Here is a 57,293-nt window from a genome sequence, read left to right on the forward strand (position 1 = left end):
AGGTCTTCCTGTCAGCCATCGCCCTCGCTGCAATCGTATTGTTCTGGCTATGAAACAAGAACGAGTCCTGACCCTAGCGTTCTTTTGCAAATGCACTTTGCCGAGGCTTGGGGAATGCGGGAATGCTGCGATTGGAACAAGAACGTTTTCGTGACTGAAGATTGGGCTTCTTTGGATTTGGACGCGGGTGCTGAAGAATTCGAAGCGCGGCGTTCGGAACGTCAAGCCCGTCAGGTTAGCAAACGGTGAATCGTCCATGAAACCGCTATTTCCTCCCCTGAGAGATGAGAGCCTTTTGTCTTGGGTCAATCGATTTGCTTTGTTTCACTGTGGGGTTTCCGCAGAAGAGTTTTGCAGGGTGATCGGCTTGCCGCAGCAGGAACTGATTATTGGTCGGCAGCACGCGTTTTCCAAACTTGCTGTAGTTTTTGGTGTTCCTGTGGAACAGCTAAGAGCGCGATCTCATTATCCAGTGTCCAGTCGCGTCTACGGTTATCGCAGCGAGAACTTCTTTCAGGAATTTCTCTTAAGAAACAGGCAAACTTTCTGCCCGGCTTGCTTACTTTCGGACATTGAGACCAACCGAGACGGATTGAGAGTTGGCGCAGCGCGCATCAATTGGACATTTAGCCCGGTTCGAACCTGTCGATATCACAACGTGCCGTTGGTTCGAGCGCGTAAGGTAACAAGCAATGGTTCGAAGATCGACACTTCGTACTTGAAACCTGACATTCCGAAGCTTGAGGACATCCTAGCGCACTCAAAAACTCGAAGACCCTCTGAACTTCAAGGTTATGTGGAGAAACGGTTGGATGGTCATAAGGTATCGAGCTGGATGGATAGCCAGCCGATTGACCTAGCAAGCCGTTCTACCGAGATGCTTGGGGCATGCTTAGAGTTTGGGGCTCATGCCGCGCTTTCGAAGCTAAACGAAGACAATTGGGATCAGGCCGCTAAGGTAGGTTATGAGTTCACATCGAAGGGCGAGGAGGGAATTCGAGAAGCCCTGAGATATCTATTGAGTAACTCGGAAAGAAGCCAATCACAGTCCGGGCCGCAGGGAACATTCGGAGGGCTTTTTCACTGGGCCCAGGCCGACCGTGGTGTAAAACACATCGGACCCTTCAAAGAGGTTTTTCGGGAGTTCATTTTGGACAACGTCCGAGTAGAGCCGGGTACCTTGCTATTTGGCTCAGTGGTAGATCAAGCGAGGGTTCACTCAGTAGCGTCGCTAGCCAGAAAGTATGCTTTGCATCCGAAAACGGTTAGGAGTGCTTTGACAAAATCCGGACTACTTCGCGGCTCAAACGAACACGATTCAATGCGTCAAACCGCTCGCGTCCAGCAATCTGAGAAATTGATCAAAAAATTGGTCCAAGCTGTGCCTGTATCTAAAATTCCAGATTACATCGAGTGCACGAGTGCACGAGGGCGCAGGCGCAGCACCTGTTAAAAGCAGGGATTCTTAAGCCGGTTGTAGATGATGAAAAGAAATTCAGCGGCCGCCACAAAGGTGTGGATTCCGATGATCTCGACCGCCTATTGAAACAGATGCGTCAAAATGGAAAGCCTGTCGTGAATGCTGGTTTGGGAATGGCGAATGTTGGAGACGCCGCCAACGCTCTTCATGTTCCAACAACAGACATCGTCTCGTTGCTTTTGAAGGGTGGGCTCGAAAACGTCGAGCTTCTTCCTGAACTTTTCAAGTTTCGTTCGGTTCTCGTTGACTTGACTGAGGTATCGTTCAAGCTTGGTATGCAAGATGGCAAGACTGGGGTGACGATTTCCGATTCCGCCCGAGAACTTGGCGTTCACTTGGATGTTGTCCGGTTTTTATTGAGCGCCAACGCTGATTCTGGCTGCCGTGCGCTAGAAAGCTGTGGTCGGTACCGTCACATGGGCAAGATGTGCGATCTGGTAGATCCGCGCAGTCTCGACAAATTTAAGAGCCGCTTTCGAAAGCTGTCGCAGATCGAAGGATATTGGGTGAGAGATCCGGAACGACTCAGATCAAAGTTGGCTGAAAGAGGAATCAGACCAGCGTGGGATCCGGCTATCGCTGGCGCAGAGTTTTACCGGGTCTCCGACCTCTAGGTAGAACAAAACTTCAAAAAAAGCCGCTCAAACGAGCGGCTTTTTTTGTGTCTGGCGACTTTTTGCTGGGTGCCAATGACCTTGTTTTTTGGGTAAACATGCCGCCGTTCTTGACGTTGGCTTCAAGATGGGCGTTGAAAACTAGGATGAATTTATTCGACTTTGGGTCTCGATTGCTTGGTGCATCAGCTGTGAAAACCAGCAACAGCCTGCAATTTAACTTGCTAAAACTGCAACTTTGAACACCAGAACTTTGCCATCGCGTTTCGAGGCGCTGGCTTTTCTTGATTTGGATTGTGTAGAGAGAGTTGTCAGCGCTTTAGCACGCTCCCGATAAAGTTGGCGGGTGCCAAACCGCATTGGTCCGCTTGGACCAATCAAAGCTTCGTTAGCCTGATTGTAGTCTTCTGGCCATGCAGTGAAATAAAGCAGGTGCCAAATTGAGAATGCCCACGAAGATTGCAGAGAGTATGTGTTTGCAGGCGATTGATAAGTTTCAGAGATGGGTGGCGCCAGATGAGGCTATCCAGCCGAGAAATGCTTCAACAAGTTGAAGAATGCCAGCCGAGTTGCAACACGCTGCGACGTGCCCGCTGAAAGCTCTTCTGCTTCGTCGATTTCGCATCAACCCGTCTCTGGCTCAGCCATTAGTCAACATGACCTAATTGATGTGAGGGATGGCTAAGGAGTAAACCCTTTCGGCACACCGAATATCGGCGAGTCCACGCTGCGACCTGTCAACGAATTCAGAAAAGCAATCAGGTTTTCTATTTCTAATTCCGTGAGTTGGATCGGATCGATATCAATTTTCTTGCGTTGACGTGCCATTTCATATTGGTCCTGCCAAACTAGGAAATCCGTTTTTTGCAACCATGGCACCTCGGGTAAGGCAGCCATTTGAGGGGTCCATTTGTTCAGGCTGGTCTGCGGATCCAAATGATGGCGAATGACGCTTTCAAGATCAGGGAAGGCGCCATTGTGACCGTACGGTGCGGTCAGGGCAACGTTACGGAGCATCGGGGTGCGGAACCTGTAGGCATCCTCAAGGCGGTCGCTTTCACCCATGCGGCCCACATCCCGGACGAAGGGATCCCACTGCCGGGTGCGACCCGGCCCAAAGGGTGGCAAACCCAATGCATGGAACGTCTGATCTGACATGAGCGGACCGGTGTGGCAGGCGGAGCAGCGAGCTTTGCCGTAGAACAGCCTCATCCCCTCGATTTGCGCCGGTGAAAGGGCATTCATGTCGCCCGCAAGATAGTGGTCAAACGGGCTGTCGGTGCTGCGCCACTCGATCGCCATGAAAGCGGCCAGAGCGTTGGCGACTTGCGTGATCGTGATGTCCTCGGTCGTCTCGACCTCATCAAAGGCGGCGACCATGGCCGGACCATAGCGCAGATCGGTGCGGACGCGTTTCGCCAGAATGGGCCAGCCCTTGTCGATACGATCATGCACCGCGCCTGTGACTTCATTTTCAGCCACATTGCCCGCCATCTCGAATTGTGAGGTCAGGGGGAACAGAGCCTGTGCCGCCAGCAGGGAGTTCAGGCCTTCGGGCAGCCACTCCTGCGCCGGGGAATTGAAGCCGTTGCCGTAGACGTCGGAAATGCTCAGCCTGCCGTCGTGAAAGACGGTGTGTATGTCCTTGGCCCCAAGATTCCACAGGCCCGGAGAGTTGCGAGGGATGCGTTTGCGTATTCTGTCGGCCCCGGTGCCGGGTGTGCGGTCCGGCCCCAACCCCTTCCCCCCTTCTCCTATGCCCAGAGACAACCCGTCCGAAGTGCCGAAATCCGGGTGGTGACAATGGGCGCAGGCGATGTTGCGGTTGCCTGACAGGATCGGGTCGTAAAACAGTTGATGACCGATGGCGGCCTGTTCCATATCAAAGGGGATAAAGTCATCATCGGTTAGCGGGCGCGGCAAATCCTGTGCCACAGCGGCCCCGACCCAGAAGAAGGCAACCATCCCATGCGCCAGCTTGTTCTTGCCCTTTGCGTATTTGCGTCTCCGGCTCTGGCTGAACTGGAACAAGCCCGCGATTTGATGGAAGCCGGTCAGTTTGCTGCCGCGCGCGAGGAACTTCTTCCAGCCGCGCGCTCGGGCAACGCCGAGGCTGAAGAGTTGATCGGCGTGATGTACGGGCTGGGTTTGGGGGTCGAGCAGGATTACGAACGGGCTTTTGAATGGTATCTGCGGGCCTCGATGAAGGCGCATCCGGGGGCGCAGTCGGGCGTTGGCTGGTATTACGAATTGGGTCTGGGCATGCCCGCGCCCGATCTGGTGCGTGCGTATATGTGGTACACTCTCAGCGCCATTGGCGGCGACCCCGACGCGGCGATCAGCCTTGAGGAAGTGGTCAAGAAAATGTCGCCGGAGCAGATCGAAAAGGCGCATGTTCTGGTCAACGACTACAAAGGGTGGATGTACCCGTTTCGGTGAGGGCCAGGCCGCAAAGCCCGGCCCAACCGTTCACTTCAGATCCGCATCGCGAGCGGCGTTGACGTCCGCCTCAGCCGCCGCGACCGCCTCGGTCAGTGCAGCAAAGATCTCGTCGCCTCGCGCAACGTTGGACTGGAACCAATCATAGACTGGCGTTGCGGCCTCTTTGAACGCAGCCTTCTGATCGGGTGTCAGCACATAGAGGTCTCCGCCACCGGCCACGAAATCCTCATAGGCTTGGATCGACTTGCGCTTGGGAGATGCAAAAGTGGCCTGTTGCAGGGCATAGAACCCGTCGACCACGACGCGGCGCAGATCCTCGGGCATCTCCTGGAACTTGGCGTTGTTCATCCACCACAATGCGCCCATATAGGCGTGTCCGTCCAGCGTTACGTATTGCAGGCCCGCATCCGGGAATTTCATGCCCATGATGTCGGTGATGCCGTTCTTGGATCCTTCAACGACACCGGTCTGGAAGCTGGTGAACAGTTCCGGCCACGGGATTGGGGTGGGCGACGCACCCAGCGCCTTGACCAGTTCCTGCGGCAGGTCGGCGACGACGGTGCGGATTTTCAGGCCTTCCATATCCGCGGGCTCGGCAATGCGGCGCTGTGTGTTGGCAAAGTTGCGCCAGCCGCCGGTGTTGCCGATGGTCATCAGACGGATCGCGCCGCCCGAGTCCTCAAGCGCCATGTCGCGCATTGTGCGAGTGAAATCGCCCGACAGGACATGCTCTGCAATGCGGTCATCGGCCATCAGATAAGGCAGGTCCAGAACCTGCACGTAAGGAAAGATGCCTGAGGCACCGCCCGAGGTCGAGATGTAGATGTCGATGGTGCCGTCTGCCACGCCCTGCAAGCATTCGGCCCCGTTCGAGCAAAGCTGTGTGCCGATGAACAGTTCGACCTCGATCGCGCCGTTCGAGGCAGATTCGACATAGTTCTTGAAGACGATCAGCCCGTCATAATCCTCATCGTTTTCGTTCGAATTTGCGGTTGCGCGCAGCGTATAATCGGCGGCTGTCGCGGCCATGGCGGACGCCGCCACCAGCGATGTGGCCACCGCTGCGGTTTTGATGAATTCTCTGAGCATGCGTTTCCTCCCTGTGGAACTCAGTTAGTTGGCAAATCCCGTTATCCTCGGGATCGTCATGGATAGTGCGGGTATGTAGGTGATCAGGAAAATCACGATGATTTCGACCGCCAGGAACGGCAGGATCGCTTTGGCGATGGTTTCAACCCGTTCGCGCGATACGGCGGCGGCCACGAACAGCACCAAACCCATTGGCGGGGTGGCGAGGCCTACTGTCAGGTTGACGCTCATGATGATGGCAAAATGGATCGGGTCGACGCCGAGGCTGGTGAAGATCGGGCCAAGGATTGGTCCAAGGATGATGATCGCGGGGCCTGCGTCCAGGAACATGCCGACGATGAACAGCAGCAGGTTGATCAGGAACAAAAGGATCAGCGGGTTTTCTGACAGGCTGAGGATCAGCGAGGCCAGTTGTTCCGGCGCATGGCTGAGGCTGACGACTGTCTTGAACGCCATCGCAGCACCAACCAGCAGCAGAACAACGGCTGAAGTCATGCCTGCATTGCTGAGCACCTCGGGGACCTCTTTCCATGTCAATGTCCGCAGGATGAAGAACCCGATGATGAAGGCATAGCCCACGGCGACTGCCGCAGCCTCGGTCGGTGTGAAGATACCACCCAGAATACCGCCCAGAATGATGACCGGTGTCATCAATGGGAAAAAGGCCTTCAAACTGGCCTGACGCCGCTCGGGCCATGTGTATCTGCGGCTGGCGACGGGAAAGTCATAGCGGTCGGCCATCAGTTTGATCATCAGCATCAGACCGACACCGACCATCACGCCCGGAACGATCCCCGCCAGAAACAACGCGGCCACGCTTTCGCCCATCACATAGGCATAGATGATCATGATGCCCGAGGGCGGAATGATCGGCCCGATCACCGAACTCGCCGCCGTGATCGCGGCGGCGAATTTACGGGTATAGCCCTGTTTCTCCATCGCCGGGATCAGCATCGACCCTAGCGCCGAGGTGTCCGCCACGGCGGACCCCGAGAGGCCCGCGAACAGGATCGAACTCAGCACGTTCACATGCGCCAGACCACCGCGCAGGTGCCCCATCAGGGCCTGCGAAAACTCGACAAGGCGGATGGTGATGCCGCCTCGGTTCATGAGCTCTCCGGCCAGCATGAAGAAGGGGATCGCCATCAGAGGGAAGCTGTCCATGCCGTTGTAGACATTGCGATACAGCAACGTGATGTCGTTCGTCTGGCCGTTCAGCCACAGCAGGATTCCGGGCGCCGCCAGCAAAGCGAAAAAGACCGGCAGGCCGATCAGCAGGAAAATCAGGAAGGTGGGTAGGAACCAGATCAGCATTTATTCGGCCCCCACTGCCGCATCAGGAATTTCAGGCAACAGGTGGCCGCCGCCCAGCAGAGTGATGAAGGATCGCAGGATCAGCTCGATATTCACCGAGATCAGCAGGATGACTCCCACCAGCAGCGATGCCATCATCCAACTGCGCGGAATGCGATACCATTCGTCGAACCCGAAAGAGGTGGGCAGATACAGCGCGGCAGTGGCGAACTTGCCGCCAAAGCCAGTGACCTCGGACCAGCCGATATTGACCGCGACCAGCAGGACGGCGAGCGCGATCAAAAGCAGGAACAGATTCAGCGTTTGGCCGATGATGCGGGGAAGGAGGCGTTCCAGCATGTCGATGGCCACAAAACCGCCGCGCCGAAAGGCTGTGGGGGCCATCAGACCGGTCATCCACAACATGCAGAACCGCGCGGCCTCGTCCGGCCAGGGCAGCGCATTGCCCAGAACGTATCGGAAGAACACCTGGATCAGGATTGCGATCACCATGAGCGCAATCGCAACAACACCGACCGCACGGCCCAATCGCAGCACGGTTTCGTTCACGAATGCAATCGGTGCAAGCACCGATGCCAGTCCGCCCATGCGGATCCTCCCTTGGTCAGCCGCGGGTGTCCCCCACGGTCATCAAATCGCGCTTAGACTTTCGCGAATTGGCCGAGTTTCCCGGCATAAAAGGTCAGCGCGTCTCCATCCGACATACTGGCCCGTAGAACCTTTCCAACCACAATAACGTGATCGCCTGCATCGTGATAAGCGTGCTGTTCGCATTCGAACCGCGCAAGGCAGTCCGCCAACACCGGCGTCCCATTCTTACAGCGCCCGTGGGTGATGTCCCGCAGTGCAAAGGCGTCTTTCGAGCAGCCGAAACACAGCTCGGCCTGGTTCGAAGACAGCACATGCACGCTGAAATGGCGCGCCTTGTGGAAATAGGGGAAGCGACGCGAGTTTCGGTCTCCGGCCCACATGATCAGCGGTGGGTCAAGCGACAGGGACGAAAAGCTGTTGGCGGTGATGCAGACAGGCCCATCCGCGCTGTCGCAGGTCACGATGGTGACACCAGTTGCAAAGCGGCCGAAGGCGTCGCGCAGGGTACGTGTGTCGTCCTTATGTGGAATAAAGGTGCGGGTCATGTCCTTTGAGATTGCGTTCATCATGGTACCTCGTGCCCCAGCGCCGCCTCGTACAGGCGGAACCAGCTTTCGCGATCCAGTTTGACTTTCAATGCGTCAGAGGCGCGTTTAATCCGGTCCAGATTGTTGGTGCCCAGAACCGGCAGGATGTTGGCCGGGTGGGCCAACAGGAACGCCACTGCGACGGCGGCGCGATCCACGCCAAACCCGGCTGCGATTTCATCGGCGACGACCCCAATCGGCGGGTTTCCGGCCATCAACAGGCCTCCACCCAGCGGCGACCATGCCATCAACGGATGGCCATGCTGTTGGTGAAAGGCCAGATCACCGTTGGTGAAAGGGCTGATCTGACCCAGAGAAATTTCGATCTGGTTGGTGACCAACGGCGTATTCATCGCCGATTGCAGCAACGACCAATCCCACGGGCGGAAGTTGGACACGCCCACCGCGCCGACCTTGCCGCTGGCGACAACCTCATCCAGGGCGGCTCCGGTTTCATGGTGGTCCATCATGGGGTCCGGGCGGTGGATCAACAGCAGATCGAGGTGGTCAATCGCCATTTCCGACAACGACGTCTCGACCGATTTCAGAATGTGGGCGCGCGAGGTGTCGTAGTATTTTACCTTTGCATCCGTGTAACGGCCAACCGGCGCGACGATGTCGCATTTGGTGACGATCTCCATCTTCTGACGCAGGTTTGGATTGGCGCGCAGGGCGGCACCCAGCACGGCCTCGGCCTTGTAGCCGCCATAGATGTCGGCCTGATCGAAGGTGGTGATACCCTGATCCAGACAGGTCTGAATCTTGGCCTCGACATGGCCCGCGGACGTGTCACTGTCATCGCCCAACCGCCACATGCCATAGACAAGGCGGCTCATCTCCAGCGAGTCAGATAGTTTCACACGTTGCATCAGCGGCGTTCTCCGTTGCCCAGCGGTGTGGCCGGGGTCGTTTTGGGAACCCTTCCGTAAGCTTCGGGAAGGGAACAGGTTTTCAAATTCGGCAACACGCGGGCGCCGAAATGGCGGGCTTCGTCCAGATGCGGGTAGCCCGAGAAGATGAAAGCGCGGATGCCCATCTTCTGGTATTCCTCGATCTTCGACATAACCTGATCCGTCGATCCGACCAGAGCGGCACCGCAACCAGACCGTGCCCGGCCAACACCGGTCCAGAGACCGGGTTCGACATAGCCGTATTCATCCGCCAGATCGCGGTTCCTGGCCTGATGCGCCACCCCCAGCGAGGTCGAATCCAGCGCCCGTTCGCGGATGGCGCGACCGTATTCGTCGTCCAGCTTCGAGACGATGTAATCCGCGTATTCCTGTGCCTCAGCCTCGGTATCGCGAACGATCATATGGACACGCAACCCGTAATCCAGCGTGCGGTCGTAGTTTTTAGCGACGGCGTGAACGGCCTTCATCCGTTCGGCCAGTTGATCCTTGGTTTCAGGCCACATCAGGTAGACGTCACAATGCTCGCCGCACAGATCCAAAGCAGAGGGAGAATAGCCGCCGAAATAAAGCAGCGGCCCGCCGGTCTGATATGGCTTGGCCGGGTCGGTGGTCAGGCCCGAGAAGTTATAGACCTCGCCTGCATGATTGATCTCATCCCGCGTCCAGGCCTGTTTCAGAATCTCCACCACTTCGCGCGAGCGCTGATAGCGGAACGCGCTGTCGGCCTTCTCACCGGGAAAGTCGGATGAGATGATGTTGACCGTCAAACGCCCCTTCAGCATGTGGTCCAGCGTTGCGATGGTGCGGGCCAGCATGATCGGTTGCATCTCGCCACAGCGCACGGCGGCCAGCAGGTTGATCCGCTCGGTGATCGGAGCGCAGCCGGCGACAAAGCTCAGCGTGTCTTGACCGACCTGATAGGAGGACGGGCAGAGGATGTTGCGAAAACCCTGCGCTTCGGCCTCTTTCACAATGTTCGAGCAATGCTCCCAACTCGACCGCAGGGCACCGTCGGGAACGCCAAGGAACTGGTAATCATCGGAACACAGCGCAGCGAACCACGAAACTTCGGCCGCATCCAGATCGGGGGATGTGATGGGGACGATGCTCATTTGATTCACGCTCCGTACATCTTTGACTTTCCTCTTGCGTAGCAATCGCTTTGATGTAGATCAATAGTGTATCAATTTTTCCTGCGACCGAGTGAAGCGTCTGCCGTGCCTGCATCCAACCGAAACCCCAATGCCCTGCCGGTATATATTCAGATCGCGGAACTTCTGATCCGTGACATCGCGGCTGGTCGTCTTATTGACGGAGAACGATTGCCGCCCGAGCGCGAGATGGCCGCAGAGCTGAATGTCTCGGTTGGAACGCTGCGAAAATCGCTCTCAGAGCTAGAAAAAAAGGGGATGTTGGAGCGTATCCAGGGCTCGGGCAACTACATACGCGAGACCGGTACGCAAAACAGCGTCTATGCAATGTTCAGGCTGGAACTGCCGAAAGGGGGCGGCCTGCCCCGTGCGGATATCCTGTCGGTTGACCATCTGAAAAAGCCGGTCGATCTGCCGAAATTCGGTGCTTCTGACGCCGGTTCGCGTGTCCGGCGGATGCGCTACCTGAATGATACAATCATCGCTGTCGAAGAAATCTGGCTGGACGAATCAGCGGGCCTAATCGACCAGAGCCTGCTGTCCGACTCGCTCTATCGCTACTATCAGCGCCAGTTGGGCTTTTGGATCGCAAGAGCCGAAGACAGGGTTTCGGTCCGGCCTCTACCGGACTGGACGCCTTCTGACTTCACCAAGCCAGCCGGCCAAGCAGTCGGTTATATCGAGCGGTTCAGCTGGTCGGAAAGCGCCGAACCCGTCGAATTCTCAAAAACTTGGTTCGACCCGGATCGGGCCAACTACGTACAACGTCTGAAGTAAAAGGAATCGCACATGACCCGGACCATCAATTACGGGCTGATTGGATGCGGAATGATGGGGCAAGAGCACCTGCACAATATCGGATTGCTGGAAGGTACCAGTGTGTCTGCGATCTTTGAACCCAATCAGGAGATGGCAAAAGCCGCCAAGGCAATTGCGCCAACTGCAACCATGGTAGGTTCCGTGCAAGAGCTACTGGCGGTAGAGGAACTGGACTGCGTCGTCATTGTCAGCCCGAACCATCTTCATGTGGACCAGATCTGCGAAATCGCTGAGACACGTCCTCTGCCGCTTCTGGTAGAAAAACCATTGTTCACCGACCCGCAAGACGTGCCCCGGCTCGAGCAGTTGCAGCGCGACTACCCCTGCCCGATTTGGGTCGCGATGGAATACCGGTACATGCCCCCTATCGCTGCTTTGATCGGTAAGGCCGAGGCGACAGGTGGGGTGAAAATGCTGTCGATCCGCGAGCATCGTTTTCCCTTCCTCGACAAGGTCGGCCACTGGAACCGGTTCAACCGAAATACTGGCGGTACTTTCGTCGAGAAATGCTGCCACTTCTTCGACCTGATGCGTCTGATATTGCAATCCGATCCGATGCGCATCACGGCAAGCGGCGGGCAGGCGGTGAACCATCTGGACGAAAGTTACGACGGTCAAACCCCGGATATTCTGGATCATGGCTTTGTTCTGGTCGACTTTGCTTCGGGTGCGCGCGCGATGTTGGAACTTTGCATGTTTGCCGAAGGCTCACGCTATCAAGAAGAAATATCGGCCGTCGGACCGGACGCCAAGATCGAGGCGTTTGTTCCTGGACCCGGGCGATTCTGGCCCGATCACTTGGGAACTCCGCCGCTGCCGCAAGTGATCCTGAGCCCGCGCAATCCCAAAGGTCCGGTATCAATGGACGTTCCGGTGGACGCCACCCTTTTGGCGGCTGGGGATCACAATGGGTCGACCTACTATCAGCACAAAGGGTTCCTGTCCGTACTTCGTGGCGAAAAGGCGAAGCCGGATGTGAGTTTGAAGGACGGCCTCTGGGCTGTCAGGATGGGGCAAGCGGCGCAACAGGCAATTGAAACCGGTGAAACGGTTTACTTGGCCGACTGATCGAGGCCGGAGTCCCGGGTGCGTTTTGCGATCGCTAAAAGACCCCTTAGACTGTTGCTGGCAATGTCTTTCATCGTATGACTAGGACCACGATCGCTTGATTGGTTTAAGAGGGTAAAGCTCGCTGAAACTTCAATCTGCAGCGCGCTGTGTTTATGCAGAACGCGGCGGTTCTGGAATGTCTGGTCTTTGCTTTTCTGTCTGGTCAAGCGCGTCACGGGGTTCTGAGCTTAGTCACTGTCGAAGATTCGCATTCTAAACTAAGTTGAGTTACAGATTATTGTGCCAACTCAAGTGCCGACAGGTAAAAAGGAACACATAAACTAAATAACATCAGTATCTTATGCGTTTTCTAATGAAACTTCTCTTACTGCTTTGTATTCTGGCCACCTTTTTGGTGACCTTTAGACCTTTGCAAGCTTGCTCAGTCTGCGTGACTTTGCCTGAGGCTTCGTCGGCTGATCACATTATTTCCGCGGACATTATCGTTCTGGCTGGTCCCACACCGGACAACCCGTTCCGGTTTTCTCCGGTTCACATTCTGAGAGGGACAGAACAGAAAATCTCAACGCTGCCGGAAATACCGTTTCTGATCGACAGCAAGACCCGCGCAGCTTTCCGGTCCAATCCAGAAAAGACGGTTCTCTTCACCTATGGCGCAACCGACAAGGATGGTGCAGGGCGTAGCATTTCACGAAGCTGGAAGCGCCTATTCATGATGACGCCAGACAGATCTCGGTTTGTTGAGGATTTAATAGCTGTTGGAGGATCGTGGGCGTACGGCGACAATGACGGCTCGGAGCGTGTTATGTTCTTTGCGGGCTATCTAAGCCACGAAGATCATGTGCTGAGAAACATCGCTATGGTTGAAATCTACCGTGCCCCATATGAATTTGTTCATCCACTGCGGAACACGGTGCCTACTGAGCAGCTCCTGCAAGAATTTCGTAGTCTGAACAGGATCAGTTACATACCCGTCGCGGTGCGTCTGCTTGGCTTGCAATCTGATGAACAGGCAGCCTCTGTTGTGCGTTCGCGATTTGAACAGGTTTTGAAAAGCAATGGTCAAAACCTTTATGAATGGGCTCTCGCAGGTATCGAAATCGACGGCGCCCTTGCAGTTACTGCGATTGAGCGAGCACTGCAGCGCCCCGGCTGGCAACCGCCCGAAAAGCAATCCCTGATCCGGGCTTTGACCGAAGGCGGCACGGTTTTGCCTGAACTTCGCGCTCAGATTATTGGCATTTTCGCGAGTGAACTCGAAAAGGACCGTAATCTAGCGCCGCGGATCGCAGTTGCCATGCGGAACTGGGGCGAGACCGCCCTGAATCACCAATTTCAAGCGCTTATCGTGAGGGGCGAAATTGATCCCGCGACACAATTTGTTCTCGGAACAATAATCGGCGCGGGGCAGGTCACCGATTGAAAGTGAGCTGTGCGCTGTTCTTTGGCACAAGTAATGCGAAATGGATCTCGATCGCCCGTTTTCAGAGTTTTTTGGCGTTGGTCTCTTTGTAACGCAGGGTCTGGTTCGGTTTACGTTTAAGTAAAAGTGGCAGTGGCTTTGTTCTGAAACCTACGGTTTCTGATTGTTTGCTTCTTGATCTCCACTCTTATGTTCAGGATTTCGGCGCCTCGGCCATGGTAGACGTCGGCGGGCGTCAAGTTGGCCAGGCTCTCGGGGTAACAGTAGTTGTTGTTGTGATCGACAAAGGTGCCGATCTGTCGCTCAAAACCTCCGGGTAGGAAGTAAATTTCCAAGAGAACCCAGTTCTTCTTAGTTTGGTACCAACGCTCGAACTGGAGTGGGGTTTGTGTGTGGTGCGGCGCACCGTGCACGTGATCCGAGACAGTCCACCAGATCACCCGCGGCGTATGTCGAGCCGTTTTCGCTGAGCAGCCTTGGCTCGTGTGCGACCATGACGTGATCTCAGTCCGAGGCCTCAGGGGCAGTCACCTGCCGAGCGGTGTCGCCCGCAAGACGGGCTCTCCCGGCTTCCGGGAACTCCTTCGACCAGAATATAAAAGCTTTCGGTTATGCCCTCGCGGAGACACAGCGCCGCAAGGCTATCCTCAGCGCGCAGACCGGCCGGGACAATACCGACATTCTATTCGGCCCAGTAATGTTTGCGGGTCTTGCGTTTGATGTTCCTGACTAGCTTTTAGTCTGCGTCTTTCTAGGTTCCAGATTTCTTGTTCATCTTGGCTTGCTAATAGGTTCAATGAACTCGAACTCCTCCGTTACACAGATACCCAAATCTACCAGGTGGGTGCTGAAGTCAGACAGCCGAAAATGGAAGATCCTTCGTCGCAGTTCGAGGCGAAAGATAAGCTTGTGTCGCTGCAATGCACGTTGCGCTTCGCGCCTGATTCAGCCTTGAGTTGGTCGTCAATTTTACTTGTCTGGCCGCACTGTCTACCGTTGAGAATGAACAGAAGGGAGTTGGCGACATGGTCGAGGGCGGCGGGCCGGACAGAACAACCGAACTGAGAATCGCTGTAACACCATTTTTCAACCTGGCGGCCACGATGTCATTTATCGATCCCTTTCGTGCCGCCAACTATCTCGAGGGAACAACACTGTTCCGATGGCAACTTGTGTCCGAGGCGGGCGGAATGGTGACGGCCAGCAATGGCGTTGAAGTCAACACTGCCAGGTTCTCGGAGGCGGGAATGAACAAAGCGGACATGCTTTTCGTCTCGTCAAGTTGGGAGCCGGAGCGCCATGTTTCTGCAGCATTGCGCGCGAACCTCAGAAATGCCGCGAAACGTCAGGCAATCTTGGGCGGGCTAGATACAGGTGCCTTTATTCTGGCCCATGCCGGGTTGCTGGAAAACTATACGGCAACAGTCCATTACGAACATATAGATGCGTTTCAAGAATTGTTCCCCAAGACGGGCATCAGTGAAGCGCTTTGGGTTATTGATCGCCGTCGTGTGACTTGCAGTGGGGGTGCGGCTTCGCTCGATCTTGCCCTGCATCTGATCCAGCAGTCTCATGGTAGCGCTCTTGCAAATGCCGCTGCACGCTATGTGTTTGCCCCCCCGATACGCGCCCACGGGGCATTGCAGTACCCCGAGAATACCGAGCCTTTGGGCAACTCCGTTCCAACAAATGTGCGTGCCGCAATTCGTGTCATGGAGGCAAACCTTGAAACGCCACTCTCCATTGCGGATGTTTGCAGGCATGTCGGGTTATCACATAGGCAACTTGATCGGCTCTTTGCGCAATGCGTGCGAAAAACACCAGCACTTTACTATCGCGATATCCGCCTCGACCGGGCCCGCGGCCTTGTGACTCAAACTGACCTGACCATGTCGGAGATTGCCTTTGCGAGCGGATTTTCAAGCCAGGTCCACTTTAGTCGGGCCTACAAGGACCGCTTCGGTCTCCCGCCGAGCAAGGATCGTGTGCAGGGACGCATTCCATTCGAGTTCCGAGCATGGCCAATGCACCGCGCACCAAAGCCTAAGGCGAAAAAAGTTAAGTAGTCGGCGATTCATGGTAAGTCTTGTGGTTTGATCCGCGAAATGCTGGTGCAGTGAGTTCCTGATTCCAGTCGTGAGGACAGCCATGACGCAGTTTCCAGATCAAAACGCGTTCGAAGCAATAAAGTCTGGCTTCGACCCAGATCCAAATCGTGCGCTTTCGTTGCGCAAAGAGGCTTACATTGACGCAAACTGGTTTGAGGTCGACCGTACGGAGATCCTTGCCAAGTCTTGGCAATGGGTTTGTCACGTCGAAAAGCTGCGTACGCCGGGGTCATACGTCGCCACACATATCGCGGGGCACCCAATCGCTGTCGTCAGGGATAGGGAAGGGGTCTTGCGCGCCTTCTACAACGTCTGCAAACACCGCGCCCATGAGCTGTTGAGTGGCGAAGGCGAGACGACCCGTATCATGTGTCCCTACCATGCTTGGGTCTACAAGCTTGACGGTCAACTTGTCCGCGCACCTGAAACAGACCACCTGGAGGCCTTCACGCCACGCGATATCTGCCTGGATGCTGTTCAAGTGGAAGAATTTGCCGGTTTCGTTTTCGTCAACCTCGACACGCAAGCTGCCTCGCTGTCGGATCAATCCGGCAATCTGGAGACCGAAATCCGCCACTGGGCCCCTGATATCGAACAACTTACCTTCGGGAAAAGACTGACATACGATATCAAGTCGAACTGGAAGAATGTCGTCGACAATTTCCTTGAATGCTACCATTGCCCGACCGCCCACAAGGACTTTTGTGATCTTGTGGACATGGACACGTACAAGGTCACGACCTACGGTATTTATTCCAGCCACATGGCAGAGGCGGGGCAGAACGCCAATTCCGCCTACGACGTCTCCAACGCGACTGTAAAGACCCATGCGGTCTGGTGGCTTTGGCCCACAACTTGTCTGATGCGATACCCGGGCCGGTCCAGCATGATCGTGTTAAATGTCATTCCGGTCGGACCAGATCGCACGTTGGAGACCTATGACTTTTTTCTTGAGACGCCCGAGCCTGATCCGATGGAAATCGACGCGATGCGCTATCTGGATGAAGTGCTTCAGGTTGAAGACATCAATCTGGTCGAAAGTGTACAGCGAGGAATGAAAACGCCGGCCTTTACGCAAGGTCGAATCGTGTCGGACCCTTCAGGATCCGGCAAATCCGAACATGCCGTTCATCACTTCCACGGGCTGGTACTTGATGCTTACGCAAAGGCCGCTCCATGACGCAGCCGAATATTGTTGTGGTGATGGCCGATCAGTTGGCACCACATTTCATTGGTGCTTATGGGCACAAGGGCGCCAAAACCCAGCACATGGACAAACTCGCGGCACGCGGGATGCGATTTGACGCCGCTTATTGCAACTCGCCGCTCTGTGCACCGTCGCGATTTGCTTTCATGTCCGGGCAATATGTCAGCCGAATTGCGGCTTATGACAACGCGTCGGAATTCCGTGCCAGCGTGCCTACCTTTGCACACTACCTCAAGGCTCTGGGATATCGCACGTGCCTGTCAGGCAAGATGCACTTCGTCGGACCTGACCAGATGCATGGGTTTCAAGATCGGATTACGACCGATATCTATCCCGCCGATTTCGCTTGGACGCCGGACTGGGAAGCCCATGATGAGCGGATCGACAAGTGGTACCACAACATGCAGACCGTCAAGGAAAGCGGTGTGGCAATCGCGACATTCCAAACGGATTACGATGACGAGGTCGAGTTCGCAGCGCGCCGGTGGCTGATCGAGCGCGGACGGGATCACGCAGCCGGCGACGTCTCTCCGTTCTGCTTGGTGGCGAGTTTCATCCATCCTCACGATCCATATGTGGCGAAGCCAGAATTCTGGGATCTCTACGCCGATTATGAAGTCGACTTGCCGCAAGGCCTCTCTCTGGAAGAGCACGACCCGTTCTCACGCCGTGTGATGGATGGGATCGAAGCCTCCACTGTGCCGCTTTCGGATGAAGAAATCGGCCGCGCACGGCGCGCTTATCTGGCAAATGTGAGCTATTTCGACAGTAAAGTCGGCGCGATCGTCAAGGCGCTGGAAGAAACGGGTCAGATTGACAACACATTGATCATTGTGACCGCGGATCATGGAGACATGCTGGGTGAACGGGGTCTTTGGTACAAGATGACGTTCTTCGAACACTCTGCCCGTGTGCCCTTAATCTTCGCAGGCCCGGATGTGGCCGAAGGCACGGCGCCTCACGCGTGCTCTCTCGTCGACCTGCTTCCGACCTTCCTGGAGGTTGCCGGAGGGACACCCGACATGCTGGGCGAGCCAGTTGACGGGCGGTCCCTGATGCCCTTGGCGCGTGGGGAGGATGCACCAGAGAACATTGCCATCGGTGAATACTGCGCAGAGATGACACCTTGGCCTGTCTTCATGATCCGGCGCGGGACACTGAAATATATTCACTGCGATGTGGATCCACCGCAGCTCTATGACCTGTCTCGGGACCCGGATGAGCGTGTCAACTTGGCGGATGACCCGGCCTACAGTGATGCAGCCGCTGCCTTTGCATGCGAAGTCGCTGAGAGATGGGACAGCGAAAGGCTCCGGGCTGATGTTATGCGCACCCAGAAATCGAGGCGCGCGCTTCATGCCGCGATGGAGGCCGGGGCAAGCGAGCCATGGGATTACAACCCGCCGCGCGACGCCAGTCAGGAATATGTTCGCAATCACATGGATTGGACTGCGGCAGCCGCGCGCTACCGCTTTCCACCGATGGGGGAAACAAACTGATGGATATTCAAGACGGCAAGGTGGCCCTTGTGACGGGCGGACGGGGCGGCATCGGCCGTGCGATTGTGGATCGGCTGACCCGAGAAGGGGCCGTTGTCTACGCAGCCGATCTCAGTGAAAGCGGATCCGTGTCCAACCCAGCAGGGGCCGATAGCCGTTTTCTCCGACTTGATGTCACCTCAGAACCCGAGGCCATTGCAGCTATGGAGAGGATAAAGACTGAGCACGGCAAACTCGATATTCTCGTGAACGCTGCGGGCATCGAGATCGAAAAAACAATTGAGGATACAAGCCTTGAAGAATGGAACCGCTCGTTTGCGGTGAACGTGACAGGCACATTCCTGACGTCCAAATATGCGCTACCTTTGATGCGCAAGGCGGCAAAGAGCGGCAGTTCTGCCTCTGTCATTAACTTCGGATCATATGACGGTTTCATCGCAGATCCGGGACTGGCGGCATATTGTGCAACGAAAGGTGCGGTTCATGCCCTGACCCGCGCGATGGCCTGCGATCACGGGCCCGAAGGCATCCGGGTCAACGCGATTTGCCCTGGCTACATCGACACACCAATGCTTCAAAGCTTTTTCACCGGCGACGGCTCGGGTGGCGGCGGCAAGACGATTGACCAGCTTCAGCAAGCTGTGCGCGATGTGCACCCGATGCGCACTTATGGAACGCCAGACGATATCGCAAACCTTGTGAACTGGCTCGCCAGCGATGAGGCCCGATATGCAAGCGGACAGCTTTGGGTGCTGGATGGAGGCCTTAGCGCTCAAGTCCAGCAGATGCGGCTATGAAATGCGCCGTCAACCCCAGGAAGGTCGCCGACGAGGGTGCTTTACGGCCACGCTATGCGCTTGGTGAAACCCCCGAGGTTCACCTGATCTACCGACCCAAAGAGGTGCGTTACCATTTGCGCCGTGTTGTTTCGCAGGAGGCCCCGGAATGCCAAAATCCGTAATCATCACATGCGCACCGACCGGGGGCATCCACACCCCGACAATGAGCCCTCATCTGCCCATTACGCCAACCGAAATCGCAACGGCCAGTATAGAAGCCGCCGAGGCCGGTGCCTCCATTATCCATTTGCATGCCCGCCATCCCGAGACCGGCAAACCCGATCCCAGGCCAGAATTGTTCCAGCAATTTATGCCTGTCATCAAACAATCCACAGATGCCGTGATCAACGTTTCAACCGGCGGTGGTCTTGGCATGTCCATGGACGAACGCATGTTGGCGGCCACGACAACAAGCCCCGAAATGGCATCCCTCAATGTGGGGTCCCTGAACTTCGGAATCTTCCCGATGCTTCAGAAATACACCGAGTTTCAGCATGATTGGGAACGCCCTTTCCTCGAAATGACCGAGGATTTCATCTTTCCCAACACGTTCGGGACAATTCGCTACGCCATCGAAAAGCTTGGGGGTGAACATGGCACACGGTTCGAATTCGAGTGCTACGATCTTGGTCATCTCTACAATGTAAAATGGTTCGTTGATCAGGGTCTGATCAAGCCACCGTTTTTTATTCAGATGGTGTTCGGAATCCTCGGCGGTGTGGGCGCTGATCTCGACAACCTGATGCATATGCACACCATAGCCGACCGGCTGTTCGGGCCGGAGAATTACGAATGGTCGGTGCTGGCTGCGGGGCGCCATCAGATGCCATTTGCGACTCAGGCGGCCCTGTTGGGGGGCAACCTTCGTGTGGGGCTCGAAGACAGCCTGTTCATCGGCAAGGGCGAACTGGCGACATCCAATGCCCAGCAGGTCCGGAAAATTCGAGACATCGTGGAAAACCTCGGGCTTGAGGTTGCAACACCTGCCGAAGCCAGAGAGCGGCTCGCGCTCAAGGGCGCGGACCGGGTGAATTTCTGATAGAAGGGAACAGGCATGCAAGGCAAATTGCTTATCAATGGGGAGATGGTGGAAGGGGAGGGTGAGGCCCTGGCCATTTTGAATCCCGCGACTGGAGAGAAGATTGGTCAGGTCGCAGAGGCCAGTTCGGACCAGGTAGAGGCCGCAGTAAGGTCATCTGAAGAGGCGTTCGAAACCTTCCGACATGTCCCGCCGGCCGAACGGGCCGTGCTGCTGATGCAAATCGCCGATATTATCGAAGCCAATCAGGATGAGTTGGCGGAGCTTGAAAGCCTTGATGTCGGCAAACCCTGGCCATCGGCCCGCGATGATGAGTTCCCTCTTACCATCGACACATTCCGCTTCTTTGCAGGGGCGGCCCGGACCATGACGGGATCGGCCGCGGGCGAGTATGTCGTAGGCCACACAAGCATGATCCGCCGCGACCCGGTTGGCCCTGTGGCGGCGATTGCCCCTTGGAATTATCCGTTGATGATGGCCGCCTGGAAACTTGCAGCCCCTCTTGCAGCCGGCTGTACAGTTGTTCTGAAGCCTTCCGAGATCACACCTTTGTCCACGCTGCGGCTTGCTGAACTTTTGCAGGATGTCTTGCCCAAAGGGGTGCTGAATGTGATTCACGGGCGTGGTCCCACGATTGGGGATCAATTGATCAACAGCCCTCAAATGGAAGCGATCACCGTCACGGGGTCTCCGGCCACCGGCATGGCCGCCATGCGCGCCGCCAGCGAGCAAATCCGCCATGTGCATCTGGAACTGGGTGGCAAGGCCCCCGTCATTGTTTTTGATGATGCCGACCTGGACGCTGTGGCTGAAACGATCCGCTATGGGAGCTTTTTCAATGCCGGGCAGGATTGTGCGCAACCGTGCCGGATCCTGGTCCAGGACAGTGTGTATGAAAAATTCGCGGCCATGGTCGAAGCGCAAGTAAAAGAAATAAAAGTTGGCGCACCCAAGGCTGAAGGCACCGAAATGGGTCCGATGGTTTCCGCAGCTCAGCGCGACCGCGTTTCCGCCTTTGTCGACCGCGCACGTCCTGGATGCGAGATCGTCACAGGTGGCGCAAGCGGAGATGGAAACGGGTTCTTCTATCAACCGACGGTGTTAGCAAACGTCGATAATTCAGCAGAGATCGCAACGGATGAGGTCTTTGGGCCCGTTTTGACGCTTTCCCGTTTCTCGGACGCGGATCATGCCGTAAAGGTGGCGAATGCAGGTCGATACGGACTGGCATCTTCGGTCTGGACGACCGACGTGGGACGGGCGATGTCGATTACATCTCGCCTGCGCTACGGGTTCACATGGGTCAATACGCATGGTGTCGGCACACCTGAAATGCCTTGGGCCGCGATGAAAGGCTCCGGCACGGGCTGTGATATGAGCGTCTATGCGCTCGACGCCTATACGTCGATCCGTCATGTGATGGTGGCGCACTGATGCGGCTTGCGGGAAAAAAAGCGTTTGTTTCTGGCGGGCGCCAGGGAATTGGACGCGCCATCGTCGGTGCTTTCCTAAAGGAAGGCGCCGAGGTGGTGACCTGCGGGCGGGGTGGAGCCCCTGACGGCCTGCCCTGTGAATGGCACGATCTGGACGTCAGTGATCCGGTGAACGTCCAAATGGTAGCCAAGGCTGTGGGTGCGTTGGACATTCTCGTCAACAATGCCGGGGTCCAGGTGGAAAAGTCAGTGACGGAAAGCACCGACGCGGATTGGGATCTAGTGATCGGCGCCAACTGTCGAGGGGTGTTCAACTGCTGCCGTGCCTTTATTCCGACTATGAAATCCGGCGGGAGCATCATCAATATCGGCTCAATCTCTGGCAAGGTCGCGGACCCTTCGATGGCTCTCTACAATGCGTCCAAAGCTTTCGTGCATGGGCTCACGCGATCTATCGCCGTGGATCATGGCCCAAGCCTGCGGTGCAATGCGATTTGTCCGGGATGGATCAATACCGGCATGCTTGAGGCCGCGTTCGAACTTGCAAAGGATCCTGTCGCGGCAAGGCAAGACGCACTGGCCCGTCATCCCGTTCGTCGGTTTGGCGAGCCGGATGACATTGCATCCATGGCTGTCTGGCTCGCCTCTGACGAGGCAAGCTTCGCAACGGGTCAGTTCTTTACCGTCGACGGCGGCATGACGGCCGCGTCGCCACTCAACCCCGGAGTGTTCTGATGTCGGATATCTCACATACTGCAATTCTTGGTGCCGGCGTTATTGGTGCAAGCTGGGCTGCGCTGTTTCTCGCGGCTGGTCGATCAGTTACTGTTTACGACCCGGCACCAAACTCTGAAGAGCAAACCCGCGCTTTCATTGAAACAGCTTGGCCCACGCTTGAAGAACTCGGCCTGACCGCCAGAGCCTCTCCGAACGCATTGGCGTTTGCAGAAACAGCAGCATCTGCGGTCGATGGTGCAGACTTCGTGCAGGAGAATGTTCCAGAAAGAGAAGCGATCAAACACGCACTCTATTCTGAAGTCGAACCAGCCCTGAGCGAGGATGCGATCGTTTCCAGTTCCACATCAGGCATGACGCTGGAGGCTTTGCAAGCTGGCTGGCAAGATCCTGCGCCTTTCATCCTCGGACACCCGTTCAACCCGCCACATCTTATCCCGTTGGTGGAGCTCACTGCAAACGCGCAAACAGGTGATGGCGTTCTCGAACGAGCCGAAGCGTTTTATCACGACATAGGCAAGGTCACGATCCGCATCAGGAAAGGCTTGCCTGGCCATGTGGCGAACCGCCTTCAGGCAGCCGTCTGGCGCGAAGCGGTCCATATGGCTGTCGAGGGCGTTGCTTCGGTCGAAGACATTGACAAGGCCATGTGGGCGGGCCCCGGTCTGCGATGGGCGGCCATGGGGCCGACGATGTTGTTCAATCTAGGCGCGGGAGAGGGCGGTCTGCGCGCCTTTTGCGAACACTTCCGGGATACGTTTAACGGATGGTGGGACGGGTTGGGTCAGCCACACTTGAACGACGACGTTATCGAAACTTTGGTTCAGGGCATAAACGAAGAAGCAAACGGTCGATCCCCGCAGACACTCGCGGCCGAGCGAGATGCGCTTATTGTTGCCATGCAAAAATCCCTCAAAAGCATTCGACTAGAATCGAACACTTGAACGCTGAGCGTTCGTGATAACGCATTGAGGAGGCACCACCGGCCGAATTTCGGAGCTCTGGCTGCGCAGTGTGTCGACAATCCGTTCCGCCGTGGCCGCGCCAAAGCCCTGTTGTAGCTTCGTGATGAGGTTGCCTTCGTGGACGGCAAAGGGTTGGAACACTGAATGTACGACAAAGTTGGTGCTTTTTATTGTCTGGGTCTCTTCCTCGATCCAAACGTGCTGGATCTTCCGTCCGTCGCCTTCGGCGATTATTTTAGCTTGGGCATGCGCGGCATGACCCTGGAAAACGCCACTGCCTTTTCTGCGATCTTGCGCGAGACCCCGTAGAATTTCTACCGTTCCTAAAGCCTGGTTGCGCCCAAGAAAGCTGCGGTTACTTGGGGCTAGAAGATATCAGGGTCCCCTGCTGTGGTAGATTTCTGCCGGTTGGGATGAACTGAGCAAAAACAACCCGCGAAACGTTGCGGAAATCGTTGCGTGAAATACGCTGAAAGCAAAAAAGCGCCCTTGGGCGCCTTGTTTTATTGGTCGGAGTGAGAGGATTCGAACCTCCGACCCCTGCCTCCCGAAGATCGGTGCAGGTGGCCAAGTTATTGATTTTTAGTCAAAGGAGCCCTGTTTTCCAGGCGTTGTCGCCAATCAAACCAGCCAAGTTCAGGTTCGGCAGGTTCATTGAACCTGAGAGCACTGTCTACATGCGCGTTAATCCTGCAGTTCCTGTAACAGCCGCTGCGTTTTCGGCATGCGGTCTAGGCTGGCCTCAATCCTAGAACGCCACTTGGGGCCACGAGAGAGTGCATCTTCGTAGGCGTCATTCAATTCATCCGGCCGATCCTGAGCAAGCACCTCGACTAGAAACGCGGCCTGTCGTCTGTCCTTTTCTGCTTTGAGGGCATTTTCACCGGGACGGCGACGGTCCGCGACGATCAACTTGTGGATGGCATAGCGTTCTGGCTGCGGGATTTGCACCAAAACGCCACTCCGGTAGGTTACAGCAGCGTTGATTGGCTCCGCGATGAGGTAGTTCAGATGGTGCAATCCTTGCGCATCCACTCCCAAAGCGGGCAGTTCGCGCACATCCTCATCCTCACCGAATGATGGAGTGAGGAATTCTATCAGCGTGTCGCCTCGTGTCTGTTTCCAACGCCAGGTGCGTCCGGCCGTGAGACTGGGCTGCGCCATGAAGTCGAAATCGCGGAACACATCTTTCAGCGATGGTGATGCAGTGTCCTCCAGCACCAGCGACAACCTGGAAAAGCTGGCGATGTCGATGTCATCCGTGTGAGCGGTCATATCCATGTCGAAACGCACACCCAATTCACCTTCGTAAAGGCGGAAGGCGTGCGTCCCCACTATGGTGCCGCCTAGACGAAATACGCCGGACGTTGCCATCGCAGAGAGCAGGCTGCCCGTGGCAGCGTCCAGACCCAGAAAACCTTCTGCTCTTAGGAGCCGCACGAGGCGCGCCCGGTTGCGGCGGCGGTCTTCCTGTTGGGCTTTCAAAGTTTTGTGCTGTTCCAGCCTACCGCGCAGTTCCTCACAATCCTCTCCCAAGTAGTGCTTTTTGACATCGGAACCGACCCGGTAGGTGTCATACCAGTAGGTCCTGTTGTTGCGTTCGACTCGTGTGGGGGTGCCTCGGATGTCCGAAACAGCATCGTCCCGCAGTGAACGCAGGAGATCGTGATAAGCGGCATGTGCTATGGATGAATGGCGCGTGAACATCTTGGCTTCCACTGTGCTCAACGGATTTTAATTTTGTTGAACATAGCGTATGTTCAACAAAAAGTAAAGATGTTGAACACCACGTTTTTAGCTCTGTAATTCGTGAATAAACACAGATGGGCATGAATTTTTCGCGATGTCGCAAAGATGCGCGTGATGAGTCAGGTAGATCACCTGGCCGCTTTTGCTCATCTCAGCTAGCAGGCCGAAGGCCTCGGCGGTGCGGTCGTCGTCGAAGCTTTCCATGATGTCATCGGCAATGAACGGCACTGGGCCGTTGTTGCGAGCAAACTCGTGGTAGCCTGCTATGCGTAGCGCAAGGTGGTGTCGCCCCATTCGACCTGGTGGTTCACTTCCCCGTGCAGGAAGAGGTTCATTTTGGCCAGCGCCCAAGTAGAGCCGATGGCCTCTTGTCCAAACAGCGCATAGCCCTTACCACCCTTGTCACGGATCAGCTTGCCACATTTCATCAGCAGCGAAGCCGAGCCACAGGTGGGATCGCAGATGTGGTCCCCGGGTTGGCTGAGGCAGGTATCTCGATGGAGGAGATTGCACAGTTTTTCGGTCATTGAGACTCACGGATCACCGCATCCGTCTACGCGCGATACAGTCCGGAGCACCTACGTAAAGCGGCCAACGCGCTGGAATTCGACTAGCGCTCAGGTTCAATGAACCTCGGGTCACTGTCTCAAAAACAACAAAGGCGCCCTTGGGCGCCTTGTTGTATTGGTCGGAGTGAGAGGATTCGAACCTCCGACCCCTGCCTCCCGAAGACAGTGCTCTACCAGGCTGAGCTACACTCCGACCGTGGCGGGTGATCTATACGCGGCGTGTCTGATGCGCAAGAGGATTCTGTATTTCGATCACCCGAATCTTTCGAACGCAACAACCAAAAAAGGGCGGCGCACCGATAAGGTCGGAACCCGGTAATTTGAGCAGGTCTTCACGAATCGAAAAAACGAGCGGTTGCATGTCTGCGTTCTTCTGGTTGATCGGCACGCAAGAGTGCCCGCCAATTTGTTCACCCCTGCCGGGCAGGTCACAATTGCACCGGTGCTAAGACGTCGAGAGGTTCACAGGCACGTTGAAAGACAAGGGAACCGCACCCCTTTGCGGCGGAAACCCTGTGGTCTTCTTGTCCGCTCTCGCCCGCGCAGCCATCGTCATGAATTGGTTGTGAAGCATCCCAGGCAATCACGGCAAGGGGTCTGTTTGGTACAGACGAATTTTGGTTCCACCATGGTCGACGACCGGCCCCGGCGCCAGCAAAGGCATGCGTGTGGCCCGGGCAAGCCCCGGAGCGCTGGTGATCACGCCGACCCGCCATCCCTGGAACCGGTTCATCAAGGTCTTGCCCATCGCACCATAGACTGAACGCAAGCGTCTTTCGTCACCAATCCGCGCCCCGTAGGGCGGGTTCACAATGACCAGCCCCGCAGGACCTTCGGGGGGTCTCATGTCACTGACGGAACGCTGTTGAAACCGTGTCACATCACTGACCTGGGCCCTTTCGGCATTGGCAGTCGCCGCGTCAACCGCGCCGGAGTTGCGATCCGAGCCGTAGAAGGTAAGCGCGCATTCCGCCGTCTTCGATTCCCGTCGCATTTCCTGCCACTGATCAGGGTCAAAGCCCACAAGGTCTTCGAATGCAAAACTGCGGGAGCGGCCAGGGCGCAGGCCCAGAGCGATCTCGGCGGCCTCGATCACGAAGGTACCCGATCCGCACATCGGGTCCAGTACGGGTTCATCGCCCGAGTAGCCACACTCTCTCAGGAACATGGCGGCCATTGTTTCGCGCATTGGGGCCTTGGCAATGGCTTCCTTGTGACCGCGTTTGTGCAACAGCTCGCCGGAACTGTCGACCGAGATCGTGCAGATGTCTTTCTCGATTCGAAGCAAGACCCGAAGGTTTGCCTCGGATGAAATCGAGGTGCCCAATGTATCGGATATTGCCCGCTCGATCCTCTGACGAGCTGCACCGGCGTGATAAATTCTGGATTTGCGGCTGATGGCTTCCACCTTGACCGGCACGTCAGGACGCAAAACGGTGCCCCAAGGAAATTTCCGAGCACGTTTGTCCAATTGGGCAAGGTGCACGGCGGGGAAACTGCCCAGTCGCACCAGAACCTTGTTGGCGCCGCGCAGTGTCAGGTTGGCGCGCCAGACCTCGGGCCATGAACCCCGGCATGTCACCCCGCCGGGTACAGTTCTGACCTGCGCGAATCCGTTGAATTGCGCCTCGTCACCAAGAGGCGCCTCGAGGCCAGGCGTGGCAACCAGAAAGATTTCCAAATCTGTGTCTTTTTCCATTCCGGTTGCTTACACTGGAACCTTGTTGGGCGCGATATGCAATTATACGCCATGGAATCAGAAGAAATGACCGATCAATCGCAGGATTGTGTGGTTCATCCTCAAGTTTTGGCGGTAACAGGTTTGCGTTTGTGACCTTCCCCGCGTAAAGGGTCCTTGATCGGAAATACGCCTGCGGATTTTGGACCGTTTTCGACGCTTTTGCGACGGAGGCTCGAAAAAACCGCGCTATTGCATGACCCCGAAAGGGCGTTGGCAGAGCTGGCGCAGAAAAGAGGCTTGGAAGAACGTAGCAACATGCAAACTTTCAAACTGAAAAAGGGGCTGGATCTGCCGGTGGAAGGCGCTCCTGACCAGACCATTCACCCGGGCCCGGAATACTCGACCGTAGGCGTCCTGGGCGGTGACTACATCGGCCTGAAACCCAAGATGCTGGTGCAGGAAGGCGACAGTGTTGTGCGCGGCACGCCGCTGTTCTGCCACAAGGACGCGCCTGACGCGATGATGGTCGCCCCGGTCAGTGGCAGAGTCGTCGCGATCAACCGTGGTGCCCGTCGGGTGCTGCAAAGCGTCGTGATCGACGTGACCGACGCCAATGACGCCGGGCTGGATTTCTCGGGCATAGGGGATGCTGACAGCGCTGAAGGCGTGACAGCCAAGCTGTGCGCCGCCGGCCTGTGGACGTCGTTCCGCACGCGCCCCTATTCGAAAATGCCGAACCCCGGCATCAAACCGGATGCGATCTTTGTCACCGCCATGGACAGTGACCCGCTGGCCCCTGACGCTGCCACGATCATTGCCGAGGCGCCCGAAGAATTTACCGCCGGTTTGGCGGCAGTCAGCACACTGACCGAGGGCAAAACCTATCTTTGCCAAAAAGAGGGTGACACGATACCCGGCGCAGATGTCGCCGGTGTCGAAACCGCATCTTTCGCAGGCCCACACCCATCGGGCCTGGCCGGAACGCATATTCACTTCCTCGAACCCCTTGCAGGCGACAAGCAGGTCTGGACCATCGGGTATCAGGATGTCATCGCCATTGGCCGCCTGATGCTGACCGGCCATCTGGATCCGAATGTCGTGATTGCCCTGACGGGGCCGGGTGCGCGTCAACCGCGTTTGATCCGTACCGTGATGGGCGCATCAACTGACGATCTGACCCGCGACGAAGTCGATGTGGACGGCACGCCCCGTGTCATTTCGGGTTCGATCCTGTCGGGCCGGCGCGCAGACGGCCCGACCGCCTATCTGGGCCGGTTCGCGCGCCAGATCAGCATCATCCGTGAAGATCCCGATCAAATCCCGTTGGGCTGGATTCGTCCGATGCCGTCGAAATACGCGGTCCAGCCTGTATTGGGTTCGGCATTCGCCAAGAAGCTGTATGCCTTCACGTCCAACCTGAACGGCGGGCGTCGGGCCATGGTGCCCACAGGTGTTTTCGAAGACCTGATGCCGCAGGACTATCTGCCCACTCAGTTGCTGCGGGCGCTGCTGGTAATGGATACGGACACTGCCCAAGCCCTGGGTGCGCTGGAGCTGGACGAAGAGGATCTGGGCCTTGTGGGCTTTGCCTGTCCGGCAAAATATGAATACGGGCTGGCGCTTCGCGACTGCCTGAGCAAAATTGAAAAGGAGGGCTGAGCCGAATGGGTTTGCGCAGCTTCTTTGACAGGATCGAGCCGAACTTTACCAAGGGCGGCAAGTACGAAAAGTACTTCCCCATCTACGAGATGGTGGAAAGCTTCATCTACACTCCAAAAACCGTGACCACAGTGGCGCCGCACGCGCGGTCCTATGTGGATATGAAGCGGATCATGACCTATGTCGTGATCGCGACGATCCCCTGCATCCTGTGGGGGATGTGGAACACCGGCTATCAGGCGAACTCGGCGATTGCGTTGCTGGGGCCGGAATCGGCCACCGGCTGGCGGATTGCTTTGTTGCAGATGTTCGGGATTTCGCTGGACCCGTCCAGCATCTTTGCCAACGTCATGCATGGTCTGATGTATTTCCTTCCGATCTACATCGTCACGCTTGTCGCGGGCGGTATCTTCGAGGTCATCTTTGCCACCGTGCGCGGCCATGAGGTGAACGAAGGCTTCCTTGTTACATCAATGCTTTACACGCTGATCATGCCTGCTTCGACGCCCCTGTGGCAGGTGGCATTGGGCATCATCTTCGGCGTCGTGATCGGTAAGGAAGTGTTCGGGGGCACCGGCAAGAACTTTCTCAACCCCGCGCTTGTGGGGCGGGCGTTTTTGTATTTCGCCTATCCGGCGCAGATGTCGGGGGATGCGGTCTGGACACCCGTTGACGGGTTCTCGGGCGCAACTGCATTGGGCGTGTCTGCGGCCGAAGGTGTGCAGGCACTGGCCGCCGAAGGCATCACCTGGTCGAGCGCGTTTTTCGGCACCATTCAGGGCAGCTTTGGCGAAACATCGACACTGGCCTGCATGATCGGTCTGGCTTTCCTTCTGATGACCAGGATCGCCAACTACCGCCTGATTGTGGGCTGTCTGGGGGGCACCATCGGCTTTACCCTGCTGTTGAACCTGATCGGATCGGATACCAACCCGATGTTCGCGATGCCGTGGTACTGGCATATCGTATTGGGCGGTTACGCTTTCGGGCTGGCCTTTATGGTGACGGAACCGGTTTCGGCCAGCCACACCAATGTAGGGCGTTATATCTACGGCGCTTTGATCGGAGTCATGGTCGTGATGATCCGCGTGATCAACCCGGCTTTCCCCGAAGGGATGATGCTGGCAATCCTGTTCGGCAACGTCTTTGCACCGCTGATCGATTATTTCGTCGTGCAAGCCAACATCAAACGGAGGGCGCGTCGCCATGTCTGATACGCAATCCCCAGATCAAAACGAGGCACCCAAGGGCGCATTGGCCAAATTCCTGGCGGCGTCGCCGGATTCTGTTGGCAAGACGATCTTCATCGCCGTTGCCGTCTGTCTGGTCGCCTCGATGGTAGTGTCTGCGGCCGCAGTCAGCCTGCGCCCGGTGCAAGAGGCCAACCGCCTGAAGGACAAACAGGTAAACGTTCTGCAAGTTGCGGGCGTGTTCGAACCGGGCATCGACGTAACAGAGGCTTTTGCCGCCTTCGAACCACGTGTGCTGGAGCTGTCCACAGGCACCTTCGTCGATGATCAGTTTGATCCGACTACGTTTGACGACATCGCCGCCGCCAGCGATCCAGAGCTGAGCGTCGCGCTGGACAATGACCCAGCCGGTATCGGCCGCAAATCCAAGTACCGTGTTATCTATCTGCTGCGCGATGATGCGGGTGATCTGGACAAGGTGATCCTGCCTCTGCACGGATACGGCCTGTGGTCGACGCTCTATGGGTTTATCGCGCTTGAAAACAACGGCAACGATATCTACGGCCTGCAATTCTATCAGCATGGTGAAACTCCGGGTCTTGGGGCCGAGGTGGACAACCCGCGCTGGAAAGCCCTGTGGAACGGGAAAAAGCTGCGCGACGAAGCAGGGGATCTGCAAATCACCGTTGCCAAATCGCAGCCCGCAGCCGGGCCAGATTTCTACGTGGATGCGTTGGCGGGGGCCACGCTGACCTCGGTCGGCGTCGATAACCTTGTGAAATTCTGGATGGGCGATGCGGGCTACGGTCCCTTCCTGGCCAAACTTCAAGCAGGAGAGATTTGATGCCCCAGACCAAGAAAGAGATGCTGGTCGACCCGCTTGTCGACAACAATCCGATCACATTGCAGGTGCTGGGCATCTGTTCGGCGCTTGCGGTGACATCATCGCTGCAAGTGTCGATGGTGATGGCGCTGGCAGTGATCTTCGTGACCTCGTTTTCGTCGTTCTTCATTTCATGCCTGCGAAATCAGATCCCCGGTTCGATCCGGATCATCGTTCAGATGGTGATCATCGCGTCGTTGGTGATCCTGGTGGACCAGATCCTTAAAGCCTATGCTTTCGAGATTTCGAAAACCCTGTCGGTTTTCGTCGGCCTGATCATCACCAACTGCATCGTGATGGGCCGCGCCGAGGCATTTGCGATGAAGAACCCTCCGGTTGCGTCCTTCATCGACGGAATGGGCAACGGCATGGGCTATGGTCTGATCCTGCTGCTGGTCGGCTTCATTCGCGAGCTGTTTGGCGCGGGGTCGCTGTTCGGCGTCACGATTCTGGAAACCGTCAACAACGGCGGCTGGTACGTGCCCAACGGCATGCTGCTGTTGCCGCCCTCGGCGTTCTTCATCATCGGTCTGATCATCTGGGCCTTCCGCACATGGAAGCCGAACCAGGTGGAAGAGCGTGAATACAAAATTCAGCAGGTAGAGGCCCACTGATGGAAGGTCTGATCTCACTGGCCGTAAAGGCCATCTTTGTCGAAAACCTTGCGCTCAGCTTTTTTCTTGGCATGTGCACTTTCATCGCCGTGTCCAAGAAGATTTCGACAGCGCTGGGGCTGGGGATTTCGGTCATGGTCGTGCAGGCCATCACCGTGCCTGCCAACAACCTGCTGCTGAACTACCTGCTGAAACCGGGCGCGCTGGCCTGGGCCGGGTTCCCGGATGTGGACCTGACCTTCCTTGGCCTGATTTCCTATATCGGCGTGATCGCGGCGATGGTGCAGATCCTCGAGATGGTTTTGGACAAGTATTTCCCACCGCTTTACAACGCGCTGGGGATCTTTCTGCCACTGATCACGGTGAACTGCGCCATCCTTGGCGGGTCGCTGTTCATGGTGGAGCGTGACTATAACTTTACCGAGGCGGCGACTTATGGCTTGTCTTCCGGTTTTGGCTGGGCGCTGGCAATCACGGCAATGGCCGGAGTGCGGGAAAAGCTGAAATATTCGGACATTCCCGATGGTCTGCAAGGTCTGGGCATTACTTTCATTACCGCAGGTCTGATGGCTATGGCCTTCATGTCCTTCTCGGGCGTGAAACTGTAAGGGGGCGTTGATGGAAACCTTTACCTTAGGCGTAGCTCTTTTCACCGTAATCGTTCTGGCATTGGTGGCCATCATCATGGCCGCCCGATCCAAGCTGGTATCGACTGGAAACGTCAACATTACGATCAACGGCGAAAAGACGATTTCCGTTCCGGCAGGTGGCAAGCTGCTACAGACACTGGCTGCCGAGAAGCTGTTTGTCCCTTCGGCCTGCGGTGGCGGCGGCACCTGTGCGCAGTGCCGGGTGCGGGTGCATTCGGGGGGCGGGTCGATCCTGCCGACCGAAGAAAGCCATATCACGAAACGTGAAGCGTCATGTGGTGATCGCCTGTCTTGCCAGGTGGCGGTCAAGCAGGACATGGATATCGAAGTTCCGGAGGAAGTCTTCGGCGTCAAGAAATGGGAATGTACCGTTCGGTCGAACGAAAACGTAGCGACCTTCATCAAGGCCTTGATCCTGGACCTGCCCGAGGGCGAGGATGTGAACTTCCGCGCCGGTGGCTACATCCAGATCGAAGCACCAGCACACCAGTTGAAATACACGGATTTCGACATTGAAGAGGAATATCGCGAGGATTGGGATCGCTTCAATCTGTGGCAATATGAATCGGTGGTGACCGAACCCATCGAGCGCGCCTATTCGATGGCCAACTACCCGGACGAAAAAGGCATGATCATGCTGAACGTCCGCGTGGCCTCGCCGCCGCCGGGGTCCGAAGGCATTCCGCCGGGTCAGATGTCGTCCTACATCTTCAACCTGAAGCCGGGTGACAAGGTCACCATTTCAGGCCCATTCGGCGAGTTCTTTGCCCGTGAAACTGACAAAGAGATGGTCTTCATTGGCGGCGGCGCCGGTATGGCACCCATGCGCAGCCATATCTTTGATCAGCTAAAGCGGCTTCAGAACCGCAACCGGAAGATCAGCTTCTGGTACGGTGCGCGGTCGAAGAAAGAGATGTTCTTTGTCGAAGACTTCGACAGTCTGGCTGAAGAATTCGACAATTTCGAATGGCACGTGGCCTTGTCGGACGCGCAGCCCGAGGACAATTGGAAAGGCTATACCGGCTTCATCCACAACGTATTGTTCGAAGAATACCTCAAGAACCACCCCGCGCCTGAGGATTGCGAATACTACATGTGTGGTCCGCCAATCATGAACCAGTCGGTCATCAACATGCTGCTGGATCTGGGCGTGGACCGCGAAGACATCATGCTCGACGATTTCGGCGGGTAAGGAACAAAAAAGAACCGGCGTTGAAGACGCCGGTTCTTTCATTTGGCGATAGGCCTACGTTATTTTCCGTAATAATCTCGGTACCACGCAACGAACTGGGTGATGCCGTCTTTCAGGTCTGTCCGGGGACGATAGTTCGTCAGTCTTTGTAGCAGCCGATTGTCCGCCCAGGTGGCATGAACATCACCCATCTGCATCGGCATGAAGTTCTTGATCGCCTTCTGCCCCACGGCCTGTTCGATGGCTTCGATGAAATCCATCAGGCGCACTTTTTCTCCGTTGCCGATATTCACGATGCGGTAGGGCGCGACGGGGGACAGGCTGTCTCCGTCCTCGATACCCTCACGGCTGGCTGGCCGCACCGGAGGCACATCGATCAGCAATCTGATGCCGCGTACAAGGTCTTGGACATGGGTGAAATCCCGGTGCATGTCGCCGTGATTGTAAATGTCGATCGGGCGGCCATCCAGGATGGCGGCGACAAATTTGAAATACGCCAGATCCGGTCGTCCCCAAGTGCCGTAGACGGTAAAGAAGCGGAACATGGTCGTCGGCAAATCCCAAAGATGCGCATAGGAATGCCCCATCGCCTCATTCGCCTTCTTTGTCGCGGAATAGATGGTCAGTTGGGTGTCGGCTTTTTCCGTCTCAGTAAACGGCATGTCTTCGTTGGCACCGTATATCGAAGAGGTAGATGCCATCAAAAGATGATCCACCTTATGTTGCCGTGCAATTTCCATCACGTTGAATGTTCCAACGACATTCGATTCAACATAGCTGCGTGGATGTTCCAAACTGTGTCTCACACCGGCTTGAGCCGCCAGATGAACGATGACTTCCGGCTGAAATTCTTCGGCGACCTGCAACAGCCGATCATAATTTTCCAACCGATCCTCGGTTGCCGTGAATCCGGGTGTCTGAAGCAGAATTTGATGGCGACGCTGTTTCAGGACCACATCATAGTAATCCGTCATCCCGTCGTATCCATGCACGCGGAACCCTTCCTCTAACAGCAGCTTTGCCAGATGGAACCCGATGAACCCCGCAGAGCCCGTAATCAAAACCCGTTTCATAGAACCCTCAAAACGCCCTGCACGATCATCGCTGAACAAAAGGTTCTTCCCCTGATGCCGGGTCAAACATTTTGAACTGCGCCGAAGGTCATATCGAACATCCAGACGTCATTGGTCAACTCTTTGCTGATTCAATCAGATGCTCATTGCCGCCAATGGGCGAGAAGGATAGGGATCAACATGTATGATTGCGAACTGGATCAGACGGTGGTTCGACCGCAGGGCGGGGCGGACAATGAATGCAGTGTCTTGCGACATCGCTCCGGCCGAGAAAGTGACGGCCGTGGGCGATATTCACGGTCGTCTGGACTTGTTGCAGGCGTTGTTGCCCCGACTGGACGATCAAAGCTTGCTGGTCTTTGTCGGAGATTACATTGATCGGGGGCCATACAGCGCGCAGGTGCTGCGCCACCTGTTTCACCTGAGCGAGACGTCAGGAGGACGCGTTCAATGTCTTCTTGGAAACCACGAAGAGTTTCTGTTGCAATTCCTGGAGGCGCCGGAACGCAACGCCCGGCTTTGGTTTCAAAATGGGGGTGTACATACACTGGCGTCTTTCGGGTTGAAACCGCCCGGGGATATCGACAACAACCAGCAGGTTCGAAAACTGGCGGATGATCTTCGCCTTAAGATGGGCGAAAGCCTGATCAACTGGCTAGCCGACCGGCCATTGACCTGGACCACCGGCAACGTCACTTTCGTTCATGCGGCGCTGGACCCCCGACATCCGATTGAGGCCCAGGATCGCCAGATTTGTCTTTGGGGACATCCCATGTTTCCCAGGCTGGCCCGCAGCGATGGCCAATGGGTGGTACATGGCCACACGATCGTGGACCTGCCCCGGATCAGGAAGCGGGTGGTATCGATTGACACGGGCGCTTTCGCTTCGGGTCGATTGACAGCCGCCGAGATCAACGCCGGTTGTGTTCGGTTCACCTCGACCGGATGAACAGTGGGCCTTTAACCGACGATCATTTGCTTCATGCGAAGCGCTTCATATTCCAGCTCTTTAAGGCGGAAGTGGACAACGTCTCCGATCGTGATGACGCCGCACAAGTGACCGTCGCGCAGCACCGGCATATGGCGAAAACGGCCCTCGGTCATCGTTTTCAGAACTTCATTCAGCAGATCGTTCGGTGTGCAGGTCTTAACATCCCTGGTCATGAGATCTTCGACCGATTGCGGAAGGGTCTGGCCGGGTGTGTCTGCCATGCGCCGAACGATGTCGCGTTCTGACAAAATCCCCTGCAATGCCCCGTTCTGATCCGTCACTAGAACTGCACCGATCCGCTTTTCCTTCAGCGTGTTGACCACAGAATGGATGGTGTCATTTGGCCGCACCGAAAACACCGCGTCCCCTTTACCTTCAAGCAGCTTGGCCACGGTTGTCTGCGAATGCGACAGGTTCGATTCCGCAGACTGGCTGTACGTCGTCTTGTCAGCCTTGTCGCCGCGCGAAGGCGACTGGTAAGAGGTTGGAGCCATGGGCAATCTCCTTGTGGTTCTTGCAAAGTCTTTCCCTTTCACCTTAGCGCAGCTAAACGACCTGTATAGGGTGCAATTGCGCCGATCGGCAAAAACGCGGGCCCGGAAAGGACGTTCAAGCCATTGAGTGAACTCTATCTTACGCCACCCATAGCGGCATTGATCTTCTTTGCCGTTGTTGTTTGTGGCCACAATTTCCGCATGGCGTGGAAGCAACAGCTGCCGGGTTGGCAAAAACGTGCGTGGTTGTTCGGCGTGCCGGCGGGGGTCGGCCTTTTGATGCTGGGTTTCCTGCCGTTGAAGATGTGATCGCAGTTTGACTCTGGCCGGGGCCACTGGCATATGCCGGGCACAGAATTTCCCGGAGATCGCCCTATGCGTCTTATGCCTTTACTGGCCGTTGCCACCCTTCTTTCCGGCTGTTTGTTCGACAAAGAACCCGAGGTGGTTCGTCTTTCGGGCGAAACGATGGGCACGACCTTCAACATAACCGCGATCGGCGAAGATCTTGATGAGGCCGCATTGGCCGCGGCCGTCGAAGAGACGCTGGCCGAGGTGAACGCCAAAATGTCCAACTGGGATCCAGAATCCGAGGTGTCCGTCTTTTCGGCGTCAACCAGCACAGCCCCCGTTCCGGTCTCGGACGAACTCGCATTGGTCCTTTCGGCAGCCTATGACGTGCACGAAAAAACCGGTGGGACTTTTGATGTAACTCTGGGCCCGCTGATCGAACTTTGGGGCTTTGGCCCACGCAAGCCCGAGGATCCGGTGCCATCGGATACCGAAATCGAGGCCGCGTTGAGCGGCGTCGGGCAGGCCCGTTTGCTGACGCTCGACACCGAAGCCGGCACGCTGTCGAAGGCTGATCCAAAGGTGGGCATCAACCTGTCGGCGATTGCAAAGGGCTATGGCATCGATACGGTTGCCGGTGCTTTGCAGGATGCCGGTATCGACGATTACCTTGTCGAGATCGGCGGTGATCTTGTTGCCAAAGGCAAGAATGAGCAGGGCGAAGCCTGGCGCATTGGCATCGAAAAGCCTGAAACGGGCGCTCAGAGCATTCAACTGATCGTTTCTCTGGATGATCGCGGCATGGCCAGCTCGGGCGATTACAAGAATTTCTTCGAACAGGACGGCGTGCGTTATTCGCATATCATCGATCCGACCACGGGACGCCCGATCACACATCCCACGACCTCTGTCACGGTTCTGGCGGAAAACGCAATGTTGGCGGATGCCTGGGCAACGGCCATGCTGGCTTTGGGTCACGAGAAGGGAATGGACATTGCGGAAAAGTATAAACTTGCCGTGTACTTCATCTCGCGGGATGTGACAGGCGGCGAAGATGCCTATATTACTTCGCACAGCACCGAGTTCAAAAACGCTTTGGGAACCAACTGACAGGCAGGAACCGAGATGAGCACTTTTATTCTGGCCTTTATTCTTTTGGCGCTTGTCATGGTCGGTATGTCATTGGGTGTCATGCTGATGGGCAAGACCATCAAAGGCAGCTGCGGTGGCCTGAATGCGATCTCGGGCGCCGATAAATGCGTTGTGTGCCAAAAGGATGTCGACCCGGACAGCCCGCTGCGCGACCAATTGCAATGCAAACGTGCCAGGAAGATGCTGGAACAGATGGAACATCAGGCCTGAAGCAAGTTTTGCTTCGCTCTGCGAACGGAAGTGGCTAACTAGGTCCTCATGACTTTCGGGGAGGCACCGCGTTGGCCAAGGCAAAGAATATCCTGTTCATCATGTTCGACCAGCTGCGCTGGGATTATCTGAGCTGTTACGGGCACCCACATCTGCATACTCCGAATATCGATCGTCTGGCCGCGCGCGGTGTCCGCTTTGACCGGGCCTATATCCAATCGCCGATTTGCGGCAGTTCCCGCATGTCGACCTATACCGGGCGCTATGTGCATTCCCATGGGGCCTCATGGAACAACATTCCCCTCAAAGTGGGTGAGATCACGTTGGGCGACCACCTGCGCAAGGCGGGAATGGATTGCTGGCTGGTCGGCAAGACCCATATGGCCGCCGATGCCGAGGGGATGGCCCGTCTTGGGCTGGAGCCCGACAGCATCATCGGGGCCCGCGTCGCGGAATGCGGGTTTGACGTGTTCGAACGCGATGACGGGTTGCGTGCAGAGGGTCCGGACGGATTCTATGACCCGGACGGAGCAAAGAAATACAACCATTACCTTGCAGACAAGGGATACGAGAGCGACAATCCGTGGCATGATTTTGCCAATTCCGGTCTGGATGCCGATGGCAACGTGCTGTCAGGGTGGTTCCTGAAAAATTCATCCGAACCTGCAAATATCGCGGAAGAGGACAGTGAAACACCATATCTGACCACCCGTGGAATCGAGTTCATGGACAGCCATGAAGGACCGTGGTGCTGTCACCTCAGCTACATCAAGCCTCACTGGCCTTACATCGTGCCGGAACCTTACGCTTCGATGTACGGGCCCGAACATGTCGTGCCCGTGGTCCGCTCGGAAGCTGAGCGAAAGAATGCCCATCCCGTCCTGAAGGCCTTCATGGACACCAAGGTCGGGCAGGCTTTTTCGCGCGAGGATGTCCGCGAGGCGGTGATCCCGGCTTACATGGGGCTGATCAAACAAGCGGATGACCAGATGGGTCGTCTGTTCGACTGGATGGAGAAAACCGGGCGGATGGACGACACGATGATCGTGCTGACCTCGGATCACGGTGATTTTCTGGGCGACCACTGGATGGGTGAGAAGACTTTCTTCCACGATGCCTCCACCAAAATGCCGCTGATCATTTATGACCCGTCACCCGAAGCGGACGTCACGCGCGGTACCACCTGCGACGCGCTGGTCGAGTCGATCGATCTGGCGCCAACGTTTCTGGAACTGGCAGGCGGCGAAAAAGCCGGGCATATTCTCGAGGGGCATTCTCTGCTGCCGATCCTGCATGGTCAGTCCGACAAAACGCCCCGACAGGTCGCGATTTGCGAGTATGACTATTCCGCGTCCCCCATCGCGCAGCGACTGAATGCATCGGTTCGAGATGCGGTGATGTTCATGGTCGCGAATGAAAAGTGGAAGCTCATCCATTGCGAGGGCGGGTACAGGCCGATCCTGTTCGATCTGGAAAACGACCCCGATGAACTGGTGGATCTGGGTGACAGCGCGGATCATTCGGAAGTCATCGCGCAAATGTACGATCACCTGTTTGCCTGGGCGCGGCGCCCGTCACAGCGCACCACCCGGTCCGAACAGCAGTTGATCGATATGCGGACCCGAAGCGGGGGCACGGGCATCATGATCGGCATCTACGACGAAAACGACACGCCGCTGGAACTGACGGTCAAGTATCGCAACCGCAAGGCGAAGCCATACACGCGTTACCTCAAAGACTAGTCTCGTCCGGGTTTTCACCGATACAACCATGATGGCTTTAAGTCGAAAAATGCAGCGGCTCATTGTCCTCCAGCGATGGGCCGAAGCCGCCAGGCCGTTTGATTAAATCTGCGTAAATTGCCGCAAAGATGGTTCACCCCTTGCCGGCCAGACGCTAGAAGAAGACCCAAGAGCAGTAATCGGAGAATTTCAATGCCAACCCCCAAACCCGTTGTTCTGTGCATTCTTGATGGGTGGGGCGTGTCAGACGACACACAGGCGAATGCGCCCTATCTGGCGAACACGCCGACCTTTGACGCGATCATGGCCAAATGCCCGCACGCCACGCTGACAACGCATGGCCCGGACGTAGGTCTGCCCAGTGGGCAGATGGGTAACTCCGAAGTCGGTCATACAAATATAGGTGCGGGCCGCGTTGTGGCCATGGATCTGGGGCAGATCGACCTGGCCATCGAAGACGGTTCGTTCTTTGGCAACGAGGCATTGCAGGCATTCATTTCCAAGGTCAAATCCTCTGGGGGGACGGCTCATCTCATGGGGTTGGTCTCGGACGGTGGTGTTCACGGGCACCTGAACCACATCATCGCTGCAACCAAGGCCATTACGGATGCCGGTGTTCCGGTCGCCCTTCATGCGGTCACGGATGGGCGCGACGTGGCCCCAAAATCTGCGCTGACCTATTTTTCCAAGTTGGAAGAACGGCTGCCCGAGGGGGCACGTGTCGTCACGGTAAGCGGTCGCTATTTCGCCATGGATCGCGACAATCGCTGGGAGCGGATCGCAGAAGCTTATGACGCGATGATCAACGGCAAGGGCAGGGCGGCCGACACCGCACATGGCGCTGTGGACCATGCCTACAACCAGTCTGAGTCTGACGAATTCATTACGCCGACCGTGTTGCAAGGTTACAAGGGCGTATCCGACGGCGATGGCTTTTTCTGTCTAAATTTCCGTGCAGATCGTGCTCGCGAAATCCTGCGCGCGATTGGTGAACCGGGCTTTGCTGAGTTCGAAACCGGGCCGCGGCCGAAACTGTCGGCGCTGCTGGGCATGGTAGAGTATTCGGACGGTCACAACGCATATATGACCGCGGTTTTTCCGAAACGGGCGATTGTGAACACGCTCGGGGAATGGGTCGCCAAGCAGGGGTTGCGTCAGTTCCGGCTGGCTGAAACCGAAAAATACCCCCATGTCACTTTTTTCCTGAACGGGGGCAAGGAGACACCTGAAAAAGGTGAAGATCGCTATATGCCCAAATCACCCAAGGTTGCGACCTATGATTTGCAACCCGAGATGTCCTCGGCCGAGGTCACAGCCAAGTTTGTCGAGGCGATCGAACAAGGTTACGACCTGATCGTAACCAATTACGCCAACCCTGATATGGTCGGGCATACCGGCGACCTTCAAGCTGCGATTAAGGCATGCGAAGCCGTTGATGCAGGATTGGCTCAGGTCGTTGCTGCCTTGGAAAAAGCAGGCGGCGCAATGATCCTCACCGCCGATCACGGTAATTGTGAAGTGATGGTTGATCCGGAAACCGGCGGTCCGCATACGGCGCACACGCTGAACCCGGTGCCCATAGCTTTGGTCGGAGGGCCAGAAGGCGCGCAGGTGCGTCAGGGGCGGTTGTCTGATCTGGCGCCGACCCTGCTTGATTTGATGAACCTGCCCAAACCGCCGGAAATGACCGGAGAAAGCCTGCTGTCATGAGGCTGACCGCCCTTGCGATTGTGCTGCTTTCAGCTTGTCAGGCCTTTGCCCAGGACGACGCTTCTCGGGCAGCACTGGATGCGGCAAGGATGCTGGAACAGGCGTCGATCTCGCTGAGCGAAGCAGACGGCGCAAGGGATCGGGTGCGGGCGCTGACCGAAACGATACAAGCCTATGAGGCCGGGCTGAGCGCGATGCGGACCGGTCTGCGCAAGGCTGCAACACGCGAAGCGCAACTGAGCGCGCAATTGAGCGCGCGTGAAAAGGACGTCAGGCAGTTGCTTGGCATCTTGCAGACCATCGAAACGACCGCGCCGCCAGTGCTGATGCTGCACCCGTCAGGCCCATTGGGCGCGGCGCGGGCCGGAATGATGCTGTCCGAGGTGACGCCTGGGCTCAATGCAAAAGCGCAAGCGCTGGCAGAGGACCTGCAAGAGGTTCAGACCCTGCGTCTGCTGCAACAAAGCGCCTCGGAAACTTTGACCGAAGGGCTGCGCGGTGTGCAGGATGCCCGCACGCGATTGAGCGAAGCGATTGCCGACCGCACTGATTTGCCGCGTCGGTTTGTCGAAGACCCGGTGCGCACGGCCATTCTGATTTCTTCGACCGAGACTCTGGATGGTTTTGCAAGCGGTCTGTCAGAGATTTCAGAAGGCGAGATCATTGAAACCGACGCAAGCATCCTGGATCAGAAAGGACAGATTCCCTTGCCGGTGCAGGGCGTTTTGCTGCACAAGGCCGGTGAACCGGACGCCGCAGGGGTCGCCCGCGCTGGTCTGGTCATCGGCACCCGTTCCCGTGCGCTTGTAACATCCCCCACTGCGGCCACGATCCGCTATCGCGGGCCATTGCTGGATTTGGGAAACCTTGTCATTCTGGAGCCGCAACCGGGCCTGTTGTTCGTGTTTTCGGGCTTGCAAGAGGTCTATGGTCAACCCGGGCAGGTGATCCCCAAAGGCACTCCGGTTGGCCTGATGCCGGGTGAAATGCCGGAAATCGGCGCAATATTGTCAACAAGCGGTGATGGCACTGGAACTGATCGCCCAGAAACGCTCTATATAGAGGTAAGAGAAGACAACACCCCGGTGGACCCGGAAACTTGGTTTCGGACCGACAAGGATGGATAAACGAGTATGAAGAAATTTGTGATGGCCGGTTTGGCCGGAACTGTGGCAGGCATTCTTGCGACAACACAGATCGCAGGTCCCCTGCTGGCGCAGGAGGCTGTGAACAAGGCCAGCGTCTATGAACAGCTTGACCTGTTTGGTGACATTTTCGAACGCATCCGTGCGCAATATGTCGAAGAGGTCGAGCCCGAAGAACTTATCGAGGCGGCAATCGATGGAATGCTGACCTCTCTTGATCCGCATTCCAGTTATCTTTCACCCGATGATGCGGAACAGATGCGCGTGCAGACCCGGGGCGAGTTCGGTGGACTGGGTATTGAGGTCACGCAGGAAGACGGTTTTGTCAAAGTCGTGTCTCCCATCGACGACACACCCGCTGACGAGGCCGGGATCGAAGCCGGAGATTTCATCACACATGTGGATGGCGAAAGCATTCTGGGCCTGACGCTGGACAAGGCGGTGGATCTGATGCGGGGTCCGGTCGGCTCCGAGATCGTTATTACCGTCGTGCGCGAAGGTGAACCTGATCCCTTCGATGTCACCATTATCCGTGACACGATCAAGCTGACCGCCGTTCGCGCCCGCACCGAAGGCACAAGTGTCGTCCTGCGGGTAACGACCTTTAATGATCAGACATTCCCCAACCTACAGGAAGGGTTGAAGGAACAGATCGAAGAAGCTGGTGGCATCGACAAGGTCAATGGTGTCGTACTGGACCTGCGCAACAACCCGGGCGGTCTGTTAACACAGGCCATCAAAGTTTCGGATGCGTTCCTGAACGAAGGGGAAATCGTCTCGACCCGTGGACGGGACCCGGAAGAGGGTGAGCGTTTCAATGCCACCCCCGGCGATCTGGCGGAAGGCAAACCCATTGTCGTGTTGATCAATGGTGGTTCGGCCTCGGCATCTGAAATCGTCGCGGGCGCGCTTCAGGATCATCGCCGGGCCATCGTAGTCGGCACCAAAAGCTTCGGCAAAGGGTCGGTTCAGACGGTGATGCCGCTTCGGGGTGATGGTGCGATGCGCCTGACCACGTCCCGGTATTACACCCCATCAGGGCGGTCGATTCAGGCTCTGGGTGTCAGCCCTGATATTATCGTGGAACAACCCCGTCCGGCGCCAGAACCGGAAGAGGAAGAAACCAACGCCCGTTCGCGCTCGGAGGCCGATCTGCGCGGTAGCCTCAACAATGACAGTCTGAGCGAAGATGAGATCCGCCAGATCGAAGAAGATCGCGCCAAGGCCGAGGCAACCGCAGAGCTGAGGGAAGAGGATTACCAGCTGGCCTATGCCATCGATATCCTGAAGGGGCTGTCGGCCTTCAACCCCAACGGGCCGTCACAGTAAAATGGTTAGGGCTGCGGATGTCGCAGCCCTTGGCTCCCGGCTTTAGCTTTCGATCCGGTGCAGTTTCTTTTCGTCGAGAAGCAGCACCAGAACGAGACCGACCGAGACGGACAAGGCCGAAAAGACGAAAGCCATACTCATCCCGCTGTCAAAGGCCGCCGACAATGCCCGTTGAACCGTCTCTGCTTCGCTGGATGACAACCGGCTGATTACCGCATGGGCGGACGGCGTTTCAAGTGTTCCGCCGTTGATCGTGCGAAGCTCTGCTTCGGTCAACTTGATGCCCGAAGCGGCCACATACTGGCGAAGCTCAGACAGGCTGACGACGTACATAATGGCCGTGGCACAGGCGACAGAGATTGCGCCGTAAACCAGGTGGGTCATGAAGCTCAGGCCGCCAACCAGCCCAGCCCGTTCCGGCTTTACGGCACACATTGCGGCGGTGCCGGACGGCCCAACCGTCAATGTTGCGCCCAGCCCGATCATCGCCATGCCGGGCAGGATGCGAAAGTACCCCAGATCATCGGGCAGCACGACAATGGTCGCAGCGCCGATCGTTGCGATCAGATATCCCCAAAACAGCAGCCGCTTGGGGCCGAAATCATTGTAAAGCGTGCCCGAAACAATTGATCCCACGGCAAGCAACACGGTCAGCGGCGCCAAGCCCAGTGCCGATTCAAACGTCGACCAGCCCAGCACCTTTTGCATGTATTGGGGAAAATACAGCAGCCCCACAAATGCCGCGGACACGTTGAACATGTTCAGGCCAAGGGTGATGCGAAACTCGCGGTTTTGCATCATCTGCGGCAAAAGCAGCGGCTCTGTCACGTGTTTCTCGACTTTGGGGAACAGAATGAAAAGCGCAGCACTGATGAAAAACAGCATCAACAACGGAACGGATGTCCACCCCCAGTCCGCGCCCACATCCAAACCGTAAAGCAGCAGCAAAACGGCAAAGGACAATACACCCATTCCGGCGAGGTCGAGGTGTTCATCCGGTTTGTGCTGTGTTTCGCGCTCCATCAGGATCAGCGCGGTGGCCATCGAAATGCAGGAAAAGACCACATTGGCGAGGAAAAAGTAGCGCCACTCTCCCAAGTTCACGGCCAATCCGCTGAGCATCGGACCAAACACGTTTCCGGTGGTCACACCTGCCAGAATTAGCCCCATCACCAAGGCTCGATGTTCTGGCTTTGATACTTTGGTTGCCCCGAAGGCCAGCGTGCAGGGCCATACACAACCCGCGCCGATGCCTTGCAGCGCACGCGAAATGACAAGAAAATCAAGACTGGGCGAAACAAAGCACATGACCGAGGAAAACAGAAAGATCGACAGGCCAAAAAGCATCATTCTGCGGTGGCCGTACATGTCGCCAAGCCGCCCGCCTGCGACCATGGTCATGGCGAAAAACAAGGCATAAATGTTCAGAACCCATTGGGTGCTGGTGATATCGGCGTCAAAGCTGCTTTCGATCGCAGGCACCAGCATCAGGGCGCCGGTAAAATCAATACCGATGCCAAATCCGGTAACCATCAAAGCGATGACTTTGACTATGCTGCTGCGATCCATGACAAGGCGCGATCCGCTCTGAAAACGCCAATGATGCACGAATCTGGCAAGATTGACAGGAAAACCAGCAGGAACGGATTAGGGGTCGTCTCGGCAAATCCGGCGGAAAGCGCGTTTCAGCATATCCAGTTCAGCCCGCAGCAAATCAATTTCGGCCCTTAGATCATCTGCGGCGGGCTCACCGGCAATCACCGTGAAGCTTCCCAGTTTTTCGGTTGTGGGTGCATCTGCAACGACGAACGTGTGCACGCCTTCGGATAGGGCTGCAACAGGCACCCGTATGCGCAAGTCCCATCCGTCTTCTGCGGGCGACAGGTCAACATCGCTCAGGGCTTCGCCCTGATAGCTTACCTCGGGGTTAGGCGTACTGCTGGCTTGAATGTGGCCTTGCCAGATTCCGTTTTCGAACCGGATGAAGGTTAGCTTGGTCTGCGTCATGACTGATCTTCTCACAAATCGGCACGATGAAAACGGCAAAACGTAAGATCCCGCACCACCATGCGGTTCATCTCGGGCGTTTCAAAAATCAAATCCAGCCAGATTTTTTCGATCCTGCGCTCATTCAGGGGGAGATGCGCCAGATCAAAATCCACGGCCTTTGATACCTCGCTGGGATCAAGGCTTCGCAACACCTGTTCCATATTGGGCCCGTGCTGAATGTTGAGGCGCGCGAAAACGCCCGATGGCTTTTCACACTCGATCAGGGTTTCCAGCCTCACAAGATGCTCGCGCGTTAGATGAATTGCAGCATCCACAGGCAATTCAACCGAAACGGACAGGAAGGACCCCCCAAAGCTGAAAACCTCGATCACGAGACTGAACGGAGCCAGATCTCTGTCCGCTCTGTTCCGGACTTGCCGAACGGCAATTTCAGAAAGCGGGCAGTCGTGGAACACGCTGACCTGACTGTCCAGAACGGTCTTTCGCGAGGCCGAAGCCACACCCGGTTGCGTCAGGGGCGCACGCCATAGGTCGGGGCGGCAGCTCCAGTCTGTTCCGACGGGTTTGGGAAACTGCGTTGACCCAATCGTTGGCCGGATCAGGCGACTGTCCGCCTGCTGAATCAGATGATCAAGATGCCTGCGCAAGCCGCGGGCCTGATCCCGTTGCAAGCGCAAATCTGCCTGGCTGGCATACGGCGCCTGATGCGCGGCTCGACGCCAGCGCCCCAGAATCTTGCGATGAAAATAGCGATCCAGAATCCTGCCCATGGCCACGTCGTCCGATAATGCCCGGCCTTAGTCAAGGACAACAGCATGAACAAAGCCGCAATAACGGAATTGCTATCGAAGCCTTGTGTTTTCCTGTTGGGGTCCCTCCATAATTTGGTTAGGCGCAACATGCTGAAACTGAACCGGTCTATTCTTGCAATGTACCGGGTCAGTGCTTACCGTTTGGCACCTGCAAAGTGGGTCATCCCAAGAACAGCCACACAACAGTTTAGCGCATGACAAGGCCAGGTTATGGAGTCCACTTTATTTGCCTTCATTTGGAAATATTCGAAGAAACAGCAACTTGTTCTTCTTCTGCTGACGGTCCTGTCGTTCCCGTTTCTTTACGCCTCGCTGGAACTGCCCAAACAAATCATCAACGACGCAATCGGCGCGCCGGGTGACACGGTAACCATCTGGAACTTCACCGTGACGCAGGTTCAGTATCTGATGATACTGTGCGTTGCATTTCTGGCGACGGTGATCGCGAGCGGTGTCATGAAGATGCGCATCAACACGATGAAGGGCGTCCTAGCCGAGCGCATGCTGCGGCGCCTGCGCTATACGTTGATTCAACGGTCGATGCGGTTTCCGAAATCCTATTTTGCGACCACCAGCCAGGGTGAGCTGGTATCGATGATCACGTCCGAGGCCGAACCGATGGGTGGCCTGATGGGGGATGCCATCGCGCAGCCGGTTTTCCAGTTCGGCCAGATGATGACGATCGTTACGTTCCTGTTCATGCAAAGCGTTTGGTTCGGACTTGCCAGTATCGCGCTGATCCCGCTTCAGGCCTGGCTGATCCCCAAGCTTCAGCGGCAAATCAACCTTCTGAACAAGGACCGCATTCAGGAAGTTCGACGTCTGAGCTCGGAGATCGGCGAAACTGCGGCGGGTATCAGCGATCTGCGGACCAACGGAGGGTGGCGCTATCGCCTTGCGCAATTCAGCCATCGGCTGGGGAAACTGTTCGAGATCCGTTTCAAGATCTACAACAAAAAATTCTTCATGAAGTTCCTCAACAACCTGATAACTCAGATGACACCCTTCCTGTTTTATTCAGTGGGAGGATATCTGGCGATTACCGGTGAGGTGACCGTAGGTGCGCTGGTTGCCGCGTTGGGCGCCTACAAGGATCTGAGCGGCCCATGGAAGGATCTGCTGACCTATTACAATCAGGTACAGGACATGTCTTTGCGGTGGGAAATCGTCACCGAGAGATTTGCACCGGGCAACATGATACCGGAAGAGCTTTTCGAGGGTGAGCCTGAAACCATTCCGCGTCTGACTGGCGACATAGAGCTGCGAAATGTGACAGTTCGCGATAGCGATGGTAAAACCGTTCTCGAAGATCTCGATCTGACCATTCCGCGCGGCGCGCGCGTCGCAATTCAGTCTGGACAGGCGTCGGAACGCAGTGCGTTGGGACAGCTTCTGACTCGAGAGGTGTTGCCGGCTCAGGGTGAGGTGATCATAGCCGGGCATAATCTGCGGGGTCTGCATCAGGCCGTCATCGCGGCCCGGATCGGCTATGCCTATTCGCGCCCTTACCTGTTTGACGGGACATTGGGCGACAACCTCATGATGCCTTTGCGCACGCATCCACGACATCAAGCAAGTACGCTCAAGGCCCCGACGCGGTGGCAAATCGAAGCTGTTCGTGCAGGCAATTCACCGGATTCTCTGGACGATGAATGGATTGACCCGGGTCTCGCCGGTCTTGACGATATCGACGACATACGTGACTGGTGGTTCCAGCTGGTGGAAGCGATGGGCATCGACGAGTTCATGTTCCGCCGCACTTTGCGTACGCAGTTCGACCCGGAAATTCACCCGGTTCTGGCACAGGAAGTTGTCAATTTACGAGGGACCATCGCTGAGCGCCTGGCAGAAAAGGGGCTTGATCGATATGTGTACCGGTTCGACCCTGATCGCTTTAACCCGGCAGTTCCGCTGGGCGGAAACCTGTTGTTCGCGGCACCATCCAAGGACATTTCTCCGGATATTTTGGCGGGTGACGAACGGTTCGTTCAGATGCTCAGGGCCCATGATATGGTTGAAGACGTGATCAGCATCTCTCAGGCCGTCATGGACACGCTCAGCAAGACCTTCGGGCGGGACGGGGCGGATCACCCGCTGTTCCTAAGGCTTGGCATGTCCAAGGATATGTATCACAAATTGCTGGATATCGAAGAACGGCGCAAAGCCAAGGGTGATATGGCCGTGAGCGACCAGGAGCGCGCATTGCTATTGACGGTGCCGTTCCTGTTGACGGCCGAGCAGATCGGCCCAAACTTCCCGGAAGAATACAAGGAAAAGATTCTTGCCATCCGCAAAAGTCAGGCCAAGCGGCTGCGGGATGCGATGGGCGGCATGTTCATGTCAGTTGCGCCGGACATCTATGTGCCACGTCTGACCGTGATGGAAAATGCGATCTACGGCCGGGTTTCGTTGATGGCCGGTGCACACGCGGACGAAATAGAAGACGTTGTGGCCGAAGCCATGAACGAAGCCGGCCTGCGACGCCGTGCAGCTGCCATCATCTACGATTTGCCAGCAGGCCTGGGCGGGAACAATCTGCCGACCGTCTTTCAGGAGCGTGCCGCGTTCTCACGCGCGGGGATCAAACGGCCTGACGTCCTGATTCTGGACAGGGCCCTGGCAAGTCACGATTCCGAAAGCCGGTTGCGCACCCGCCTGAAACTGCGGGAATTGTTGCCGGATTCCATCATGATCTTTATGGAAGATCACTTTGCACATCCCGAAGCGTATGATCTGTTTGTGGAAATCAAGGATGGTCGTATCGACGGTGTGTCTCGATCCAAATCCACGCCAGAAGACAGCACGTCTGACGATCTGAGCCGCAAGCTCGAGATCATTTCCGCGACCGAGTTGTTTTCCGGTGTGGATGGCCGCAACCAGCGGCTGCTTGCTTTCTCAGCGCAATGGTACGAAGCAGCAGCGGGGCAAGTCATCTTCTCGCGTGGTCAGGCGCCCGACGCGGCGTATCTGTGCGTCTCGGGGCAGGCCAGGCTGGACTGGCCCACGGATGATGGACAAAAACGCCCGATCTCGATCATCGAGCCCGGGCGACTGATCGGTGATCTCTCGATCATCACGGGAGAGCCCAGACAACTGGATCTGGTCGCCATCGAAGATTGCAGTTTCCTGCGTATCGGTGCCGAGGAACTGCGTGCCGTGGTCGAAAGCGATGCTTCGGTTGCGACGCAATTGCTACAGACTGTTGCGGGGTATCTGACTACGTTGTCCACAAGAATCAATGCGGCGCAGAACCCCGAGGAACTGCTCCCGACCATTACGGATCAGGCGATTCAGGAAAGCACGGACAATAATGCCTAAAGCATATTCCGCTCATGACCATCTGGTCGAAACCGCACACGGCAAACCGGAAATCTGGCGCCTGTTGCTGGGGCTCTTGCTGGTTGCCGTGCTGGTCAGCGTTCTGAACATGGTGTTTTTTACCGTGGTTGCCGGGATGGGCTCGGAAAGCTGGGCGCAGACGCTTCTGATGGGCGGTTCACCCCTCGCGCTGCTGTTGCTGTTGGCCAGCTTCGGTTTCATCATTCTGGGCGTGGCCGTCGCCGCGCGGCAGGTTCAGCACAGGTCATTGGTGTCCATTGTCGGCGGGTACCGATTGGCAGCGGGTCAATTCCTGAAAGTGTTGAAAGCATTGCTTATTTTGGGCGTTGTCGGGTTCCTGCTGCCGCCTTACGGCTTTGGCGGATCTCTGTCGCAGAACCTGCCATTGTCGACCTGGCTTCTTCTGTTGCCGGTCTCAGCCCTGGTTGTTCTGGTGCAGACCAGCGCCGAAGAGCTGTTGTTCCGAGGCTATATTCAGCAAACCCTGGCAGCCAGATTCCAATCCCCTGTCATCTGGATGGGGGTACCATCCATCCTGTTTGCAATTGGACATTACACGCCCGACATGGCTGGCGACAACGCGCTGCTGATTGCGCTGTGGGCTTGCGTTTTCGGTCTGCTGACGTCGGACCTGACGGCACGGGCCGGAACATTGGGGCCAGCTATCGCCTTGCATTTTTTCAACAACATCATTGCGTTGCTGTTCATCTCGTTGCCTGACAACCTGAACGGGCTGGCCCTGTTCACCCTTCCGTTCGATGCATCTGATGCCGAACAGCTTCGTCCCTGGCTTCTGGTGGACCTTGCCGTGATGTTCGTTTGCTGGCTGGCCGCGCGACTTGCGCTCAGGCGTTGATTGCAATTCCTTCCGTGGCGTCCTATTTGACGTCAACACCGCACAAGCCAAGGTTCCGACATGAACTGGATCACAAACTACGTCCGCCCCCGGATAAACTCGATCTTCTCACGCCGCGAAGTGCCTGAAAACCTCTGGCACAAATGCGACGAATGCGGAACGATGCTGTTCCATCGCGAGCTGGCGGAAAACCAGAATGTCTGCACACAGTGCGACCACCACATGGCGATCACGCCGCGTGAGCGGTTCAAGCACTTGTTTGACGGCGGGATCTTTACGGAACTCGAGGTGCCTGCGCCAAAAGACGACCCGTTGCAATTCCGCGATCAGAAGAAATACCCCGACCGCATGAAGGCAGCGCAGAAGAAGACCGGCGAAAAGGAAGCCATGCTGGTCGCCTTGGGTGAAATCGGCCGCACCCCAATCGTGGCCGCCGCGCAGGACTTTTCGTTCATGGGCGGATCGATGGGGATGTATGTCGGCAACGCGATCATCGCTGCCGCGCAGGAAGCGGTAAAACTCAAGCGTCCTCTGATCCTTTTCTCGGCTGCCGGTGGCGCCCGTATGCAGGAAGGTATCCTCAGCCTGATGCAGATGCCGCGCACCACTGTGGCAGTCGAGATGCTGAAGGAAGCCAACCTGCCATATATCGTTGTTCTGACTCATCCGACGACTGGCGGGGTCACTGCATCTTATGCGATGCTGGGCGATGTCCATATCTCGGAACCCAATGCGCTGATCTGCTTTGCCGGGCCTCGCGTGATCGAGCAGACGATCCGCGAAAAACTGCCCGAAGGCTTTCAACGCGCCGAATACCTGCTGGATCACGGGATGCTGGACCGTGTCACCAGACGTACCGAAATGCGCGATGAACTGATTACCATCACGCGGATGCTGATGAATCTGCCGCCGGCGATCAAGGGCGATCTGCCTGCACCGGAACCAACCGACGCAATCGAGGCCCCCGCCGAAGAGACAGATCAGAAATGACGACCAAGACGTCCGACGCCATCCTCGACCGGATGATGGCGCTGCACCCCAAGATCATTGATCTGACCTTGGACCGCGTCTGGCGTCTGCTGGCGGCACTGGACAATCCGCAGCTGAAATTGCCGCCGGTCATCCATATTGCCGGAACCAACGGCAAGGGCTCGACTCAGGCAATGATCAGAGCGGGGCTGGAAGGGGCAGGGCGCTCGGTACATGCCTATACCTCGCCGCATCTGGCCCGTTTTCATGAACGTATTCGATTGGCCGGAGAGCTGATCTCGGAGCCAGAGCTGACGGCGGTTCTGGATGAATGCTACGCTGCCAATGGCGGCGAAAACATCACTTATTTCGAGATCACCACATGCGCCGCCCTGTTGGCCTTTGCCCGCGCCAAGGCAGATTTCACATTGCTCGAGGTCGGGCTGGGCGGGCGTCTGGACGCCACAAACGTGATTGAAAGCCCGGCCGTCACGGTTGTCACTCCCGTATCCATCGACCATGAACAGTTCCTGGGTGATACTTTGGGCAAGATCGCGGCGGAAAAAGCGGGCATCATCAAGCCAGGCGTTCCGTGCATTGTCGGCCCGCAACGGGACGAAGCGCTTGAGGTCATCGAATACACGGCCGCCCGATTGGGTGCGCCTTTGTTGGTTCATGGTCAGCACTGGCACGTACAGGAAGAAAACGGGCGTTTGATTTATCAGGACGAAACCGGTTTGCGGGATGTGCCTCTGCCCAACCTTCTGGGCGCACATCAGATTCAGAATGCGGGCGCAGCGTTGGCAGTTCTGCGCCATCTGAACATGGGCGACGACGCATACGAAGCTGCCGTGACCAAGGCCGAATGGCCGGCGCGAATGCAGCGTCTGAAATCTGGCCCGCTCGTCGATCAGGCCCCGCAGGCCGAGATTTGGCTGGATGGTGGTCACAACGCCGCCGCCGGAATCGCGTTGGCGGATGTGCTGACGAACCTGCCGCAAAAACCCACGCACATGATCTGCGGCATGCTCAACACCAAGGATGTGACAGGGTATCTTGCACCTCTGGCAGAAAAGGCGACAAGTCTGACAGCCGTGTCCATTCCGGGTGAGACCGCAACGCTCAGCGCGGAAGAAACGGCTGCGGCTGCGGCCAAGGTCAACCTTCCCGCATCCACCGCTGACAGCGTATCGGACGCATTGAAAGTGATCACGGACACTGACCCGCAGGCGCGTGTTCTGATCTGCGGCTCGCTCTATCTGGCTGGAAAAATTCTGCAAGAAAACGCGTAGTTGCGTTCCGGCCTCATGATCTGGCTGACACACTGTCTTGGCGCGGGCGATACGGGCGGATCAGCGCCCCTGTCGCCCCCAATCCTGATCCTGCATTTCCCGCAGGCGTGATGCCGTGCGTTCAAATTCGAAGGTTCCTTCGCCTTCGACATACAGCATCTCGGGTTCGGCGGCAGCCGAGCAGATCAAACGCACCCTGGCTTCGTAAAGCGCATCAATCAGGGTGACAAAACGTTTGGCCTCGTTGAAATTGTTGCGTGACAGGCGTGGGATGTCCTCAAGCACCAGCAGCTTTACCTCTTCGGCGATCGCAAGATAATCACCCGGCCCAAGCATGCGGCCACACAGATCATAGAATGAAGCCCGCGCCACCCCGTTGCGAAAGGCGGGCAATTCAACGGCCCGGCCTTTGACGTGCAACACAAGCGGATCAGCGGGTCCACCGGCAAGATCTGTCCAGACTTCTCTGATCTTCTGCCGGGCTTCTGGGCCAATCGGAGTGAAATAGACCGGGGCACCCTCCAACCGGTTCTGCCGATAGTCCGTGGGCGACACCAATTCCCACACCTGCAACTGCTCTTTGATATGGGCAATGAAGGGCAGGAACAGTTGCCGGTTCAGCCCATCCTTGTACAGATCGTCGGGATGCCTGTTCGACGTGGTAACCACGACCACGCCGCCCTCGTGCAACAAGTCAAACAGCCGCCCGACAATCATTGCGTCCGTAATGTCGGTGATCTGCATTTCGTCAAACGCGAGCAAGCGAACTGAATTGACCACCTCCTGCGCCACCGGTGCCAGGGCATCCTCGACATTCTGTTGCCGGGCCTTGTGCATTCCAGCGTGAATCTCCTGCATGAAAGCGTGAAAATGCACGCGCCGTGCAGGGATATTGCCCAGCGTATCGACGAACATGTCCATCAGCATGGATTTCCCACGCCCGACACCGCCCCAGAGGTACAGTCCTTTAGGTGGCGGAGGCGCCTTGCGAAAGAGCCCTCGTTTTACCGGCTTGGACAGCGCCGCCCGGATGCGTTCGAATTGGGGCAGAACGGCCTCTTGCGCGTCGTCGCGTGTCAGCGTTCCGTCCGCAATGCGGGCCTCGTAAAGCGAAATAAGATCCGTCATGAATCCGAGCCTTACCCGTCGTCTCGGCCGTTGAAAAGAAGCCATTTTTGGCGACACATCAATTTTGTTTATCCGTGACCGCAAATCTGCTGAATTGACGGTGACACCAAAAGTAATACGGTCCTTCGGACGTAACGCCTGAGGTCCCATGTCTCAATCCGCCCGCTTGTTGAATCCGATTCTGATTGTCGGATGTATCATCATCACGGTCAGCTTCGCTGTTCGTGCGTCGTTCGGCGTATTCCAGATTCCGATAGCCGATGAGTTCGGCTGGCTGCGGACCGATTTCTCGATGGCGATTGCAATTCAGAATCTGGCCTGGGGCATCGGGCAGCCGATCTTTGCTGCGATTGCCGAAAAGGTGGGCGACCGCCGAGCCATCATCCTCGGCGCTCTCACTTACGCGGCTGGCATGGTGCTGACGGCATGGTCCGTTACGCCGTTCGAGCATCAGATATACGCGTGGCTGGTGGGTTTCGGCATCGCCGGGACCGGGTTTGGTGTGGTTCTGGCGGTTGTCGGACGCGCGTCCACCGATGAAAACCGGTCCATGTCGCTGGCCATCGTTACCGCTGCGGGCAGCTTTGGGCAGGTTCTGGGGGCGCCGACCGCTGAATGGCTGCTGACTTTCCTGCCTTGGCAGCAGGTTTTTGTCGTGTTCGCCGCGGCAATTCTTGCCCTTGTGCTGACCTTGCCCTTCATGCGCGCACCCCAGCCCGTTTCGAAGGCAGAGATGCAAGAAAGCATGAGCGAGATTCTGGGCAAGGCGTTCCGCGACCCTTCCTATGCGCTGATATTTCTGGGTTTTTTCAGCTGCGGATACCAGCTGGGTTTCATCACCGCGCATTTCCCGGCTTTCGTGACCGAGATGTGTGGACCAATCCAGCCCGGAGGCGTACTGCATTCCATCGGGATCACCTCCACATCCGCACTTGGTGCGGTGTCGATTTCATTGATCGGTCTGGCCAATATCGGCGGTACGCTGCTGGCGGGTTGGGCCGGCAACCACTTTCCGAAAAAGTACCTTCTGGCCGCGGTTTATACGGGCCGGACGATTGCCGCGGCTTTGTTCATCGTGTTCCCGATCACACCCCTTACGGTCATCGTGTTCTCGCTGGTGATGGGATCGCTTTGGCTGGCCACCGTGCCGCTGACTTCGGGTCTCGTCGCGCATCTTTACGGTTTGCGCTATATGGGAACGCTCTATGGTTTTATCTTCCTGAGCCACCAGATCGGCAGCTTCCTGGGCGTCTGGCTTGGCGGACGCATGTACGACCAGTATGGCGACTACAACATGGTTTGGTGGATCGGGGTCGCGATAGGTGCCTTCAGCGCCATAGTCCACCTGCCGATCCGAGAGAACCGAACGGCAGTTCCTGCCTGAGGCACATCGATACGCCACAGGCAGGGAACCAATCGGGCAAAGGCGTTACCGAAGTTCGGCCTCGGTATTGCCGCCATCCACCGTCACGACATGACCGGTGGTGCGTTCCATCAGCGCCAGCGCAACAAAGGCGTTCGCGACATGCTTCGCCTCGACTTCGCGGCCCAGCAGGTTGCCTGACATATAGGTCTCCTCGGAAACGCCACGTGCGGCAGCGCGTTCCTGAATGAACCCATCCGTCAGCAGGCCAGACCGAATTCGGTCTGCATTCACCCCATTCACACGGATCCCATATTCGGCCAATTCAAGCGTCAACTGGCGCAATAGGAACAGGGTGGCGGCTTTTGGCGTGCCGTAAGCCCCCATGTTCCGCCCCGGGTTGATCGCCTGTTTGGAGATATTGAACAGGATCTGACCGCCGCGGCCCTGAGCTTGCATCACTCGGGCAGCCTGTGTCGCAAATGCCTTGTGCGCGAAGAAATTCAGTTCAAAAGCCGCGCGGAACTCGTCGTCACCAAGATCCAGCAAAGCACCCGAAGTCGCCGACCCGGCATTCGATACCATTACATCGATCCCACCAAACCGGTGTATCGCCGCCGCAATCGCGGCATCTGCGGCGCCTCTCTCGGTTACGTCGCAGGCATATGTCGAATGCCATGTGCCAAGTGTCGATTTGGCTTCGGCCAACGCCCGTTCATCCTGGTCCACCAGAACGACATTTGCACCGGCGTCAGCAAAGGCCTTGGCGGTGGCCAGACCTATCGCCCCTGCACCGCCGGTCACCATCACAATCCTGCCCTGAAGCGGAGGTGGTGAGCTTTTGCCCAGCTTCGCCTGTTCCAATGACCAGTATTCACAATCAAAGCGATCTTTTTCATTGATGGGAAAAAAACCGCCCGCGTCTTCGCCCACTGTTCGAACCCGCAGGTTTTGTTCCGCAAGATCTGCCGCTGCCGAGGCAGCCTTTGCGTTCGGGCCCATTCCCAGGATCCCCACGCCCTCGATCCAGGCATGCTTGGGGTCTTGGGGCAGCAGTTTCTTGGGTTCGTCGGCCTGCGGCGCCTGCCGTTCAAAATACGCCCGATAGTCTTTGGCAAACTCTTCGACCTTTGCCTTGATCCGCGACCGCCCCCCAGACAAATCCGACGCGCGCAATACAAGTGGGCAGCCTTTTGTCCGTAATACGTGATCCGGCGACGCCATGCCCCGCTGGGCCAATGAATCAATATCCGGACGATCAAAAAACTGCATGACATCCGGCCCGTTGCGGAGGTCAAAAACCGGCATCGGGTCATCCCGTTGGGCCGCCACTTCGGCGATGACCCCGCGCAGGATCGGCAATACCTCAAGATTCTCAGCTGGATCGCGACGGCCAATTGTCGTCAGGTCCTTCATTCCGAAATAGGCAGCAACCTCGTTGGTATGCGCCACGATCCGGTCATAGCTTTCCTGCGCCGACGCGCCGAACGTGAAATGCCCGTGCTGAAGCAGCAGAAGCCCTTCGACATTCGGGTTTTCGTCAAATACCTCGGCCGCCTTTTTGGCCAGCCCGAAGCCAGGCATGATATAGGGCACAATGCCCAGTCGGTCGCCAAAAATCTCGCGGCAGACATCCTTGGCATTTGGCAGATCGGCGAGCACCAGAAAGGGTGTCGCGTGCGTGTGATCCACATATTTATGCGGCAGAAATGCATGCAACAATGTTTCCACAGAGGGGTTCGGAGAACCCGAATCCAACAGATTGGCGCGCTGAACATTGACCATCTGCGCGTCTGACAGATGGTCCAATGCGCGCAGTTTCATCAAAGGATCAAGCCACACACCTGGCAGGCCCGGCGCCTCGATGCTGTCCAGATCCCACC

52 protein-coding genes, 1 tRNA gene and 3 pseudogenes (1 of these 56 running past the window's edge) are annotated in these 57,293 nt (G+C 56.8%); 36 read left to right on the forward strand and 20 right to left on the reverse strand.

Going from position 1 to position 57,293, the window contains the following annotated elements:
* The 4 genes and pseudogenes from GOW56_RS21680 to GOW56_RS21725 all read left to right on the forward strand — a co-directional run.
* A pseudogene (locus GOW56_RS21680) lies at positions 1-249 on the forward strand (hypothetical protein); the annotation flags it as partial.
* A 7-nt stretch (positions 250-256) separates the two neighbouring features.
* Complete coding sequence (locus GOW56_RS04075) at positions 257-1,453, forward strand: TniQ family protein (RefSeq protein ID WP_171205039.1); 1,197 nt, start codon at positions 257-259, stop codon at positions 1,451-1,453.
* Complete coding sequence (locus GOW56_RS04080) at positions 1,414-2,094, forward strand: hypothetical protein (protein ID WP_171205040.1); 681 nt, start codon at positions 1,414-1,416, stop codon at positions 2,092-2,094. Before GOW56_RS04075 ends, GOW56_RS04080 begins: the two co-directional genes overlap by 40 nt.
* 532 nt (positions 2,095-2,626) lie before the next feature.
* Positions 2,627-2,745 (forward strand): annotated as a pseudogene (locus tag GOW56_RS21725) (IS5/IS1182 family transposase); the annotation flags it as partial.
* Positions 2,746-2,775: 30 nt separating this feature from the next.
* On the opposite strand, the gene GOW56_RS04085 reads toward GOW56_RS21725, so the two are convergent.
* On the reverse strand, positions 2,776-4,059 hold the full coding sequence (locus GOW56_RS04085; RefSeq protein WP_171205041.1) for a cytochrome-c peroxidase: 1,284 nt from the start codon (positions 4,057-4,059) through the stop codon (positions 2,776-2,778).
* Between the two features lie 3 nt (positions 4,060-4,062).
* Between GOW56_RS04085 and GOW56_RS04090 the strand changes: the two genes are divergently transcribed.
* A complete protein-coding gene (locus GOW56_RS04090; protein WP_171205042.1) occupies positions 4,063-4,533 on the forward strand; it encodes a tetratricopeptide repeat protein in 471 nt (156 codons plus the stop codon).
* Between the two features lie 30 nt (positions 4,534-4,563).
* On the opposite strand, the gene dctP is transcribed toward GOW56_RS04090, so the two are convergent.
* The 6 genes from dctP to GOW56_RS04120 are packed head-to-tail and all read right to left on the reverse strand — an operon-like array spanning position 4,564 to position 10,140.
* Positions 4,564-5,625, reverse strand: a complete 1,062-nt coding sequence (gene dctP / locus GOW56_RS04095; protein WP_152460164.1) for a TRAP transporter substrate-binding protein DctP — start codon at positions 5,623-5,625, stop codon at positions 4,564-4,566.
* Between the two features lie 24 nt (positions 5,626-5,649).
* Complete coding sequence (locus GOW56_RS04100; protein ID WP_171205043.1) at positions 5,650-6,939, reverse strand: TRAP transporter large permease; 1,290 nt, start codon at positions 6,937-6,939, stop codon at positions 5,650-5,652.
* Positions 6,940-7,527, reverse strand: a complete 588-nt coding sequence (locus GOW56_RS04105) for a TRAP transporter small permease subunit (RefSeq protein WP_171205044.1) — start codon at positions 7,525-7,527, stop codon at positions 6,940-6,942.
* Between the two features lie 53 nt (positions 7,528-7,580).
* Positions 7,581-8,096, reverse strand: coding sequence for a flavin reductase family protein (locus tag GOW56_RS04110; protein WP_371807873.1), 516 nt, complete (start codon positions 8,094-8,096; stop codon positions 7,581-7,583).
* Positions 8,096-8,986 carry an aldo/keto reductase family oxidoreductase gene (locus tag GOW56_RS04115; RefSeq protein ID WP_171205046.1) on the reverse strand — a complete coding sequence of 297 codons (891 nt, stop codon included), beginning with the start codon at positions 8,984-8,986 and terminating at the stop codon, positions 8,096-8,098. Before GOW56_RS04115 ends, GOW56_RS04110 begins: the two co-directional genes overlap by 1 nt.
* On the reverse strand, positions 8,986-10,140 hold the full coding sequence (locus GOW56_RS04120; RefSeq protein WP_171205047.1) for an LLM class flavin-dependent oxidoreductase: 1,155 nt from the start codon (positions 10,138-10,140) through the stop codon (positions 8,986-8,988). Before GOW56_RS04120 ends, GOW56_RS04115 begins: the two co-directional genes overlap by 1 nt.
* Before the next feature lie 105 nt (positions 10,141-10,245).
* On the opposite strand from GOW56_RS04120, the gene GOW56_RS04125 reads away from it, so the two are divergent.
* From GOW56_RS04125 to GOW56_RS04135, 3 genes are all read left to right on the forward strand, one after another.
* On the forward strand, positions 10,246-10,956 hold the full coding sequence (locus GOW56_RS04125; protein ID WP_171169437.1) for a GntR family transcriptional regulator: 711 nt from the start codon (positions 10,246-10,248) through the stop codon (positions 10,954-10,956).
* A 12-nt stretch (positions 10,957-10,968) separates the two neighbouring features.
* A complete protein-coding gene (locus GOW56_RS04130; protein ID WP_171205048.1) occupies positions 10,969-12,066 on the forward strand; it encodes a Gfo/Idh/MocA family protein in 1,098 nt (365 codons plus the stop codon).
* 355 nt (positions 12,067-12,421) lie between these two features.
* Positions 12,422-13,492: a hypothetical protein gene (locus tag GOW56_RS04135; protein WP_171205049.1), complete on the forward strand. Its 1,071-nt coding sequence runs from the start codon at positions 12,422-12,424 to the stop codon at positions 13,490-13,492.
* A 116-nt stretch (positions 13,493-13,608) separates the two neighbouring features.
* On the opposite strand, the pseudogene GOW56_RS22050 reads toward GOW56_RS04135, so the two are convergent.
* Positions 13,609-14,213 (reverse strand): annotated as a pseudogene (locus GOW56_RS22050) (hypothetical protein).
* Between the two features lie 304 nt (positions 14,214-14,517).
* On the opposite strand from GOW56_RS22050, the gene GOW56_RS04140 reads away from it, so the two are divergent.
* The 9 genes from GOW56_RS04140 to GOW56_RS04180 all read left to right on the forward strand — a co-directional run bounded on the left by GOW56_RS04140 (position 14,518) and on the right by GOW56_RS04180 (position 23,626).
* On the forward strand, positions 14,518-15,558 hold the full coding sequence (locus tag GOW56_RS04140) for a GlxA family transcriptional regulator (RefSeq protein WP_171169821.1): 1,041 nt from the start codon (positions 14,518-14,520) through the stop codon (positions 15,556-15,558).
* Positions 15,559-15,640: 82 nt separating this feature from the next.
* Positions 15,641-16,780, forward strand: a complete 1,140-nt coding sequence (locus tag GOW56_RS04145) for an SRPBCC family protein (protein WP_171119116.1) — start codon at positions 15,641-15,643, stop codon at positions 16,778-16,780.
* On the forward strand, positions 16,777-18,306 hold the full coding sequence (gene betC / locus GOW56_RS04150) for a choline-sulfatase (protein ID WP_171205050.1): 1,530 nt from the start codon (positions 16,777-16,779) through the stop codon (positions 18,304-18,306). Before GOW56_RS04145 ends, betC begins: the two co-directional genes overlap by 4 nt.
* Complete coding sequence (locus GOW56_RS04155; protein ID WP_171205051.1) at positions 18,306-19,103, forward strand: SDR family NAD(P)-dependent oxidoreductase; 798 nt, start codon at positions 18,306-18,308, stop codon at positions 19,101-19,103. The genes betC and GOW56_RS04155 overlap by 1 nt, the downstream gene beginning before the upstream one ends.
* A 148-nt stretch (positions 19,104-19,251) precedes the next feature.
* Positions 19,252-20,184: a 3-keto-5-aminohexanoate cleavage protein gene (locus GOW56_RS04160; protein WP_171205052.1), complete on the forward strand. Its 933-nt coding sequence runs from the start codon at positions 19,252-19,254 to the stop codon at positions 20,182-20,184.
* Positions 20,185-20,199: 15 nt separating this feature from the next.
* A complete protein-coding gene (locus tag GOW56_RS04165) occupies positions 20,200-21,618 on the forward strand; it encodes an aminobutyraldehyde dehydrogenase (RefSeq protein WP_171205053.1) in 1,419 nt (472 codons plus the stop codon).
* On the forward strand, positions 21,618-22,352 hold the full coding sequence (locus tag GOW56_RS04170; protein ID WP_171205054.1) for an SDR family NAD(P)-dependent oxidoreductase: 735 nt from the start codon (positions 21,618-21,620) through the stop codon (positions 22,350-22,352). Before GOW56_RS04165 ends, GOW56_RS04170 begins: the two co-directional genes overlap by 1 nt.
* Positions 22,352-23,296 carry a 3-hydroxyacyl-CoA dehydrogenase NAD-binding domain-containing protein gene (locus GOW56_RS04175; RefSeq protein WP_171205055.1) on the forward strand — a complete coding sequence of 315 codons (945 nt, stop codon included), beginning with the start codon at positions 22,352-22,354 and terminating at the stop codon, positions 23,294-23,296. The genes GOW56_RS04170 and GOW56_RS04175 overlap by 1 nt, the downstream gene beginning before the upstream one ends.
* Positions 23,297-23,461: 165 nt before the next feature.
* Positions 23,462-23,626 carry a hypothetical protein gene (locus GOW56_RS04180; RefSeq protein ID WP_171205056.1) on the forward strand — a complete coding sequence of 55 codons (165 nt, stop codon included), beginning with the start codon at positions 23,462-23,464 and terminating at the stop codon, positions 23,624-23,626.
* Positions 23,627-24,001: 375 nt separating this feature from the next.
* On the opposite strand, the gene GOW56_RS04185 is transcribed toward GOW56_RS04180, so the two are convergent.
* From GOW56_RS04185 to GOW56_RS04205, 5 genes are all read right to left on the reverse strand, one after another.
* Positions 24,002-25,024, reverse strand: a complete 1,023-nt coding sequence (locus GOW56_RS04185) for a GSU2403 family nucleotidyltransferase fold protein (RefSeq protein ID WP_171205307.1) — start codon at positions 25,022-25,024, stop codon at positions 24,002-24,004.
* Positions 25,025-25,111: 87 nt separating this feature from the next.
* Positions 25,112-25,270 (reverse strand): hypothetical protein, encoded by a 159-nt coding sequence (locus GOW56_RS04190; protein WP_254447153.1) that lies wholly within the window; start codon positions 25,268-25,270, stop codon positions 25,112-25,114.
* Between the two features lie 59 nt (positions 25,271-25,329).
* A complete protein-coding gene (locus GOW56_RS04195) occupies positions 25,330-25,593 on the reverse strand; it encodes an N-6 DNA methylase (protein ID WP_253282603.1) in 264 nt (87 codons plus the stop codon).
* A 158-nt stretch (positions 25,594-25,751) separates the two neighbouring features.
* Positions 25,752-25,828 (reverse strand) — tRNA-Pro (locus GOW56_RS04200).
* Positions 25,829-26,218: 390 nt separating this feature from the next.
* A complete protein-coding gene (locus GOW56_RS04205; RefSeq protein ID WP_171205057.1) occupies positions 26,219-27,334 on the reverse strand; it encodes a class I SAM-dependent RNA methyltransferase in 1,116 nt (371 codons plus the stop codon).
* Positions 27,335-27,631: 297 nt separating this feature from the next.
* On the opposite strand from GOW56_RS04205, the gene GOW56_RS04210 reads away from it, so the two are divergent.
* Genes GOW56_RS04210 through nqrF form a run of 6 tightly spaced genes read left to right on the forward strand, consistent with a single transcriptional unit; the run spans position 27,632 to position 33,504 of the window.
* Positions 27,632-28,975, forward strand: coding sequence for a Na(+)-translocating NADH-quinone reductase subunit A (locus tag GOW56_RS04210; RefSeq protein WP_171205058.1), 1,344 nt, complete (start codon positions 27,632-27,634; stop codon positions 28,973-28,975).
* A gap of 5 nt (positions 28,976-28,980) precedes the next feature.
* Positions 28,981-30,189, forward strand: a complete 1,209-nt coding sequence (locus GOW56_RS04215; protein WP_171205059.1) for an NADH:ubiquinone reductase (Na(+)-transporting) subunit B — start codon at positions 28,981-28,983, stop codon at positions 30,187-30,189.
* Positions 30,182-31,009: a Na(+)-translocating NADH-quinone reductase subunit C gene (locus GOW56_RS04220; RefSeq protein WP_171205060.1), complete on the forward strand. Its 828-nt coding sequence runs from the start codon at positions 30,182-30,184 to the stop codon at positions 31,007-31,009. The genes GOW56_RS04215 and GOW56_RS04220 overlap by 8 nt, the downstream gene beginning before the upstream one ends.
* A complete protein-coding gene (locus tag GOW56_RS04225; protein ID WP_171205061.1) occupies positions 31,009-31,662 on the forward strand; it encodes an NADH:ubiquinone reductase (Na(+)-transporting) subunit D in 654 nt (217 codons plus the stop codon). Before GOW56_RS04220 ends, GOW56_RS04225 begins: the two co-directional genes overlap by 1 nt.
* On the forward strand, positions 31,662-32,270 hold the full coding sequence (gene nqrE, locus GOW56_RS04230) for an NADH:ubiquinone reductase (Na(+)-transporting) subunit E (RefSeq protein WP_152460185.1): 609 nt from the start codon (positions 31,662-31,664) through the stop codon (positions 32,268-32,270). Before GOW56_RS04225 ends, nqrE begins: the two co-directional genes overlap by 1 nt.
* A gap of 10 nt (positions 32,271-32,280) precedes the next feature.
* On the forward strand, positions 32,281-33,504 hold the full coding sequence (gene nqrF, locus GOW56_RS04235) for an NADH:ubiquinone reductase (Na(+)-transporting) subunit F (protein WP_171169459.1): 1,224 nt from the start codon (positions 32,281-32,283) through the stop codon (positions 33,502-33,504).
* A gap of 59 nt (positions 33,505-33,563) precedes the next feature.
* Here nqrF and GOW56_RS04240 read toward each other — a convergent pair whose 3' ends face one another.
* Positions 33,564-34,577, reverse strand: a complete 1,014-nt coding sequence (locus GOW56_RS04240; protein WP_171205062.1) for an NAD-dependent epimerase/dehydratase family protein — start codon at positions 34,575-34,577, stop codon at positions 33,564-33,566.
* Positions 34,578-34,812: 235 nt separating this feature from the next.
* Here GOW56_RS04240 and GOW56_RS04245 point away from each other — a divergent pair, with 235 nt between their 5' ends.
* Complete coding sequence (locus tag GOW56_RS04245; RefSeq protein WP_254447154.1) at positions 34,813-35,526, forward strand: metallophosphoesterase family protein; 714 nt, start codon at positions 34,813-34,815, stop codon at positions 35,524-35,526.
* 11 nt (positions 35,527-35,537) lie between these two features.
* Here the strand turns inward: GOW56_RS04245 and GOW56_RS04250 are convergent, their stop codons facing one another.
* The gene (locus GOW56_RS04250; RefSeq protein ID WP_171205064.1) at positions 35,538-36,062 is read right to left on the reverse strand and encodes a CBS domain-containing protein; all 525 of its coding nucleotides are present in this window, start codon (positions 36,060-36,062) and stop codon (positions 35,538-35,540) included.
* A gap of 123 nt (positions 36,063-36,185) precedes the next feature.
* Between GOW56_RS04250 and GOW56_RS04255 the strand changes: the two genes are divergently transcribed.
* From GOW56_RS04255 to GOW56_RS04285, 7 genes are all read left to right on the forward strand, one after another.
* Positions 36,186-36,371 carry a hypothetical protein gene (locus tag GOW56_RS04255; RefSeq protein WP_171205065.1) on the forward strand — a complete coding sequence of 62 codons (186 nt, stop codon included), beginning with the start codon at positions 36,186-36,188 and terminating at the stop codon, positions 36,369-36,371.
* A 66-nt stretch (positions 36,372-36,437) separates the two neighbouring features.
* Positions 36,438-37,463, forward strand: coding sequence for an FAD:protein FMN transferase (locus GOW56_RS04260; protein WP_254447155.1), 1,026 nt, complete (start codon positions 36,438-36,440; stop codon positions 37,461-37,463).
* A gap of 15 nt (positions 37,464-37,478) precedes the next feature.
* Complete coding sequence (nqrM, locus tag GOW56_RS04265) at positions 37,479-37,715, forward strand: (Na+)-NQR maturation NqrM (RefSeq protein ID WP_152460192.1); 237 nt, start codon at positions 37,479-37,481, stop codon at positions 37,713-37,715.
* Between the two features lie 71 nt (positions 37,716-37,786).
* The gene (locus GOW56_RS04270; protein WP_171205067.1) at positions 37,787-39,457 is read left to right on the forward strand and encodes a sulfatase-like hydrolase/transferase; all 1,671 of its coding nucleotides are present in this window, start codon (positions 37,787-37,789) and stop codon (positions 39,455-39,457) included.
* A 192-nt stretch (positions 39,458-39,649) separates the two neighbouring features.
* On the forward strand, positions 39,650-41,167 hold the full coding sequence (gene gpmI, locus GOW56_RS04275) for a 2,3-bisphosphoglycerate-independent phosphoglycerate mutase (RefSeq protein WP_171205068.1): 1,518 nt from the start codon (positions 39,650-39,652) through the stop codon (positions 41,165-41,167).
* Positions 41,164-42,294, forward strand: a complete 1,131-nt coding sequence (locus GOW56_RS04280) for a murein hydrolase activator EnvC (RefSeq protein ID WP_171205069.1) — start codon at positions 41,164-41,166, stop codon at positions 42,292-42,294. The genes gpmI and GOW56_RS04280 overlap by 4 nt, the downstream gene beginning before the upstream one ends.
* Before the next feature lie 6 nt (positions 42,295-42,300).
* The gene (locus GOW56_RS04285) at positions 42,301-43,641 is read left to right on the forward strand and encodes a S41 family peptidase (protein WP_171119151.1); all 1,341 of its coding nucleotides are present in this window, start codon (positions 42,301-42,303) and stop codon (positions 43,639-43,641) included.
* Between the two features lie 42 nt (positions 43,642-43,683).
* Here the strand turns inward: GOW56_RS04285 and GOW56_RS04290 are convergent, their stop codons facing one another.
* From GOW56_RS04290 to GOW56_RS04300, 3 genes are all read right to left on the reverse strand, one after another.
* Entirely contained in the window at positions 43,684-45,210 is a 1,527-nt protein-coding gene (locus GOW56_RS04290; protein ID WP_171205070.1) for an MFS transporter, read from the reverse strand.
* A 78-nt stretch (positions 45,211-45,288) separates the two neighbouring features.
* Complete coding sequence (locus GOW56_RS04295; RefSeq protein ID WP_171205071.1) at positions 45,289-45,648, reverse strand: hypothetical protein; 360 nt, start codon at positions 45,646-45,648, stop codon at positions 45,289-45,291.
* Positions 45,649-45,659: 11 nt separating this feature from the next.
* A complete protein-coding gene (locus tag GOW56_RS04300; protein WP_171205072.1) occupies positions 45,660-46,421 on the reverse strand; it encodes a DUF6478 family protein in 762 nt (253 codons plus the stop codon).
* Positions 46,422-46,673: 252 nt separating this feature from the next.
* On the opposite strand from GOW56_RS04300, the gene GOW56_RS04305 reads away from it, so the two are divergent.
* The 4 genes from GOW56_RS04305 to GOW56_RS04320 are packed head-to-tail and all read left to right on the forward strand — an operon-like array spanning position 46,674 to position 52,919.
* Positions 46,674-49,781, forward strand: coding sequence for an ABC transporter transmembrane domain-containing protein (locus GOW56_RS04305; RefSeq protein WP_171205073.1), 3,108 nt, complete (start codon positions 46,674-46,676; stop codon positions 49,779-49,781).
* On the forward strand, positions 49,774-50,658 hold the full coding sequence (locus GOW56_RS04310; RefSeq protein WP_171205074.1) for a CPBP family intramembrane glutamic endopeptidase: 885 nt from the start codon (positions 49,774-49,776) through the stop codon (positions 50,656-50,658). Before GOW56_RS04305 ends, GOW56_RS04310 begins: the two co-directional genes overlap by 8 nt.
* A gap of 60 nt (positions 50,659-50,718) precedes the next feature.
* Complete coding sequence (accD, locus tag GOW56_RS04315) at positions 50,719-51,648, forward strand: acetyl-CoA carboxylase, carboxyltransferase subunit beta (RefSeq protein WP_171205075.1); 930 nt, start codon at positions 50,719-50,721, stop codon at positions 51,646-51,648.
* Complete coding sequence (locus GOW56_RS04320) at positions 51,645-52,919, forward strand: folylpolyglutamate synthase/dihydrofolate synthase family protein (protein WP_171205076.1); 1,275 nt, start codon at positions 51,645-51,647, stop codon at positions 52,917-52,919. The genes accD and GOW56_RS04320 overlap by 4 nt, the downstream gene beginning before the upstream one ends.
* A gap of 60 nt (positions 52,920-52,979) precedes the next feature.
* On the opposite strand, the gene zapE is transcribed toward GOW56_RS04320, so the two are convergent.
* A complete protein-coding gene (gene zapE / locus GOW56_RS04325; RefSeq protein ID WP_171205077.1) occupies positions 52,980-54,047 on the reverse strand; it encodes a cell division protein ZapE in 1,068 nt (355 codons plus the stop codon).
* Positions 54,048-54,195: 148 nt separating this feature from the next.
* On the opposite strand from zapE, the gene GOW56_RS04330 reads away from it, so the two are divergent.
* The gene (locus tag GOW56_RS04330) at positions 54,196-55,431 is read left to right on the forward strand and encodes an MFS transporter (RefSeq protein WP_171205078.1); all 1,236 of its coding nucleotides are present in this window, start codon (positions 54,196-54,198) and stop codon (positions 55,429-55,431) included.
* Between the two features lie 45 nt (positions 55,432-55,476).
* On the opposite strand, the gene GOW56_RS04335 is transcribed toward GOW56_RS04330, so the two are convergent.
* Positions 55,477-57,293, reverse strand: partial view of a bifunctional aldolase/short-chain dehydrogenase gene (locus GOW56_RS04335; protein WP_217358786.1) — the 3' portion only. It continues 223 nt past the right edge of the window; only the last 1,817 of its 2,040 coding nucleotides appear in the window; its start codon lies beyond the right edge, outside the window; the stop codon is at positions 55,477-55,479.

The sequence above is a fragment of the Ruegeria sp. HKCCA0235A genome (genome assembly GCF_013033235.1).
In the GTDB taxonomy this organism is placed as follows: Bacteria; Pseudomonadota; Alphaproteobacteria; order Rhodobacterales; family Rhodobacteraceae; genus Ruegeria.

Coding starts and splice junctions, on each gene's coding strand:
- GOW56_RS04075 (WP_171205039.1), top strand. CDS start 257: ATGAAACCGCTATTTCCTCCCCTGAGAGATGAGAGCCTTTTGTCTTGG.
- GOW56_RS04085 (WP_171205041.1), bottom strand. CDS start 4,059: ATGGTTGCCTTCTTCTGGGTCGGGGCCGCTGTGGCACAGGATTTGCCG.
- GOW56_RS04090 (WP_171205042.1), top strand. CDS start 4,063: ATGCGCCAGCTTGTTCTTGCCCTTTGCGTATTTGCGTCTCCGGCTCTG.
- dctP (WP_152460164.1), bottom strand. CDS start 5,625: ATGCTCAGAGAATTCATCAAAACCGCAGCGGTGGCCACATCGCTGGTG.
- GOW56_RS04100 (WP_171205043.1), bottom strand. CDS start 6,939: ATGCTGATCTGGTTCCTACCCACCTTCCTGATTTTCCTGCTGATCGGC.
- GOW56_RS04105 (WP_171205044.1), bottom strand. CDS start 7,527: ATGGGCGGACTGGCATCGGTGCTTGCACCGATTGCATTCGTGAACGAA.
- GOW56_RS04110 (WP_371807873.1), bottom strand. CDS start 8,096: ATGAACGCAATCTCAAAGGACATGACCCGCACCTTTATTCCACATAAG.
- GOW56_RS04115 (WP_171205046.1), bottom strand. CDS start 8,986: ATGCAACGTGTGAAACTATCTGACTCGCTGGAGATGAGCCGCCTTGTC.
- GOW56_RS04120 (WP_171205047.1), bottom strand. CDS start 10,140: ATGAGCATCGTCCCCATCACATCCCCCGATCTGGATGCGGCCGAAGTT.
- GOW56_RS04130 (WP_171205048.1), top strand. CDS start 10,969: ATGACCCGGACCATCAATTACGGGCTGATTGGATGCGGAATGATGGGG.
- GOW56_RS04135 (WP_171205049.1), top strand. CDS start 12,422: ATGAAACTTCTCTTACTGCTTTGTATTCTGGCCACCTTTTTGGTGACC.
- GOW56_RS04140 (WP_171169821.1), top strand. CDS start 14,518: ATGGTCGAGGGCGGCGGGCCGGACAGAACAACCGAACTGAGAATCGCT.
- GOW56_RS04145 (WP_171119116.1), top strand. CDS start 15,641: ATGACGCAGTTTCCAGATCAAAACGCGTTCGAAGCAATAAAGTCTGGC.
- betC (WP_171205050.1), top strand. CDS start 16,777: ATGACGCAGCCGAATATTGTTGTGGTGATGGCCGATCAGTTGGCACCA.
- GOW56_RS04155 (WP_171205051.1), top strand. CDS start 18,306: ATGGATATTCAAGACGGCAAGGTGGCCCTTGTGACGGGCGGACGGGGC.
- GOW56_RS04160 (WP_171205052.1), top strand. CDS start 19,252: ATGCCAAAATCCGTAATCATCACATGCGCACCGACCGGGGGCATCCAC.
- GOW56_RS04165 (WP_171205053.1), top strand. CDS start 20,200: ATGCAAGGCAAATTGCTTATCAATGGGGAGATGGTGGAAGGGGAGGGT.
- GOW56_RS04170 (WP_171205054.1), top strand. CDS start 21,618: ATGCGGCTTGCGGGAAAAAAAGCGTTTGTTTCTGGCGGGCGCCAGGGA.
- GOW56_RS04175 (WP_171205055.1), top strand. CDS start 22,352: ATGTCGGATATCTCACATACTGCAATTCTTGGTGCCGGCGTTATTGGT.
- GOW56_RS04180 (WP_171205056.1), top strand. CDS start 23,462: ATGTACGACAAAGTTGGTGCTTTTTATTGTCTGGGTCTCTTCCTCGAT.
- GOW56_RS04185 (WP_171205307.1), bottom strand. CDS start 25,024: ATGTTCACGCGCCATTCATCCATAGCACATGCCGCTTATCACGATCTC.
- GOW56_RS04190 (WP_254447153.1), bottom strand. CDS start 25,270: ATGGAAAGCTTCGACGACGACCGCACCGCCGAGGCCTTCGGCCTGCTA.
- GOW56_RS04195 (WP_253282603.1), bottom strand. CDS start 25,593: ATGACCGAAAAACTGTGCAATCTCCTCCATCGAGATACCTGCCTCAGC.
- GOW56_RS04205 (WP_171205057.1), bottom strand. CDS start 27,334: ATGGAAAAAGACACAGATTTGGAAATCTTTCTGGTTGCCACGCCTGGC.
- GOW56_RS04210 (WP_171205058.1), top strand. CDS start 27,632: ATGCAAACTTTCAAACTGAAAAAGGGGCTGGATCTGCCGGTGGAAGGC.
- GOW56_RS04215 (WP_171205059.1), top strand. CDS start 28,981: ATGGGTTTGCGCAGCTTCTTTGACAGGATCGAGCCGAACTTTACCAAG.
- GOW56_RS04220 (WP_171205060.1), top strand. CDS start 30,182: ATGTCTGATACGCAATCCCCAGATCAAAACGAGGCACCCAAGGGCGCA.
- GOW56_RS04225 (WP_171205061.1), top strand. CDS start 31,009: ATGCCCCAGACCAAGAAAGAGATGCTGGTCGACCCGCTTGTCGACAAC.
- nqrE (WP_152460185.1), top strand. CDS start 31,662: ATGGAAGGTCTGATCTCACTGGCCGTAAAGGCCATCTTTGTCGAAAAC.
- nqrF (WP_171169459.1), top strand. CDS start 32,281: ATGGAAACCTTTACCTTAGGCGTAGCTCTTTTCACCGTAATCGTTCTG.
- GOW56_RS04240 (WP_171205062.1), bottom strand. CDS start 34,577: ATGAAACGGGTTTTGATTACGGGCTCTGCGGGGTTCATCGGGTTCCAT.
- GOW56_RS04245 (WP_254447154.1), top strand. CDS start 34,813: ATGAATGCAGTGTCTTGCGACATCGCTCCGGCCGAGAAAGTGACGGCC.
- GOW56_RS04250 (WP_171205064.1), bottom strand. CDS start 36,062: ATGGCTCCAACCTCTTACCAGTCGCCTTCGCGCGGCGACAAGGCTGAC.
- GOW56_RS04260 (WP_254447155.1), top strand. CDS start 36,438: ATGCGTCTTATGCCTTTACTGGCCGTTGCCACCCTTCTTTCCGGCTGT.
- nqrM (WP_152460192.1), top strand. CDS start 37,479: ATGAGCACTTTTATTCTGGCCTTTATTCTTTTGGCGCTTGTCATGGTC.
- gpmI (WP_171205068.1), top strand. CDS start 39,650: ATGCCAACCCCCAAACCCGTTGTTCTGTGCATTCTTGATGGGTGGGGC.
- GOW56_RS04280 (WP_171205069.1), top strand. CDS start 41,164: ATGAGGCTGACCGCCCTTGCGATTGTGCTGCTTTCAGCTTGTCAGGCC.
- GOW56_RS04285 (WP_171119151.1), top strand. CDS start 42,301: ATGAAGAAATTTGTGATGGCCGGTTTGGCCGGAACTGTGGCAGGCATT.
- GOW56_RS04290 (WP_171205070.1), bottom strand. CDS start 45,210: ATGGATCGCAGCAGCATAGTCAAAGTCATCGCTTTGATGGTTACCGGA.
- GOW56_RS04295 (WP_171205071.1), bottom strand. CDS start 45,648: ATGACGCAGACCAAGCTAACCTTCATCCGGTTCGAAAACGGAATCTGG.
- GOW56_RS04300 (WP_171205072.1), bottom strand. CDS start 46,421: ATGGGCAGGATTCTGGATCGCTATTTTCATCGCAAGATTCTGGGGCGC.
- GOW56_RS04305 (WP_171205073.1), top strand. CDS start 46,674: ATGGAGTCCACTTTATTTGCCTTCATTTGGAAATATTCGAAGAAACAG.
- GOW56_RS04310 (WP_171205074.1), top strand. CDS start 49,774: ATGCCTAAAGCATATTCCGCTCATGACCATCTGGTCGAAACCGCACAC.
- accD (WP_171205075.1), top strand. CDS start 50,719: ATGAACTGGATCACAAACTACGTCCGCCCCCGGATAAACTCGATCTTC.
- GOW56_RS04320 (WP_171205076.1), top strand. CDS start 51,645: ATGACGACCAAGACGTCCGACGCCATCCTCGACCGGATGATGGCGCTG.
- zapE (WP_171205077.1), bottom strand. CDS start 54,047: ATGACGGATCTTATTTCGCTTTACGAGGCCCGCATTGCGGACGGAACG.
- GOW56_RS04330 (WP_171205078.1), top strand. CDS start 54,196: ATGTCTCAATCCGCCCGCTTGTTGAATCCGATTCTGATTGTCGGATGT.